We start from the raw sequence: 55402 nt of genomic DNA, 5'->3' as shown, positions 1-55402 counted from the left end.
GACGACCAGGCGGCGACGGAGCTTTTGAAGACCCGGTGGCCGGAGCTGGCGCCGACCGTGCGACGCCGACTGCTCGCCCAGGCCGCGGGCAACCCACTCGCCATCCAGGAACTGCCCACGACACTGAACGACCGGCAGCGCTCCGGCGCACAGCCACTGCCCGGTGCGCTGCCCCTGTCCGAGCGGCTACTGGCCACCTTCGTCCCTGAGCTCGATCAGCTGCCCGGCTCGACCAGAAAGGCACTCCTGCTGGCCGCACTGGCGGCCGACGACGACCTGGACACCATCAAGGCCGCCACCCAGGGCTCCCTGGACCTGGACGACCTGGCCCCGGCACAGCGGGCCCGTATGGTCCACGCCGACACCGCCTCCGGACAGGTCACCTTCAGCCATCCGCTGACACGCTCGGCGGTCGTGTACCTGGCCCCGCCGGGCGAGCGCCGGGCCGCGCATCAGGCACTCGCCGAGGCCCTGGCCTTCGACCCCGAGCGGCAGGCGTGCCATCTGGCCGCGGCCAGCACCGGACCCGACGAGACGGTGGCCCGGGCGCTGGACAAGGCGGCCCTGCTCGCGCGGCGCCGCGGCCGTGCCTCGACCGCGGTGGCGACCTTGGTGCGCGCGGCGGAACTCAGCCCGCACCCCGGAGACCGGTCCCGGCGCCTGGTCGAGGCCGCCCACCTCGCCACCATGGCCGGACAGCTCGACCAGGTCACCTGGCTGCTGGCGGACGCCGGGCAGACCCCGCAGACCCCGGATGCGCTGGTCTTCGCCGCCACCGCCCACCTGCTCACGAACGACGAAGGCGACGTTTCCGCCGCGTACCGGCTGCTGACCCGGGCGCTCGACGCCGGCGAGGACGCCGGGCCGGACTCCTGGGACAGGTACGGCATCCTCTACGCGCTGCTGCTGGTCAGCCTCTACACCCTGCGGCCGCAGGCGTGGGAGCTGCTCAGGAAGGCCATGGTCCGCTTCGAGCCTGAACAGGTCGTCTCCTTCCAGCTGTGTTACGACGCGTATGTCGACCCCACCCGGACCTCGGATTCCATCCGGGACGGCCTGGCCTGCGCCTTCGCCGCGCTCCCGCCGGCCGCCGACCCCTGGGAGGTGATTCCGCTGGCCTTCGCCGCGGTCGCGATGGACACCCTGTCCGACTACCGCTACGCGGTCCGCGGCATGATCGAGCGGGAACGTGACGGCGGCGCCATCGCCATGGTGGTGCCCGCACTGATGCTGCTCTGCCAGGACTCCTACGTGCACGGCCGTTGGGACGAGGCCGAGAACCTCGCGTACCAGGGGCTGGAGCTGGCGACGGGCTACGGCTACTCGTTCTGGGAGCGGCAGATCCGGGCCGTGCTGGCATCCGGTGCCGCGTTGCGCGGCGACGTGGACCTGGCCCGGGCCCGCAGCAAGGAGACCACCACCTGGGCAGCGCCCCGCGGCATGGGCGTCACCCTGGCATACGCCCGATCAGCCAGCCATCTCGCGGCCATGGGCCAAGGCGACTTCGAGGAAGCCCACACCCAGGTGGCGCAGATCGACCCGCCCAGCGCCCCCAGCGCAGGCATCCCCAACCGGTGGGTGGTGCTCGACCTGGTCGAGGCGGCGATGCGCACCGGCCGACGCGAGGAGGCCCGCGCACACGTCGTTGCCGCCCAGCAGGCCGGCCTCCACCGCATCGGCACGCGCATCGCGATCATCACGGCCGGAGCCGCGGCCGTGGCCGCGGACGACGACGAGGCCGGCGCCCTGTTCGAGGCGGCCCTGGCCCTGCCGGAAGCCACCCGCTATCCCTGGGAGCAGGCACGCATCCAGTTCGCCTACGGACAGTGGCTGCGCCGCACCCGGGACACCGCCCACGCTCGCATCCAGCTGCATGCCGCCATGGAGACCTTCGACCGGATCGGCGCGCGAGCGATGGTGCAGCGCGCCCGCAACGAATTGCGCGCCACCGGCGTGGCCGCCACCGCGCGATCGGACACGACAGCGCCGGAACTGACCGCCCAGGAACGGCAGATCGCCGAACTGGCCGCCACCGGACTCACCAACAAGGAGATCGGCGCCCGGCTGTTCCTGTCCCACCGCACAGTCGGCTCCCACCTGCACCGGCTCTTCCCGAAACTCGGCATCACCACCCGCGCCGCGCTACGCACCGCACTGGAGGCCCGCGCCTCCGAAACCGATTCCGCCGGTGAATTCCAGTCATAGACGCGCAAGGACATGATCGGCCTGTACCTCTGCTCATGTCGCAGGTAGGGATGCACCCGGGTGGCCGGCGGCCGCAGCAGATCCGAGTCGTTCCGGCCGATCCCCTCGATGTCCCCGAGCGCTTCGAGTTCGCAGAAGCAGGCACGGAGGTCGGTGGTCCAGGACATCGGTGCTGGTTCCCTACCGTGCGGGAGAGTGGCGCATGCCGTGCCGGCGCTGTGCCGACGGCACATGAAGGTCCAACTGGTCCAGGACGCGGACGACGACATGGCTGACCGGATCCCGGAACATCTCGGGACGGTTGTAGAAGGCCGGTATCGGAGGGACGATCCTCGCCCCCATGCGCGAGAGCGCCAGCATGTTCTCCAGGTGGCTCTCACTGAGTGGGTCCCGTGCCACGAGTACCAGCCGACGTCCCGCCTTCAGTGTCACGTCGGCCGCACGGGCAATGAGTCCCTCGGCACAGCCGGTGCATATGCCGGCCAGCGTCTTCAAGCTGCACGGCGCGATGACCATGGCGTCCACCGGAAATGATCCCGACGAGATCGGCGCGCCCTGGTCGTTCCACGCGTACGTTGCGTCCGCGAGGTCGGTGACCTCGTGCGCCGACAATCCGGTCTCCAGCCGCACGGTTGTCCTGGCCCACGGCGACAACACCAGATGGGTCTCCACATCCGGCTGCTGCCGCAACCGGCGCAACAACTCGATACCGAATACGGCCCCCGTCACCCCCGTCATCCCCACGATCATTCTCCGTGGCATGGGTATCCACCGCCTTCGCATGCGATCACTTCGAGCGGAACGACCCACGCATCGTGAATGTCCTGAGTGCGAACGAGCCGCTCGAGACGGGCTACGTCCGATTCTCATCCCGCGGCGGGGCCGTTCCGCATGCGTCAGATGACTGAAGAACCCGGGAGCGGTCGTACAGGAAGGCGACTGGCTCAAGTCGATGCAGTCAATCGACCGAAGACGAAGCCGTGAGCCGCGACGTAGTTTCGCGCTGAGTCGATGCTCTGAGTTTCCCCGTCGACGCTCCGTACGGCCGAAGGACGCCATCATGACCGAGAAGTCCACTGTCCGCAGCGTCACCTACGACCTGCTGCGCTCCCTGCAGCTCACCACCGTCTTCGGTAACCCCGGTTCCACCGAGCAGACGTTCCTGCAAGAGTTCCCCGACGACTTCCAGTACGTCCTGGCCCTCCAGGAAGCGTCGGCCATCGCGATGGCCGACGCCTTCGCACAGGTCACCCGCCGCCCGGCATTGGTCAACCTGCATTCCTCGGCGGGCCTGGGCAACGCCCTGGGCAACCTCGTCGCCGCCTACCGGGGGAACACCCCGCTCATCGTCACCTCAGGGCAGCAGCACCGGGAACTGCTGATCGGCGAGCCCTACCTGGGCAACCGAGAGGCGACCACGATGCCCAAGCCCTGGGTGAAATGGTCGTACGAGCCCGCCCGGGCTCAGGACGTCCCCGAAGCCTTCCTGCGCGCCTACGCGGTCGCGCTCCAGCCCCCGACGGGACCGGTCTACCTCTCCATCCCGATGGACGACTGGAACCAGCCCCTGGCCGGCTTCACCCGGACCCGCACCGTCAGTGACCGGGTTGCCCCGGACCCCGTGCGGCTGCGTACGTTCGCCGAGCGCATCTCTGCCAGCCGTCGACCCGCCCTGGTTTTCGGACCCGAGGTGGACCGCGCCGGTGGCTGGAACGCGGCCGTGGCCTTGGCGGAGAAGCTGCGCGCGGCCGTCTACGGTGCCCCGCTGCTGGACCGCGCTTCCTTCCCCGAGGACCACCCCCTCTTTGGCGGCCCACTGGGCATGTCGGTGAAGACCATCAGCGACCGGCTGGCCGGACACGACCTTGTGATCGTGATCGGCGCCGAGGTCTTCCGGTACTACCCCTACGTACCCGGCGACTACCTCCCGGCCGGCACCGAACTGCTGCACATCACCGCCGACCCCGCCGTCGCCTCGTACGCACGCATGGGCGACAGCCTCCTGGGCGACACGAAAACGGCCATCGAGCTGCTGTTCGACCTGGTCGAGGAGGGCGCGGCACGCACCGCACCCGAACCCGTGCCACGACCCCGGCAACTCCCCCAGACCCCCAGCAGCCCACTCACTCCGCCGGAGGTCTACGCCACCCTGAGCAAGATCAGGCCGCCGGATGCGGTCATCGTCAACGAGTCGACCTCCACGATGGCGCAGCAGATCGAGTGGCTCCCCACCACCCGGACCGGATCGTTCTTCGCCACGGCCAGCGGCGGTATCGGCTGGGGTACCCCGGCGGCCGTCGGCGTCGCACTGGGCGACCTTGCGAACGGGGTCAGCCGGCCGGTGATCGGGTTGATCGGTGACGGCTCCTTCCAGTACTCCGTGCAGGGCATCTGGACAGCCGCCCAGCACCAGCTGCCGATCGTGTACGTGGTCATGCGCAACCAGGAGTACTCCATCCTCAAGTCCTTCGCGGTCCTGGAGGAGACCCCGGGCGTGCCGGGCCTGGACCTGCCCGGTATCGACATCGCCTCCCTGGCCCGCGGCTACGGCTGTCGCACCGCCGAGGTGGAGACCACGGAAGAGCTGGAAAAGGCGTTCAACGCAGCCCTGCACGCCGACACCACCACGGTCATCGTGGTCTCCACCCAGCCCCAGAAGGCCATGCTGTAGCGCTGGTTCAGAGCACGCCAGGGCACCCCGTCCTCTCTACTGGTTCCCTCACTGCGGCTGCTGGTCACGGCCTGCGTCTCCGAGTTCCTTGAGTAGCAACGTCAGGGTCGCGAGCCGCTCGGGCCCGAGCAGTTCCTCGATCCACCGGCTTGTCTCCTGGGCCTGTCGGCGGCCCAGGGCAGCGCGTTCATGCCCGGCAGGCGTCAGCGTGACCAGTTGCCGACGGCGGTTGTGGGGATCCGTGCTCTTGGTGATCAGGCCGCGGGCGACGAGCCGGTCGAGAAGGGGAGTGAGCGTCGACCGGTCGACCGCGGCGAGTGAGCCGAGGGTCTTCTGGTCAAGGTCTCCGTGCTCGCCCAGGACGTGCAGCACGGCGAACTGCGGGGGTGTGAGGTCGCCGCTGCGCTGCTGCCACGAGGCGTTCACCGCCTGCGAGGCGCGGCGTAGCTGGTGGGCCATGCCGTCTTCCAGCGTCCCGTCGTATCGCGCTCCGGTCGTCATGGCTCCAGATTACCTCCGTGCACTGTGATTCCGTACACGGACTATTTGCGAATGGAAGCGTCGCGCGCTAGCTTGTTCCGTGTACGGACTTACCGTGTACGAAAGGTGGCCCCATGTCCCGACGTGTGATCTTGGGGATGACTGGAGCGACCGGCGCCGTCTTCGGTGTCGAGCTGCTTCGCCGGCTGCGGGAGCAGCCGGACGTGGAGACCCATCTCGTTCTGTCTCAGTGGGCCAGGGCGACCATTCATCTGGAGACCGACCTGTCGGTCCGTGAAGTCACCGACCTGGCGGACGTCACCTATGCGTGGAACGACCAGGGGGCGGCGATTTCGTCAGGGTCGTTCCGGGCCGACGGGATGATCATCGCGCCGTGCAGCATGAAGACCCTCGCCGGAATCCGGACCGGATACGCCGACGGGCTCATACCCCGTGCCGCCGACGTCACGCTGAAGGAACGGCGCCCCTTGGTGCTCGTGCCGAGGGAGACCCCGCTCAGCGAAATCCATCTCGAGAACATGCTGGCGCTCTCCCGCATGGGAGCGAGGATCGTGCCGCCGATGCCGGCCTTCTACAGCCGTCCGAAATCCATTGACGAGCTCGTTGAGCATGTCGTTGTCCGTGTGCTGGATCAGATGGACATCGAGGTGTCCTCGGCGCAGCGCTGGGACGGAATGCCTCGTCCCTCCGAACTGAAAGGCGTAAGTAACTGATGTCTGAAATCAATGATTTCCGGTCCTACATCTCCGCGCTCGAAGGGCTGGGTGACATCCAGCGCATCTCGCGTGTGATCGATCCGAACCTGGAAGCGTCGGCCGTCACCCGGCGGTCCACCGAGAACGGCCGACCCGCCCCGTTCTTCGAGCACCTCAGCGGAGTCGGCGAAGGGTTCCGCATGATCGGCGCCCCGGGCGCCCTGTCCAGCATTCCCGGGCATCCGCTGGCACGAATCTCGGTCTCCCTCGGCCTGCCCTACACGACGACCGCCGCCGAACTGGTGGAACACCTGAGGGCAGCAGGTACCAAGGACCTGCTCCCGCCGCGGCGGGTGGCGGCCGGCTCGGCGCCGTGCAAGCAGAACATCCTGACGGGTGACGAAGCCCGTCTCGACCGATTCCCCATCCCGCGCGTCCACCAGGACGACGGCGGCCCCTACGTCAACACGTGGGGTGTGATCGTCGCCAGGACACCCGACGGCCGGTGGACGAACTGGTCCATCTCCCGGATCATGAAGATCGACGACCAGCACATGACCGGACTGGTGCTGCCGAGCCAGCACCTCGGCATGATCTGGCGCGAGTGGGAGGCCATCGGTAAGCCGATGCCCTACGCCCTCGTCCAGGGCGGCGACCCGGGCATCGGCGTCGTCGGCGGCATGACCGTCCCGACCGAGGTCGACGAGGGCGCCTATCTCGGAGCGGTGCTGGGCAAACCGGTCGACGTGGTCAAGTGCGAGACGAACGATCTGGAGGTACCCGCCTCGGCCGAGGTCGTCATCGAGGGCCACCTGTCCGCAACGCGCGATGCCGTGGAGGGCCCCTTCGCCGAGTTCCACGGCTGGGCGCTGCCCGAGACATCCCCGCAGCCGCTGTTCAGCATCGAGGCGATCACCTACCGGGACGACCCGATCTGGCCGCTGGCCGCCGCCGGACGGCCCGTCGACGACTCCCACGTCGCACCGGCGGCCGGCATCTCCGCGGAGGTCGTCGCCGAACTGCGGAAGGCGGGGCTGCCGATCACGACCGCCTGGCTTCCGCTCGGCGCCGCCTGCTTCTGGACGGTGATCACCGTCCCCCAGAACTGGCGGGACCAGTTGCCGGGAATGGACACCGCGCGCTTCGTGCACCGCATCGGTGAAGTACTGAACGGCACCCGGGTCGGCCGCCTCTCTCCGGTCGTCTACGTCCTCGACGACGACGTGGATCCGTCGAACGACTCGGACCTGCTGTGGGCACTGGGTACCAGGGTGCACCCGTCGCTCCGGCAGGAGCAGTGGCACGGGCCGATCATGCCCTGGTACCCGTGCTTCACCGAGGAGGAACTGCACAACGGCTGGGGAGCCGTCGTCGTGCATGACGCCCTGCTCCCGGCGGTGGGCAGCGGACGCGTTCCGCCCGCCACGTTCGACGGCGTCTTCCCCGAAGACGTGCGCGCCAAGGTCCTAGCCGCCGAATCCGAGTCGGCAGACGACACCGGCTCCGGCGCGTCGCGCTGACACCTGCGTGCCTTGACCGCCGGAGGTGCGTCACCACCAAGTCACTGGCCCATCGCACGACCGGCATGCTCGGCTGCTGGTCTCGCGGGGACCCCAACCCTTCGAGACCGGCCGGCTGCCGTCGGGCGGCATCGGCACTCGCCGTGTGCTGGACGCCGCCTGGGCGATCGAGAAATCACGAGAGGCCGCTGATCGAGTGACCCACCGGATTCGGTGATCATGTCGCGAGGTACCGATCAACGTGCGTGACGGACTGGCGGGGCAGCCGTGCTCGACCACAGGCGTCGAGACGTCACTCGTCCGGCACGAGTCAATGCGGTTGCCGGCCCGGTGAGTCGAGAGAGGGGCACTCGTGACCCAGCAGAATGTGACGGTTGCCGTCACGGGAGCGGGCGGCACCGGTGTGGCCAAGGCCCTGCTCGCGGCACTTCAGAGAGATGACCGGGTGGGTCATGTCGACCTTCTGGTGTCGACCAACGGGCGCAAACTCGTAGCCTTCGAATTCCAGAGCGGCGAGGATCCCGACTCCGTGGTCCGGGCCCTGGAGGCGACGTCGCCGAAAGTACGCTTCCTGGATCCGTCCGACATGGCCGGACCAGTGACCAGCGGCAGCTATCCGAGCGACATGATGATCATTCTGCCGTGCGCGGCCGGTGTCCTCGGACGCATCGCTCATGGGCAGTCCGAGAGCCTCATCGAGCGAGCCGCGGACGTGATGCTGAAGCAACGGCGCACACTCGTCCTCTGCCTCCGCGAAGCGCCGCTCAACCTCATCCACCTTCGCAACATGGTTGCCGTCACGGAGGCGGGAGCCACCGTGTACCCCATGATCCCCACGTACTACAACCTGCCCGAGACGCTGGCGCAACTGCGGGACGAGTTCATCGAACGCGTCCTGCAGTTCATGGGTCTCTCCAGCACAGATCGCTATCAGTGGGACGGCAGCGATACGGCGGCACGACGCAAGCACAGCCGCGAGCGTTGACGGTCGTTGCGCGAGCGGCGCCGCGGAGGCCGACCTCGCTCGGGGACGAGCGACGCCCCCCCCCGGTGCACGGGACCGGATCTGGCCGTCAGGGACCCGAGTGCGCGGCCGGGGTGACCCGCGCTGGCGCCGGCGGCCAGGTGTCGGGGGCCAGGATGTCTGCCGTGTAGGCGCTGGCGACCAGAGCCGGCTTGCCGGAGACACCCCGGCGTGCTTGAGGTGGTAGTTGACCCCGTCCGAGGTGAGGCCGAGAGCCGAGGCGGTCTGTCCGTGGTCGCCCCGCCAGCGGTCAGAGCGAGCATGCGGGCCTCGGTGCCACCGGCCGCGGCGGCGTGCGGCCGCGGCCGCACGCACCGGGCAGACGGGTCCGCTCGCTGGGCGAAGAGGACCCGGGCCCCGCCCGCACCCCGCACACCACGGCCGGTCCGGCTCGGCGGCCTCGGCCCTTGGCCCGATGTCCCCGACGACGAACGGCTGCGGGCCGCAACCCTCCTGCACCTGGCGGGGAGGCCCAGCGTTGCCTGCGTCCTGCCGGAACCTGACCCACGCGCCCCGATCCAGCCAAGAAAGCCGTCCCTCCGGCATGAGCGCCGGGCCGCCAGCCCGCCCGCGCACCGCCCAGATGCACCTGCAACCGGCCTTCTGATCCGCCGCATCGGTCACTCTCTGCAAACTCGGATCGCAAACCCGATGAACTCCCCCATCGGTGCGATTACCCAAAATAAATGCAATACGTGAAGTGCGTCACTGAAGGATTGGCCAGAATGGTGCATTCTGCATCAAATGCACCATATGATCCTCGATTGGCCGCGTGAACGCGCAGCGGTGACAGCGCGAGCCAGGACGGCGGCACGGCGACCGATCGACGCGCTCCGCGCGAGCAGCGGGGAGCATGTCCTGCGCCATGGCGTGAAAAGCTTGATCGCGGCGGCCCTCACCTGGCAGCTCATCGCCTTGTGGCTACCGGGGCAGCAGCAGTTCCTGGGTGTGGCGGTTGCGTTGGTCATGGCCAACGAGTCCACGGTGTACAGCTCGGTGGTCCACGCCGTGCGCCGGGTGCTGATCCAGGTGGCGGGAGTGTCCTTGGCCGTCGCCGCCGCCTGGCTGCTCGGGGCCACCGCCGGAGCAGTCGTGGCCGTTCTGACGGTGGTCCTGCTCACCGGCGGGCGCCGCAACGGGGAGGACCGGCTCCAGGTCGCGTCGACCGCGGTGATCACACTGACGGCTGCCGCGGCGGCTCCGGTGGGACACGTCGTGCCCCCGACGATCGCCACTCTCACCGGCGCTGTGCTGGGAGTCGCGGTGAATGCCTTGATCCTTCCGCCGACCTATCTCAGCCAGTCCGACACCGCCGTGCGCAGCCTGGCCCGCACTATGGGCACGCTGTTGCAGGACATGGGCCGTGGCTTGAGGGAAGAACGGTGTCAGAGTCGCGCCCACGTCTGGCTCGAGAGGGGACGAAACCTGGAGCAGCAGGTCGCGGGAACCCGCGACGAGGTGCAGAAGGCCGCGGAGAGTCTGCGCTGGAACGCCCGGGCCGCCCACCGGCACCACATGTTCCCGGTCTACGAGCGCGCATTGGAGATTCTCCACATGGCGTCGTATCGGGTACGAGGCATCGCCATGACGCTGGCTGAGAACGCCGGCCAAGAGGAGGACAGCGGCCTCCTCAGGCAGGACTTCGCCGCCCGATACGGGGAGGCTCTTGTGCTGACAGGACAGGTGTTCACCGCGTACGCCGCCGCAGGGCCGACGGTCGGCCCGGCTCAGGCCGATGCCCATCGGCAGTTGCGCGTGGCGATCGACCGAACGTTGGGCTGGCATGCCAGGGTGACCGATCTGATGGAACGGGGGGCCCTGGGCAAGCTGGACGCGTGGCATGTCTACGGATCGCTCGTCGCCGATATCGAGCGTCTCCTTGCCGACCTGGACAGCGTCAAGCCACCGCTTCAAGACACGGAACCGGCCGGAACGGGCGACGTATGTGGTGCATGGCGACGGTGATGCGATCGAACATCCGTCATGTTGAGCAGCGTGGCATTGATCCTGTACGAGCAGCACACATCCGGCACTACCGGTAAGCGGGGTCGGCAGTCGTCGAGAGCGGCTCGTTCGGCGGCCAGGCGCCGGAACGCGGGCTGGGCGACTGCTGCGGAGCCAACCGCGGCAAGGACCCTGCCGTCGGCCCCGCGGCGGGCGGACGGCAGCGGGTGGCGGTCGATCAGGCCGGTGGCCCGGTTGCGCCAGAAGAGATTTCCCGGCAGATTCGCCTGCGACAGGTAGGCCGCGACCCGGCGCAGGACCTCGTTCTCCTGCTCCAGCAGCTTGATCCGCTGACGCGCGGCCCGCAGTCTCGCCTTCTCCTGCACGGTCGCTCCTGGCTTCACCTCGTTCTCGATGTCCGCGAGGCGCATCCACTTCGACAGATGCCAACCAATCGTGCAGCAGACCCGCCGGCCACCGCAGAGGACACGAACATCACCCAACCGGGCTCTCCGGCCGCCGTCACGCTTCGTCCTGGGCGGTGTGCAGGTATGCGGTGAAGTCCCGGGAGGCGGGGGCCGGGGGGAGTTGGCTGGTGCCGTTCGGGTGCATGCCGTCGAGGAAGACACGCACGTGGCGGGTGGCGAGGGCGATGGCCTCTTCCGTGGGGAGGTAGGGCAGGGGGCGGCAGGCCAGGGCCGCGGTGGTGATCAGGTCCACGGCTGTCACGTCCGCGCGGATGAGGCCCTGGTTGCGGGCGACGGTCAGAAGGTCCTCCAGGAGGGGGGCGATCTGGCGCTGGAGTGCGAATGCCTCGGGGGCGTCGGTGACGGGACCGCCGATCAGGGGGAGGACGAGCATGTCCCGCTCGTGCACGAGGTGCAAGAGGAATCCCTCGATGGCGGAGAGCGGGTCCTGTGGCGCGGCCTCCAGAGCAGTGCGGGCGGCTTGGAGTACCAGGTCGAAGCCGTCGACGACGACTTGCCGTATGAGGGCGTCGCGGTCGGGAAAACGCCGATAGAGGGTGGCGATGTTGACCCCGGCGCGACGGGCGATCTCGTCCAGCGGAGCGGACGTGCCGAGTTCCCGGAAGGCGTCGCGTGCGGCGGCCAGTACCTGGGCGCGGTTGCGGGCCGCGTCCGCCCGCAAGCGCGGGGTGCCGCTGTCCGGGGAAGCGCTTGGGGTCACCGTCGGTCCGTCCTTCCTGGTCTGTGCTGGCGGACGCATCGAGACTACGGCAGCACCTACTGGAATAAGTGAAGGATTTCCTGCGGTTGATGGTAGTGTCGGATACGCCGGTCGCGGGGCCGCCTGCCCCGGGTCGGCTTCTGCTGGGCGTCGCAGGTGCCGCCTGCGGTCCCACCCGTACCGCGAATGAAGAGAAGTGGTGACATCCCGTGCGGAACGCGCGTTTTGAAGGCAAGGTGGCTGTGATCACCGGTGGCAGCGGGGGCATCGGCGCTGCGGTCGCTCGTCGACTGGCCTCCGAGGGGGCCGCGGTGGCCATCGGCTATCGGGGCAACAAGGACGCAGCGGATGCGCTCGTCGACGAGCTGGCGGCCAACGGCGGCCGGGCGATCGCCGTTCAAGCTGATGCCGCGGACGCGGAACAGACGCAGGCGCTGATCGATCGAGTGGTGACCGAGTTCGGCCGACTGGACGTCCTCGTGTCCTGCGCCGGAATCGAGCACTTCGACGCTCTGGAGAACATCACACCGGACGACTTCGACCGCGTCTTCGCGGTCAACACGCGCGGGCAGCTCTTCGCTGTCCAACACGCCGCCGCACACATGGGCGCAGGCGGCCGGATCGTGCTGACGTCGTCTGTCAGCGCCTCCAAGGCGTTCTTCGGCCATACCCTCTATGCCGCCAGCAAGGCGGCAGTGGAGGCGATGGTGCTCAACCTGTCAGCCGAACTGGGTGAGAAGGGCATCACCATCAACGCGATCGCCCCGGGCGGTACCGCCACCGCCATGGCCGTCGAGTACGGGGCCGGCTACCTGCACCCCGAGCTCGCCGGCAAGACATCGCTCTCCGACTGGCTCAAGACACAGGTGGCGCTGAAGAGGCTTGCCGAGCCGTCCGAGGTCGCCGCCGGCTACGCCTTCCTCGCCTCCGATGACGCGGCTTACATGACCGGCCGCACCCTCCAGTACGACGGCGGGATGTTCTAGCAGGCTGGCCAGTGCCCCTGGGCCAAGGTCCCGGCTTCCCTGGTCGTGCGGCGTCACGCCCTTCGCCTGCTGGTGGCAGCAGCCCAAGGGCCCCACCGTCTCCAGCCTGGCCGCCGCGGCATTCGAGACCGCCGGCCACCCCCGTCCCCGTGACGGGACATGGTGCCACTGATGGCCGGTGACACACACGGGCTGTCGGCGTGCTGCGCCGTCTTCGGCGCGGTCCTCGCAGGCTTCCTCTTCGCCGTGTCCTCGCACCAGATCGTCCGCGCCTGGCACCGGCTGCTCGGGGCGCATCGATGCCGGCCCTCTCCGCCACCTCCGGCGCGATCACGCTGCCGGCCACTCCTGACCACTAATCAGCTCCCCGCGCAAGACGCCGACTCTCCAGGTAGTAAGCCAGAACATTCAGCGCCAGTGAGGCGCCCGCGACGACGGTCTGCGGGCCGCGGACCCTGGGCGGCCTCACCGGTACCTGTTCCTCCTGTTCCTGGCCACTGTCCGGCCCGGACACCCCGGCGTCCGCCCGGTCAAGCGCGGACGCGGGCCACGGCCCGTCACACAGGGCCGTTCCCGGGAAGAGGGTCGACGACAATTGCGTGATCCAGTAGACGGACGCGGCGGCGGTGCTGACCTGCAGGCGATCCCGGGTCCAGGGGCCGCGGCGCCCCCACAGCGTGTAGAGGCCGGCCGTGCCCACCGCGGTGCCCATGCTCATGGTCTGAGCGTTGTGGAACTTGGCGTGCGGCGGCCAGTTGGGGTTGTAGATGTGGGTCTCGTTCCAGTCGAAGAAGTAGCTGCCGCACGCCGTCACGAGCGAGGTCAGGGTCAGCAATGTCTTTCCGGTGCTGATCCTGGTCATAGAAGCCTCCTTGAGTGGATGGTGAGGGGCTGAATTCTCCATAGCCTGGAGCACATTGATGCTCGGCCCTGGGCGGGCCCAGCGCCCAGCCGGCCGGTTGTAAATGGCGATTTTCGACATAGGCAGGCCTGAAGTGGCGATATCCGTGACGTTCGACGAGCTCGACCTCAAGATCATCCATGCGCTGCAGGTGGACGGGAGAGCACCTTTCAGCAAGATCGCCGGCGTGCTCGGACTGTCCGACCAGACCGTGGCCCGCCGCTACGCCTCCCTGCGCTCGGCCAAGAAGATCCGTGTCACCGGCCGCACCGACCCGGCGCGAGTCGGCGAGGTCGCATGGTTCGTCCGGGTCCGGTGCACCCCCGACGCCGCCCGGCCCATCGGCGAAGCACTGGCCCGCCGGCCGGACACCTCATGGGTGAAACTGACATCCGGCGGCACTGAGATCGTCGCCATCGTGCGGGCGCCCACCAGCCACGACAGCGAGACACTCCTGCTGGGAAAACTGCCCCGTACCCCGCGCGTGATCAACGTCAGCGCCCACTGCCTGCTCCACGTGTTCTTCGGGGGACCACAGGGCTATGTCCACGCACTGTCTCCCGAGCAGGTGGCCCAGTTGGAGTCCCCACGCGCCGCGGCCGGGCCCCAAGTCGACCTGGACGACACTGACAAGCAGTTGCTGGCCCTGCTTGAGCGCGATGGCCGCACGGATGTCACCGCGCTGGCCACGGCCACCGGCCGGCCCGCGACCACCCTGCGGCGCCGCCTCGCCGACCTGAGGGCAAGCGGGGCCCTCTACTTCGACGTCGACTTCGACTACCGCAGCCTCGGCATGGCCCACCAGACCATGCTCTGGCTGTCGGTAGCCCCGGACCAACTGGTCGCAGCCGGTCAGGCCCTGGCCGCCCATCCCGAGGTCCCTTTCACCGCCGCGACCACCGGATCGACGAACCTCTTCGCCAGTGTGCTGTGCCCGGACCCCAGCGCCCTGTACACCTATCTCACCACCAAAGTCGCAACCCTTCCCTCGGTCCACGACATGGAAACGGCCCCGGTCATCCAGACCCTCAAGAACTCATGAGTCCAGCAGGTCTCTGACACCCGGCAACACCGGCCAAGACGATGGCCAGGACAACGAGGGGCACCTCGACCGGGGCAATTGTCCGAAGGCGTGCCCCCAGGTATTCCCGCCGCCGGTGGCCCGCACGAAAGCCCGGTTCAGCACGTGGTCACCGGGCCGCGTAGGCGCCGCCGTTGACGTGGATCACCTGGCCGGTCAGGTGGCCGGAGTCGGGCCGGCTGAGGAAGAAGATCGCCTCTGCGATCTCGTTCGGGGTGCCGGGCCGCCGGTTGAACGCGGCGGACACCCGTGCCGCGACCCAGTCCTCGGACACCGTGCCGGCGAAGAACTCTGTGTCCAGAGTGACCCCCGGTGCCACGACGTTGGCAGTGATCCCACGGGGACCCAGCGTCCTCGCGGTCTCGACGTTCCACGCCTCCAGGGCGGCCTTGGCCGCGCCGTACGAACCGGATCCCTGCTTGGCGGCCACCGAACCGAGGGTGACTATACGTGCTCCGTCCGCCAACCGCGGCTTGAGCGCCTCGGTGATCAGGACCGTGGTGAGGACGTTGGCTTCGAAGTTGCCCCGCCACGCGTCGGCCATGCCGGCAAGGTCGCCTGCGGCGACGGGTGGACGGCGACGGTCGGTGTTGCCGCCGGCGTTGTTGACCAACACGTTGATGGTGGCCGGCAGTTGGTCGAGCGCCGTCTGAACGGCGGCCGGGTCGGCGGCGTCGAACGCGGTGTGGGTCACCCCCAACCGCTTGGCGGTGGTGGCCAACACGTCACTACGTCGGCCCGTGATCGTGACGTCGTGCCCGGACTTGGCGAACAGTTCTGCAGTGGCGGCGCCGATGCCCGTCCCGCCACCGGTGATGACGACGCTGCGCTTCATCGAAGAGGTCATGGGCCAGAAGTCTCGATCCCATATATTCGAGGAGTCAATAGATTTTCGAACATCCAAAGCCACTTCGAAGTTGTGTATCCTGCCGTCCATGTCAACCAACGCGAAGACCCGCACGGACGAGGTGCACGCCCGGCTGCGGGCCGACATCCTCGGCGGGCGCTTCGCGCCGGGCGAGCGGCTCAAGTTCACGCCGCTGTGCCAGGCCTACGACGCCAGCGTCGGGCTGATCCGGGAGGTGCTCAGCAGACTGGCCGAGCAGGGATTGGTGCTGGCCAACCCGCAGGCTGGTTTCCAGGTCACGCCGATCTCCATCGACGACCTCCTCGATCTGACCCGGACGCGGACGGACATCGAATGCCTGGCCCTCCGGCGTGGCGTAGAGCGGAGCGACACGGCCTGGCGTAGCCAGCTCGTTGCGACCCATTTCATCCTTGCCGAAACGCCTCGCCGCGACGCGTCCGCTCCAACCCGCGTCACCCCGGCGTGGGAAGCCGCCCACGCGAAGTTCCACTACACACTGCTTGCCGGGTGCGGCAGCCCTCGGCTCTACGCGATCGCGACGGCACTGCGGGACAGCGCCTGTCTCTACCGCCGCTGGTCGGAAGTGATCGACCCGTCCGACGCCGCGCGCGATCCGGCCCAGGAGCACGCCACCATCTTTCAGCACGCGATCGACGGCGACGCCGACTCCGCCGTTGCCGCACTGGCCGCGCACATCGAGCTGACCACCACGTTGATCGTGGCCTCGCGCACCCCTAGCGAGGCGGAGTGCGGGGTACGAGGTGACCTTTCTGACTAACGCACCAGAAATGGGGCTCCTTTGTGCCGCAACCGTTAGGCGGCGACCCGTCCGGCCGAAGGTTCAATACACCCATTGAGGACCTGCCGTCGGAGACCCTCCACGGCCCCTTGGCCTCGTCCCGGGACCTGCGACATGTCCCGGGCAGCCCTGGTGCGACCGCTGCCAGCAGCGGTGGGTTGCCTGCAGCGGCTGCGGCACCGTTGCCCAGGCCCGCAGCGGCACCTGGGAGGCACAGTTGTGCGCGAAGTGCACCAACCCCGACCCGGACTTCTGGGGCCGCTGCCCGGTCTGCACCATCACCTGGCAGCTCAGCACCCGCCCCTGTCAGCGATGCGTCCTCGACCGGCAAGTACGCGGCCTTCTCGGTGACGCCACCGGAGCCATCTGCCCCGAACTAGCCCCGCTCCACGAGGCGTTGACGAGCACCGAGCGCCCCGACGTCGCCTTCGCCTGGATCTCCCGCTCCAAGGCCCGTGTCCTCCCGGAACGCATAGGCCGCGACGAGCGGCCCGTTACCCACGAGGTCCTCGACGAACTGCCCCCGGGCAAGGTGCTGGCCTACCTGCGCAGTGTCCTGGTCGCGACCGGCTCCCTGCCACCGCGCGATGAGCGGCTCGACGCCCTGGAGAAACGGATCACCACGACCGTCCAGGCCCGCATCGACCTCGCAGAGCGCCGGATCCTGCACGGCTCCGCGGTCTCGCACCACATGCGCCGGCTCCGACGCCGCCTCGGTGATGACCACACCACCCGGCTCCAGGGCCTGAACGTGCGCTGCCACGTCACCGCGGCGAACAACTCCCCCGCCTGGCTCGGCGGCGAAGGGCTCACGCTGGGGACCTGCACCCAGACGGACCTGGAACGCTGGATGGCCGACCCCACGGTCAGTTACCCCGACGAGACCGGCCACTTCGTCCGCTGGTCGGTACAGCACCGGCATGCTCGCGACCTGGCCTACGGCACCGTCCGCTGGACAGGCCCGCTCAGCACCATCGACAGCGAGAAACGCTGGGCCGATGCCCGGCGCCTCCTCAACGACGACACGCTGCCGACCCCGGACCGCGTCGCGGGACTGCTGCTGATCCTCTACGCACAGAAGATCGCCACCATCAGCCAGCTCACCGTTGACGACGTCCACTTCGACGGCGACACCGTCGCCATAACGTTCGGTACCTCGCCGGTCGTCCTCCGCGCGCCGCCGGCCACCCTGGTCCGCGAGCTCGTCGCGACCGGCCGCGGCAAGGCCGAGATCGGCACCCCGGCCGACGTTCCGTGGCCGTTCCCGGGCGGACACCCTGGGCACCCTCTCACCGACAGTCAGATCGGCATCCGTCTCCACGAGATCGGGATCCGCCCCAAGCAGTACCGCTCCAGCGCGCTGTTCACCCTCGCCACCGAAGTCCCGGCTGCGATCCTCGCCCGGACGCTCGGCGTCCCCATCAAGGTCGTCGTCCGATGGCAGAAGGCATCCGCCGGGACTGGGCCGCCTATGCCGCTGAGGTCAGCAAGCGTCGTCGAGACTGATCCCGGCTTCATCGGCGCCTCGTGGGCAGCACACGAAAGAAGTCTGCCAGCGCACGAATGATCGCTGGACGTTCGCTGGGAGTCGTACCACGCAACGTGACCACAAGGCTGATCAGGCGGATCACAGGAGCGATGGCAACGACAACAATGAACACGAGCGGATCGATGCTGGAAAGGAAGCCCACAGCAACCCCTTCAGCCTCGCCCAGCTGAAGGATGAGGGGCTCCCTCTGAGCAGGAGCGTCTCGATCTCCAACCGAACCAGGACATGACTGATCGGCTGAAGGTCTCTCCCGCCAGCGTTGAGGGCTGACCGACAGCGCCGGGGAAAGCTACTCAGACCCGTGATGACGACGCTGCCGCGAAGGGATACTCCCCTTCCTACAAGCACGGAAGGTAGCACTGCGGGCACACCCTTGGGAGGGCATTCGGACAGTTCCCATACCCGCCTCCACCGTTAGCGCACAGCCGGGGCGGCATCCACGATCTCCTCGACGTCGAGACGGCCCGCGCCACCATCGACACCGTCGCCGACCTGAATGCCGCTCTCGAGGACGGCGTCGGCATCCTCCCTCACGATCTCCGGATCGGAGCCGCGGGAGAGGACCAGGGCCTCGGCGGTCACGCCGAGCATGGTCTGCGCCCGCTTCTCCCGCTCCGGCGGCACCAGGATCCACAGGTCCTCCGGCAGCGCCTTGCGCGGCTTGCCGTCCACCCGCACCTGCGCCTTGTAGAACATCACGGGCGACAGACCATAGTTGCCGCGCACCACGTCGATCTGCTGCGAAGTCAGCGTCGCCGTCGGTGTCGTCGACGGCGACACGGAACCGTAGTACGCCGCCCGGTAGGCGTTGTTCGCGGCTAAGAAGCTGAACGCCTTCCGGCTGGTGAGCACCAGCTCCGGTTCCGGGGCGCCGACGTCGTCCAGGTGCTGGATCCACCGCAGCTCGTCCGCGATCGGGTCGGAGGCCGGATCGGACCACGGGCGCGCGGCGACGGGCATGTTCTCGGCAGGGACTTTCCAGTCCACCTCCAATGTCAGGCCGTTCTTCTGCACCAGCGAGAACTTGCCGTCCGCGAGGACGTCGCCGACGGTCGGCTCCAGCCGGGACCGGAGGCCTCGACGTGCCGCTCGACGTCGTCGTGCAGCAGCTCGATCAGCCGGTCCTGCTGCGCTCGGCGGGACTTCCAGCAGGATCTGCTCCTGCTCGCCCACGACGAGCTTCTGTCCGAGCGCGGGCAGCGCGCCCTCACGGGAGGTCTGCCACGCCTCGCGCGTCGCGAACGGCACCGGCGCGTCGAACGCGCGGTACTTCGCCACGTTCACGTAGCGGCCGGAGTCCTTCACCCGCCACTGGACCTCCGGCAGCACCATCGTCGGGAAGATCGACTGGGTGAGCAGCAAGTCTGCCGGGCTCGGTATCGCCCGTGCGAACGCCGTCAGGTCAACGGCCTGGACGGCCTTCAGCAGGTCCTGAATCGTCGCAGCTCAGACCCCCTGTTCACACGAAGCGGACCTGTGCACCACGCGGGTGCCAGGTCAGCTGCGACACGTCGATGCCGCCCGGGACCTTCGAGGCGCGCACCGCACCGTGCCACAGCAGGGCGGCCGGCACCCGCGTCCGGCCCGGCGCGAACGGGACCTCGGCGAACACGAAGCCGCGCAGCACCTGTCGGCCGCACGACGCCTCCGGGTCGTAGGGGCCGTACAGCTTCGACTCGGCGACCTTGGGCACCGGCACACCGGAGAAGACCCGGCCGTACGGCTCGCACCCGTCCCCGCACTGGTGATGCACGCCCTCGGTGAACAGGTTCAGGTCGAGGGTGATCGTGTCGGTCGAGTCGGTGCCGTGCAGGGCGGCCAGCCACTCACGGTTGGCGGTCAGATGCTCGGAAGTGGAAACGGGCTGAACGGACATGCTCTGTCTCCATCGACGTTGCGGTCAGCTTCCGCGCACCGCCCACGAGGGTGATGCCGTCCACGAAGTCGAAGGGGTGCGGTCCCAACGGCGTGAAGCGCCCGCAGGTCAGCGCGCGTCACCGGATTCGGCCACCAGGCCGCGACGGCGGGCCGTCTCCAGCCCGGGCCGTGCCCGGCCTCGGCGGCGGAGCCGTCCGCGTCGGGGCGCGCCCGGCCGGAGCCGCCGGCACCAGGGGAGTACGGATCTGGCCGAACAGCTCCGGGCGCCGCGCACGCAGTGCCTCGGCCGCAGCCTGGATCTGAGTCTCGTCCGCGTCCCCATCCAGATCAGCAGCCGTTCCGCGTCCGTCAGGTCCTCACCCGACGCGCCCAGCGCCACCAGGGCCCCGCGGCGCAGCGCCGCCCGCTCCCGCTCGGCCGCCGGCTCTTCACGCCGGACGGCCTGCATCTCCCGGTCGGCAGCGGCCTGTTCGCGTCGTTCCACGTCGGTCAGTGCAGCCTGCTCGGCATCACGCTGCGCGGTCACGAACTCCGCCAGCGCCTTGGGGGTGTCGAAGCCCAGCGTGGCCAACAGGCGTTGGATCGCTGCGCCTTCGCCTTGCGCCTTCTCCCGAGTGAGTAGTTTGCCCGGACGGTCCTGGGTGACCGTCACCTGGGGCTCCGGGCCGCCGTCGCCGGTATCGCCGAGCTGGTCGTTCGTCTCGTCCTCCGAGCAGGCACCGAGAATCCGGTAGATCGGCCGACCGTGACGGCGAAAGCCGACAGGGTGACGGGCGGGCAGGGGCCGGGCCATGCAACTCCTCCAGCGCGCGCCCCCGCGCTACCGGTCAGTGTAGCCACCCCCACCGACACCCGCCCGGCCGCACACTTCCTTGCCTTCGTCGGCATAGCCGCAACCCTCATTGTCTGCCGCCGACTGAAGCGACGAAGCGCCTGTCACAAGCGGGAGAACACGGCCACGTCGTAGCGTTCGAGGACTGGCCGCGACTCGCCCAACGCCTCGCTCCGAGCCGCGGCCTTCAAGCGGACAAGGCCCTGGTGGAACTCCTCATCGGTGAGATGAGTGAACTTCGACTGCGGCCGACTGACCAGCCGGGCGTGGTACTCCGCCAGGCTCGCTGCGACCGGCAGGGCAAAGGAAGTGACCTCGTCCAAGGTGAACCCGGCAGAGGCGAAGTCGGCGACCACTTCCTCTTCGCCCGGGAAACGCCGCTCGTCGATCGCCCGGAGCTGCGGCCAGTAGTCGTACACCAGCGCATCCAGCCGTTCGCGGAACGTGGTGCGGACGACCGCTCTCCCTCCGACACGCAGCACGCGGACCAGTTCCCTGGCTGCTCGCGCGCGGTCGGGGATGTGATGGATCACGCGTGACATCAGGGCCAGGTCGAAGACGCCCACAGCGGCAGGCACCGCCTCTGCCTCCCCCGACAGATACCGCACCGCGGGGTGCGAATGAAGCCGTCGGGCCTCAGCGAGCATCAGCTCAGACGCATCAAGGGCCGTCACCTCGCTTCCCTCGATCCACCGAGCCATCGCAGCCGAGAAGACGCCCGTTCCCGATCCTATCTCGACGATGGACGGCGATGACCGCTGCACATAGGAAGCGATCAGCTCGACCCAGGCCCGCAGCGAGGCTTCGGGCATCTCGTTGCCACGCTCGTAGGCGCCAGCCAGTCGCTCATCGTCATAGACACGGCTCATGGAACCGATCCTCACCCGGGGATCACGCTCAGACAAGAACGCCTCCGCACGCCGCAGGCGCCAAGGGAAACGACGACTCGGCGGTGTTGGGCGCCGGATCGGCGCTGGCCTCACTGGGGTACGAGCGCGAATGCCTGCTCAACGAGACCTTGTTCCCATGCCTCCAGCTGGATCTCCCTACCGGCCAGAGTCCACGCGGTAAATTGGCCGGGTACCCAGATAGCAACGCCGTACGCGGACAGGCCGACGTTGATGACCCTCCAGTTCAGCCTGCTGGGGGGCAAGCCGTCGCCGTTGGCCAGGCGCAGGTCGTCGCCTTCGGCATAGACGTACAGGCCGGTTGAGGAGTCCTGATGGTGGTTAGGTCACCGAACTCGCCGAGCGGCTGGGTCTGCCCACCATCGCATCCCGCCCGCACTACGACACCGTCATCGTCGGCGCGGGACCTGCCGGTCTCGCCGCGGGTGTGTACGCGGCGTCGGAAGGGCTCTCCACACTCCCGCTGGACGCCGAGTCACCCGGCGGGCAGGCGGGTACCTCCAGCCTCATCGAGAACTACCTCGGCTTTCCCGCCGGGCTGTCGGGCGGCGACCTCACCCGGCGGGCGCTGAGCCAGGCGGGGCGGTTCGGCGCCGAGTTGCTCTCTCCGATGGAAGCAGTCGGGCCGCGTCCCGTGGGCCCCACGAAGATCATCACCCTCGCCGACGGCTCGGAGATCAGCGCCGAGACCCTGCTGCTCGCCACAGGCGTGTCGTACAACCGCCTGGACATCCCCGGCGCGGAGCGGTTCGAGGGCGAAGGGCTGTACTACGGAGCTGCGACGACCGAGAGCAGTTCCTGCATCTCCCACCACGTGTTCATCATCGGCGGCGCGAACTCCGCAGGGCAGGCGGCCATTCACTTCGCGAAGTACGCGGCCGGGGTCACCGAGCTGGTCCGGGCCGACTCGCTCGAAGCCGGCATGTCCCAGTACCTCGTCGACGAGATACAGCGGACGCGCAACATCGAGGTGCGGTGAGCACCCGGGTCCTCGCTCTGCACGGTAACCAGCATCTGGAGCACATCACGCTCATCGACGACACGACAGGGGTCGAGACCGAGGAGCAGGCGAGATTCGTCTTCACCTTCATCGGTGCGCGGCCACGCACCGGCTGGCTGGCCGGGGGCGTGGAGTGCGACGAGCACGGCTTCGTGCCGACCAGCCCCGATCTGCTCGTTGCCGGCAAACCTCCTGCCGCTTGGCCGCTGGCGCGCGATCCCTTGTTGCTCGAGACCAGTGTTCCGGGAGTCTTCGCGGCCGGCGACGTGCGCGCTCATTCGATCAAGCGGGTGGCTTCCGGTGTGGGCGAAGGAGCCATGGCCGTCGCGCTGATCCACCGCTATCGGGCGTCGCCCGGCCAGTAGAGAGGGCCGGAGGGGCGGGCCCGCACGCACCGGTTGGGCACCAACAACGCTGCGGCCACGGCGCGCGGCACCCCCGTCAGTGCGATCCAGTTGCTGACGCACCCCAGGTCAACGTTGCCGGCGTAGGCGGCCGGAGCCCCCAGGACGTCGAGCCCACCGAGGGCGGAGACCAGTACCGCCCAACCCAGCCACCGCGGCACGGAGCCGCACAACGGCACCACGGTGCGAGCCGGTGTGCCCGCCATGGCCACAGGCCCACCAACAACGGCACACCCAACGGAACACCGGCGCCTTCCACACGTCCGGGCCCCGGTGATGACCGTCACCTGCGGCCCGCTGTCCGGCTTCGAGCTGTTGGCGGAATTCGAGGCGACAGGCAGCGCGGTGGTGCCGGCCACCCGGGTATGGCCTTCGAAGGGCCCTGGTTGAGTTCGCCGATGAGCTGAGCTCAGCCCATCGGCGGCCGGCCTGCAGCCCTTCCGCCCAGCAGGCTTCGATCCCAGGCCGTACGCTATGGCGCCCATCATGCGGTGGGGGAATCGCCCGATACGGGTCCGGTGTGTGGCGGCAGCGTACGTGATCGGGTTCCTTGAAGGGACAGGGTGGCACGCGTACTGCCTCGCGACCGGCGGGCTGCACGCCTACGGCTACGCTCCCCTGCTCATCCAACTGCTCTATCTCCAGCCGGTCGGGCTGCTGCCGATCACCCTTTTCGGCCTCTTCGTCCTGCTCACGGCCTCGCCACTGCGACGAACCCTGAGATCCGGCGATGACGATCCCCGCGACGCATCCCGTGCCACGACCAACGTCACGGACGGCACGTCAGCCTAGAAGACCGTCCGTCACAGAACTTGCCACTTCGGCCTTCTCGGGGGCCCTGGGGGATGACGGGGCCCAGTGCTGTGACCGGGTTGGTCACCGTGATCGGAAGCGGCTCGCGGGACGAGCGCACGCGCAACGGCTGGTATTACTGGGGCATGCAGGAAGAGACAGCACGCTCCGCGATCGACACGTTCATCTCCGCGTTCAACGCCTCGGACGACAGCTATGTGACTGCCCTGCTCTCCCAGGCCCTGACCTCGGACGTGGTCTTCTGGGGACCGTTGGGCCGCAGCGAAGGAATCGCGGCGGTCGAGCGGTTCGTGCTGGACATCCGGCGCCACCCGGCGGGGACCGGCACGATGGTGCGCTGTTCGGCGGTGGACATGCCTGACGAATGGGCCCGGTACCAGTGGGTCTTCACCACGCCGGATGGAGGCCCCCGCCTGGCGGGAACGGACGTCGTCCATCTGCGGCGGAGCCTCATCGACCAGGTCATCGTCTTTGCGGGGGATATCGAGCCGTCCGCCTCCTGAGCCGTCCTTCTGTCACTGTCCTTCTCGTGAACTTGTCTTTTTCGGCACTCGAGGGTTGCGGTTCGCGGTCGGTCAGGCCGCGGCGTTGAGGAGGCGTCCGCCCCAGCGGATGCCCTTCTCGCTGCGGACGCGGGCGCGTTCCTTGCGTTGGGCGGCAAGTACGTCAGGGTGGCGGGCGTTGGGTTGCGCCAGCGCAGGTAGCGGTGCAGCGCCTGGGTTTGCGTGGGGCGGCTGCGGTGGTGGGAGCTGGCCAGGGTGAACTGCCGCAGCGGGCCGAAGCGGGCCTCGATCGGATTGGCCCAGGAAGCGTAGGTCGGGGTGAAGCACAGCTCGACCTTGTTCTTCTTCGCCCAGCGGCGGATGTCGGCGCCGGTGTGAGCGGAGAGGTTGTCCAGGATGATGTGGACCGGGGCGCCGTCGGGTCGGGCGGCGCGGATCGACTTCAGCGCGGCCAGGGTGTTGGCGGTGCCCTTGCGACGTCGGTTGACATCCCGCAGGCAGTCGTCCACAGAGCAGCAGCCGTGGAAGTAGGTGACGCCGTGGGTGCGGCGGTAGGTCGCCGGCAGCCGGTTTGGCTTGCCCTGCTTCGCCCAGCAGGAGCCTGCGGTGGGCCGGACCTCCAACGGCCCGAACTCGTCGAAGGCGAAGACCCGGTCCGGGAAGTGGTCCAAAACCTCGATCCGGTCGAGCTTGGCGTCGCGATGAGGGTCGGGGGATTCCTTCCATGTCGTGGTGCGCTGGAAGGTGATGCCGCGGCGCCGGAGCAGGCGCCGTGAGGCTTCACGGCCGATGCGGATGACACGTCCGTGCACTTCCCGCGGGTAGGCGGCGAGTTTGCGGATCGGCCAGCGGGTGAAGGGCTGGCCGAGCCTGGTGGGGCGGGTGGTGGCCGTCCGGATGACGAGGTAGGACGCCCGGAGCCGACAGCAGTTTCCTGCAGCGCGCGGTGCGGAGGGACGAAGTCAGGTCACCCCGGTCCTCCTTGGGCGGCGATGTCGAACTAGTCTTCGGACCATGGCCTTGCGACCTGACGAGTTCTACGACCACGCGCTCGCCGCTGCGGATGGTGAGCGTCGGCTCCCGCTCGCGCGCATGACAGGGTGGGATATCAGCCCGTTCGAACCTGACGGATTGCGCGTCGCCCCGCTGCGCCCTCCGGTCCTGCCCGAGCCTGCGCGACACGGCGAGGACCCGTCGAACTGCGACGCGTGTCGTGCCCAGGACGATGGAATCTGGTTCAACGACAGTTGGCGGCTCACCCGGATCACGGGAGTCGGCGTGCCGCTGGTCCTCATGCTGCATCCGCGTGAGCACTATGACATGGCCGACCTGCCCGATGAGCTGGCAGCCGAGCTGGGCGTCCTGTCCACTCACATCGTCCGCCACGTGCAGGCCCTGCCACACATTTCCCGAACCCACGTCTACCGCATCGGGGATGGAGGCGCACACCTGCACATCTGGTTCTTCGCCCGGCCCGAGGGACAGACCCAGCTGTACGGATCATGGATGCCCGTCTGGGACGATCTGCTACCGGAATATCCGGCAGATGTCGCAGAGGCAGATGCGGCGATCGTGGCAGACGCATTGGTCGCCTCCGTCGGGGGTCGTCGCTCGGCTGCCGGCGAATCGCCGCACGACTGATCCGGCCAGCGGACGACGGGACCTCCACCTTGATCGTGGACATCTCGACACTGGATCTCGAGTCCGGGGAGAGGAGTCCCGGGTGGGGGCCCACAAGTACGCGGCGGAGTTCCGGGCCGATGCGGTGGCATTGACCTGTTCGTCGGGTCGGCCCGTGTCACGCATTGCTGCATAGCTCGGCGTGAGCCACGAGGCGCCGCGGCAGTGGATCAAGACCACGGAGAACACCGAACGGCCCGAGGCTGTCGCGGAGTCCGAAGGACACGGAGATCGAGGTCCGTGGGCTGGAGACCGCACCAGCGTCCCGGACCCCGCCGCCCGGACGGTGACCGATCTGCTGCGGCGTGACTTAACCGCACCCGCCCCCAACCGGGCCTCGCTGGGCGATATCACCTACCTTCCCGTCCTCGGCGGGAAGTTCCTGGTTCTGGCCGCGGTCATGGATATACCACTCCCGTCGCCTGCTGGCCTGGTCGATAGCCGATCACATGCGCGGCGAGCTTGTCACCGAAGCTCGTGAGGCGGCCGTCCGCACCTGCCGTGGCAAGGTGGAGGGCATCATCTTTCACAGCGATCGCAGGGCTCAGTACTGCTCGAAGACCTTCGCTGACGTCTGTCGCCGGGCCGGGAGCCGCCGTTCCGTGAGCGCGGTCGGCCCTTCGGCGGACAACACCGCCGCGGAGTCGTTCTTCGCCTCGTTGAACCGGGAGTTCCTGCCCAGCCGACGCGGTCGGCCGGCCGAGGCTGCACTTCTCGCGGTGTTTCGCCGACTGGGCTTCTGCAACCACCAACGCAGACACTCGACGATCGGTCGCCTCACCCCGGCCGTCCTCTCACAGAGATCAACTACGCCGGCCATCCCTGTATGACAACCGGTGTCCACGATCACGGTGGAAGGCCCGTGTAGTGAAGGTCGTTGGAGCGAACTCTGCTACCCCGCGGCGTTCCGGGCCGCCAGGATCTGCCGCCATTGCTCCATGACTTGCCTGAGGGCGTCGGCGATGAGTCGGAGGAGTTCGGCGGAGGATTCGAGGCAGGCGCCTTCTGGGCTTGTGGGCCCGAGGATCTCGGCGCCGCGGGTAATTGCGGCGACAAAGGCATCGCTCGCCTGGACCTCCGCCAGGAGTGACCGGAACCAGATCTCGTCGTCGACGGCGTAGCGTTCGCGCCGCTCGCCGGAAACTTGTTCCCTTCTGAGCATTCCTTGCTGTTCGAGGAAGGTGACGGCGTGAGAGACCGACGCCGGGCTGACCTGCGGCCGCTGGACCAGATCGCTGGCGGTGAGAGTGCCGGAGTCGATGACGTACAAGCAGGCCATCACCCTGGCCATCATGCGCGGCAGCCCCGATTGCGCAAGGAGAGCGGTGAGGGTTTCGGTGAAGTCCTGGACCGCTTGCAGATCGCGGTCACAGCCGTCGTCCAGGCCCGGTTGCCTCAGGGGGCAGGGCCTGCGCACGTCGGCGCGCGCGATCTTTCGTGGCCTGGTGAGCCCGGTCCGCCTCGTAGGCGTCGGGGCCGCCGTTGCGGGCGACCTCCCGCAGGATGGCCGAGGCGGGCCGTCCCAGACGCTGGCCGATCTCCGTGTATCCGAGTCCCTCGGCCAGTCCCGCAGCGATGTGCTGCCGGTCCTGGCTGGTCAGCCTGCCTTCGGGCATCGGCGTTCGCCCCCTGATTCTCGAGGGGTACGGCGTGTGATCACCACATTGCACAGTATGCAGCCCAGGCACCCTCATTGCATTGCATGCATTGGCCCGGCATTGCATTAGAGTCCACAGTCACTGCAATCCGCGTTCTAAAAGCGCCCTTCCAGACGGCCGTCGGCCAGATTCAGCATTGACAATATAGTCAATGCAATCCAGCCTCGATTTCAGATTCAGTGAGCCGTTTTCATCCTGTCTCCGCGGGGTGAAATAGCAGGTCAGCGAGGCGGGTGACGAGGCGAGGCTCCTGGTCGTTGCGGTGGTGTTCTCTACGCACCACGCATCGTCCGAGGAGCCTCGCTTGGTCCCGTATCGTGCCATGGCCGACGTCCCGCATGAGCTGGCTGAGCATGTTGCCTGGCTCATCTACGCACGAAGGTGTGAACGCCGTTCGCGGTGGCGGAAGCTGGGGTGCTTCCAGCAGGCCTTGCTCGCTCTGGTGCACCTGCGCAAGAACGAGACGCTGCCCGCCCTGGCGGCCGGCTTCGGTGTCTCGACGGCCACTGCCTGGCGGTACGTCGACGAGTCCCTCGACGTCCTCGCGGCATGGGCACCGGGCCTGCGCGAGGCCCTGACCGGCCTGGGTGAAGGCGACTTCGTCATCGTCGACGGCACTCTGATCCCCATCGACCGGATCCGCGCGGACGAGCCGTACCACTCCATGAAACACCGCAAGCACGGCATGAACGTGCAGGTCATCGCCCGGCCCGACGGCGACGGCACACCGCTGTGGTTCTCCCGCGCGACACCCGGCCGTACGCACGACCTGACCGCGGCCCGCGCTCACGGCATCGTCCAGGCCTGCCTCACCCGACAGATCCTCGTCCTCGCGGACCGTGCCTACCAGGGCGCCGACGCCACCGTCCGCACCCCGTACTACCACCACCGCGAACAACCCACCCACTACCAGCAGTTCAACCGCGACCACGCCCGGCTGAGGGCCCCGGGCGAACGCGCCTTCGCGCAGTTGAAGTCGTGGCGAATCCTCCGGAGGGCCAGATGCTCCACCCGCCGCATCGGCACCATCGTCCAAGCCGTCCACACACTGCTGACCTGCGGCTATTCATGATGAAAACGGCTCGCTGACGGCTCGCTGACGAGACGCCCCGCGGAGGGGACGGCCACCACCAGTCCAGGAGACCCGACACCGAGGACGTGTACGCCTGGCTGCTCCCTGGGCTGTGCCCACATGAACGTCCTGAGCTTCTACGCCTTCCCCTGGCCCAAGGCCGAGGCCGGCCTGTGTCCGATGCACAACCCCGACACGCCCCGGCAGAGGAAGGGTGGGGGAACGAGCGAGCAGGTTCCGGCGTCGGCAAGGTCGGCGCCAGTTGACCTTGACCTTGGGGCAGGGCCCACACTCGTCATATGGCCGCCCCGAAGAGGCCGGTAGCCGCCGGGGCCGCCGTTGCGCTTTCGAGCTGCGCCAAACACGTACTGTCGTGAGACAAGGAATGACTATGGTTGAGTCCCTCCACACCGTCGAGAGCAAGACGGTCCGGATGCCTCTGATCTCCCAGCGACTGGGGGTCACGGCGATGGCGGTCGCGTTGCTGGCCGGGCTGGCCGCACCCGGTGTGGCAACCGCGGACACCAACGTCACCGTCCCGACGGCCGCTGCCGGGCAGGACCACCCGGAATTACAGAAGGCCATCCAGGAGATCGTCGACTCCGGTTTCGCCGGGGTGCAGTTGCGCGTGCACGATCAGCGGGGCGAGTGGGTCGGCAGCGCCGGGGTGCGCGAGCTGGGCGAGGCTGCGAAGCCGCCGACGAACGGGCGGTTCTGGATAGGCAGCACCACCAAGACGTTCACCGCGACGTTGGTGTTGCAACTGGTGGCCGAGGGCAGGATCGGACTGGACGCCCCGGTGGCCGGCTACCTGCCCGAGCTCGGGCTGGACCGCCGGATCACCGTGCGGATGCTGTTGCAGCACACCAGCGGGTTGTTCAACTACGCGGGGGGCGAGCGCTACGACGACGGGACCTATGTGCCGGGGATCCCCGCGGCGGGCAAGGAATGGGTGGACAACCGATTCCACACCTACCGGCCGGAAGAGCTCGTGCGGTTCGCGTTGTCCAAGCGAGCACGGTTCGCGCCGGGGACAGACCAGAGCTACTCCAACACCAACTACACGCTGGCCCTGCTGCTGATCGAGAAGGTCACCGGCCGCTCGTACGAGCAGGAGCTGCAGTGGCGGATCCTGCGGCCGCTCGGGCTGCGCGACACCAGCGTGCCGGGCACCCGGACGAAGCTGCCCGGGCCGCACGCCCACGGCTACTACCGCTACCAGGACGCCGGGCAGTGGAAGGTGGCCGACGTCTCCCGCCAGAACCTGTCCCTGCTGGCCGGTGCCGGCGACATGATCTCGACCACCCGGGATCTCCACACGTTCATCTCCGCCCTGCTGAGCGGCAGGCTCCTGCCGGCCTGGCTGCTGGCCGAGATGCGCACACCCCACGGGAAGCTCGGCTACGGTTTCGGACTGTGGGTGCAGGACGTGGGCCCGGAGTGCGGCGGCACCATCGTTCAGCACAACGGCGGCGCCCCTGGGGGATATGGGGCGCTGATGATCAGCACGCCCGACGGCAGCAAGACCCTGACCGCCTCGATAACCTCCGGGAACGCCGCGATCGACACGGCGACGGAGTTCGGGAAGGCGACGCAGAGACTCGTCAAGGAGGTGTTCTGCGGCACGCACGCACGCGGCGTCCGCTGACGACATGACAGACGGCATCACCATCGGCCAGGCCGCGGCGTTCGCCGGCGTCACGGTGAAGACCATCCGGCATTACCACCAGCACGGCCTGATCGACGAACCGCGCCGCGACACGTCCGGCTACCGACGCTACGGATCGGCCGATCTGCTGCGGCTGGTCCAAGTCCGGACGCTGGCCGGCGCAGGCGTACCGCTGGCCGAGATCACGGCCATACTCGACGCCGATCCGGACCGGTTCGCCGCCGCGCTCCTCGACGTCGAACAGCAACTCACCAGCCGGATCGACGAACTGGCAGCACGGCGCGACATGCTGCACCGACTCGCAGGCGGCGACCGCGCCCTTCTGCCCGACCGCGCATGCACGCTCCTGGACCGAATGCCGGGCCTCGGATACACCGCAGACGACGTGACCACGGTCCGCGAGGCGCTGGTGCTGGTCAGGGCCCTGGTACCGGAAGGCTTCGACCACTATCTCGCCCAAATCGAGAGAGGCCTCGACGATCCCCGGTACGTCTCCTTGATCCAACGCTGCTGGCGCGCCGGCGACTGGGAACCCGACGACCCCCGGATCGACGAACTCGCCGCAGCCCTGGCCGATCACTTCCTTACCGATCCCTCGCTCCTGCCCGTCCTGACCGGACTCCAGGACCGCGACGACGGCGCGATCCGTTACGAACTGCTCACCCACCACGGAGAAGACCAGAAGCCGGCCTGGGCCCGACTGGCCATGTTGATCGAGGCGCATCTCCACTCGGCGGGCATCGAAACCGCATACCAGGCTCCAACCGACTGAGCCGTACTACACGCCTGCCCACCGGCTCCTTCAGTGATTCTTCAGTGTTGCCGCTCCAGGGTGAGGACTGCTTCGGCGATTGACGTCATGCGGTTCGGGCTGCATCGGGTTCTGCGGAAGATCCGCCAGGACTTCAGGTGCGCGACGCCGCTTTCGACCGGTGCCCGTGCGACGGCCAGGGCCCGGTTGGCGGTCTTCTCGGTGAGCGTGAGTTCCCTGCAGGGGCCTGCGTTTGATGCCGGTACTCGCCCAGGGGTCGCCGCCCTGGATGGGCGAGATCGGCCGGGATGGGGACGCCCTGGCGCTCGCAGATGCGGATGATCCGGTGGGTGCGGGCAGTGGTCAGGTCGTGAGCTCGGCCCGGCAACGCCGGTGAGAGCCAGCGGCGATTTTCTCCGGAGCCGGGGCGGGCGCGGCTTCGGAGGCTTGCAGGAGCCGCGCGAGGAAGGCGGTCATACCGGTGGCTATCGCGTCTTCGACCGGTTCCGCGGCGATGTGGGTCTTGCCGCAGCCACCGTGTGCGGTGGCGGGACAGCGGTAGTAGTGGTTCTTGCCTTCGTTGGACTTGTGCCCCACCAGGCCGCGTTTGCAGAAGCCGCAGGTGAGGATGCCGGACAGCTCGTACTTCACTGCGACGGCGGGGCGATGGGTGCCGGCGGGCAGGCCCTGCTTGTGGCGGCGGGGCTGGAGCTCGAACTGGACCTGGGACCAGGTCTTGGGGCTGACGATGGCCGTCCAGCACCCTGCGAGGGGGCGGCCGTCGTCATCGAAGATCACCTTCGACCAGCCGTCCCAGGCGGTTGCGGCAGCCACACGGGGCTTGCCGGAGTAGGCGACCAGGCCGGCGTGGCGCGGGTTGCGGAGCATCTTGTCGACCATGGTGGAGGACCACTGCTTCGCCGCCGGGGGCGTGACGCCGCGTCGGTTGAGCTGCGTGGCAATGGCGTAAGCGGTTTCGCCGGTGAGGCAGTCTTTGAAGATGTCGGCGACGACCTTCGCCTCGTCCTCGACGAGTTGGCCTTTGCTGGGGCCCTTGCGGATCCAGCCGTAGGCGATGCGGCCATGGGTCCTGCCGTCCTGGGCGGTGGCCAGGTGCATGCGGGCGACGCGCCGGGCGGTGTCCTCGGAGGACTTGAGGGCCATGACGCACATCATGCGGGCCGTGTGGCGGTCGCTGTCGTTGACGAGGTTCATCCGGCAGCCGGTGGCGCCGACGACCGGTCGTTGGGTGTGCTCGACAAGTCGATCAGGTCTTCGAGGTCGCGCGGCTGGCGGACCAGGCTGTCGAGGTCGTAGAAGATGACGCCGTCGATGACACCGCTGGCCAGGTCAGCGAGCAGGCGGCGGAACTCGGGGCGGACGACGACGCAGTCGACACTGCCGTCGGTGCGGGTGATCTTGCGCTACTTGAATGCCGAGGTGTCGTTCTCCTTGTAGATCCTTGCGAACGGTCCCCAAGCCAGTCGACAGCGTGTGTCCTCGGCATCCTCCTGCTGGCGGCCCACGCCGGTTTCGAGGCCGAAGCGGTCGGAGGAGATGCGCAGGTAGGCGGCGGGGCGGCGGGGAACGAACTTCGACAGCTCGCCGTACAGGTCGAGGGTGACGCGGCCGCCGCGGGCGTGGGCGGGGATCTCGAAGTCGTCCCAGTCGAACGAGGGGGTGAGCGGAGAGATCGGTTGGGTCATGACGGTGGTGCTCCAGGGCTCGTGCCTGCCGGCATCGGGCACTTTCCGTCAGAACCAAGGGCCTGGCGGTGCTGCGATCCGGGGCTACGATCCGCCGCCCACGTACTGACCTGGATACTTGCAGGCATGCGCGTTGACTTCGATCCTGAGGCCTTGTCCACCCACGACTTCTACAAGTTGCTCACCGCGGTGGTGGTGCCGCGGCCGATCGCCTGGGTGTCCACGGTCAGCCCGGACCGCTTTGTAGCGAACCTCGCACCGCACTCGTTCTTCACCGTCGCCTGTACCGATCCGCCCGTCGTCCAGTACACCGTGGTCGGCCGCAAGGACTCGTTGCGCAACGTCGAGGACACCGGGGAGTTCGTCGTCAACCTCGCCCCCGAGCCGCTCCTCGCCGAGATCAACGCCACGGCGACCGAATTCCCCCGGGACCAGGGCGAGTTCGACGCCGTGGGCATCGAGCGGGAGCCCTCGCTGCGGGTGCGGCCGCCGCGGGTGGCCGCGTCCCCGGTCGCCCTGGAGTGCACGCTGCACTCGACGCTGCGCCTCGGGAACTCGACGGTGGTGTTCGGCCGGGTCGTGCACGCCGCCGTCCGCGAGGACGTACTGGTGGACGGCCGGCCGGACATCGGCCGGCTGCGTCCCCTCGCGCGCCTGGGCGGGAACGAGTGGGCCACCGTCGGCGAGGTCCACGAGCTGGCCCGCGTGCCGTACCGGGGGCGTGCCTGACCACCCGTCTCAGGCCAGCACCAGCACGAGGGGCACGCCCGCGCACGGCACCAGGCCGAGGCCGTCGTGTGTGCCGGGGCGTGCCGTGCCGAGCAGGTCGCCGAAGCGCGGACCGCGGGTGAGCGAGCCGGCCAGATGGGCCGGGTCGGCGGAGGCGGCCACCCGGCCTCGCGCGTTCACCAGGTGCGCGGGCCGGGGCAGGCCCCGCAGCAGCGGCAGGACGGCCTCCTCGAAGTGCCGCAGGTACACGTCGGCGGCGGCCACTCCGGCGAACCGGCCCTGGACGAGCACCGGTTCGGACAGCGTGAGGCTGTACTCGTCGGAGCAGAGATAGTCGACGTACGGTCCGGCGACGGCCCGGTGCCCGGTGTCGCGGGGCAGCGCGAACCAGTCCCAGTGGGTGTAGTCGGCGTACGCCGACTGGCCGGAGTCGAGGTCGAGGTGGAGCGGGCGCACCTCGCCGTCGGCGTCCGACTGCCACCACTCCAGCCAGGCGGGTACGTCGCCGAGCAGTCCGGGCGCGGCGACGAAGCCGGCGCCGGAGACGAGGTCCTCGCGGGTCAGCTGCCGGTGCAGTCCGGGGCGCAGGGCGGCGAGGTCGGCGCTGGCGGGCCGCCGTCCCTCGCCGACCGCCCGGCGCAGCAGGTCATCGGTCTCGGCACGGATCGCGGCGACCGCGTCGAAGACGGCCTCCAGCGCGCCGCCCACCTGCGTGGCCACCCAGGTCTCCGAGTCCGTGTCCAGGGTGGCGAGCGGGGGGCTCCAGCCCATGGTGTCCTCCAGCGGACGGGAACCGGACGCGGCGCGGTCAGAGTCCGAGGCGTACGGCGACGAGCCGCGCCACCGGCTCTCTGACACACCGCTCGGCCAGCGTGCCGGCCGTTTCGTGGGCCCCATCCTGCACGGTGGAGATCACGGCGCGATGGCGGTCCGCAACTTCTTCACGAAACGCGTCGTCGGAGAGGACGAGGCAGAGCAGGGCGCCGATCTCGCTCTGGAGGGCGACCTGTTCGCGGGTGAGCCGGGCGGACTGGGCGGCGGCCGCGAGTTCGACATGGAAGCGGCCGTACAGCCTGCTGCGGACCGCCGTGTCCGCGGTCCGCTCCAACTCCTCGGCGGTGCGGCGCAGTTGTCGCAGGTCGTCCGGTTCGGTGCGCTGGGCGGCGAGGCGGGCGGCGGCACCGGACAGGGCGGCCCAGTGGTCGCCGAGGTCGCGCAGTTCCTCGGTGCTCCAGCCGCGCAGCCGTGCCTTGAGACGGTCGTCGGCGGGGACTTCGGGCACGGACACGAAGCTTCCGCCGCCGCGGCCCCGGCGGGTGGTGACCAAACCCTGCTGCCGCAGCGCCATGAGCGCCTCGCGCAGGGTGACCGTGGAGACGCCGAGCTGTCCGGCCAGTTCGCTCTCCCCGGGCAGTTGCTCGCCGTCGGCTATCAGGCCCAGCTCTATGGCGTCGCCGATGCGGCGCACCACCGCCTCCACCCTGGCCCGGTTGTCCACCGGGCTGAAGACGGCCTTGCGGGCGGCGCCCTCTTTCTCGTCCTGCTTCACGGCCACCACCTCGTGCACTGACTCAAGCTTTACCCTAAGGGGCTCTTGAGCTATGAACTATGACTTCATATGTTTACGCCAACGTTGAGCGAGCCAGAAAGGTTCCCGTATGGAGGGAATGGCGATCCGGCTGCACGACCTGCACAAGTCGTTCGGCGGGACGACCGCCGTGGCCGGGATCGACCTGGAGATCCGGGACGGGGAGTTCTTCTCCATGCTCGGCCCGTCCGGGTCCGGCAAGACGACGGTCCTCCGGCTCGTCGCGGGGTTCGAGACCCCGGACCGGGGCCGGATCGAACTCGCCGGGCAGGAGGTCACCGGGCTCGCCCCGTTCGAGCGGGACGTGCACACCGTGTTCCAGGACTACGCCCTGTTCCCGCACATGACGGTCGAGCAGAACGTCGCCTACGGCCTGAAGGTCCGCCGGGTGCCGAAGGCCGAACGCCTCGTCCGCGCCCGCAAGGCCCTCGCCGAGGTCCGCCTGGAGGGCTACGGCCAGCGGCGCCCGGACCGGCTCTCCGGCGGCCAGCGCCAGCGCGTCGCCCTCGCCCGCGCGCTCGTCGGCCGGCCCCGGGTGCTGCTGCTCGACGAGCCCCTCGGCGCCCTCGACCTCAAACTGCGCGAACAGATGCAGGCCGAACTCAAGGCGCTCCATCGGGAGGTCGGCATCACCTTCGTCTTCGTCACCCACGACCAGGAGGAGGCGCTGACGATGAGCGACCGCATCGCGGTGTTCGACCAGGGCCGCATCGCCCAGGTCGGCACGCCCGCGGAGATATACGAACGCCCGGCGACGCCCTTCGTCGCCTCCTTCGTCGGCACGTCGAACCTGCTGGACGGCGAGACGGCGCACCGGATCGTCGGCGCACCGGGCACGTACAACATCCGGCCGGAGAAGATCCACGTGCTCAAGGAGTCCGCCGAGGCCGACGAGCCGGACCACACCACGGCCACCGGCACCGTGGCCGACGTCGTCTACCTCGGCGACGCCACCCGCTTCCTGGTCGACCTGGACGGCGGCGGCCGACTCACCGCGCTCCAGCAGAACCTGGCGACCTCCGCCGAGGACGTCGCCGGCTACCGCGGCACCCGGGTGCGCCTGGTCTGGCACCACCGGCACGCCGTACGGCTGCCCTCCTGACCGCTCCCCGTCCCTACGCCTTCCTGGAGATCGTCGTGCGTCTCAACCGCATTCCCCGGGCCGCCGCGGTGGCCGCCGCGCTGCTGCTCGCCGCCGCGTGCGGCTCCTCCGGCTCCGGCGGCTCGTCCGCCACGGGACTCAACCCGCCGGCCCTCAAGGCCCCGACGAAGCTCGGCGCGACGGAGGGCCAGGTGAATCTGATCGCCTGGGCCGGGTACGTCGAGGACGGCTCCAACGACCCCAAGGCGGACTGGGTCCACGCCTTCGAGAAACAGACCGGCTGCCAGGTGCACTCCAAGGTCGCCGCCAGCTCGGACGAGATGGTCAAGCTGATGAAGACCGGCCAGTACGACGCCGTCTCCGCCTCCGGCGACGCCTCCCTGCGTCTGATCGCCTCCGGCGACGCGGCCCCTGTCAACACCGCTCTCGTCCCCAACTACAAGGACGTCTTCGCCGGGTTGAAGGACGGCGCCTGGAACTCGGTGAAGGGTCAGATGTACGGCATCCCGCACGGCCGGGGCGCCAACCTCCTGATGTACAACACCCAGAAGGTCAAGCCCGCGCCCGCCTCCTGGTCGGCGGTCTTCGAGGACGCGGCACGTCACAAGGGCCATGTGACCGCGTACGACTCCCCCATCTACATCGCCGACGCGGCCCTCTATCTCAAGGCCACCAGGCCCGAGTTGAAGATCCAGGACCCCTACGCGCTCGACCAGAGGCAGTTCGACGCGGCCGTGGCCCTGCTCAAACAGCAGAACAAGAACGTCGGCGAGTACTGGAGCGACTACCTGAAGGAGGTCTCCGCGTTCAAGAGCGGTGACTCGGTGGTCGGCACCACCTGGCAGGTCATCGCCAACCTCGCCGCCTCCGAGGGCGCGAAGGTCAAGGCGTTCGTGCCGAAGGAGGGGTCGACCGGCTGGTCCGACACCTGGATGGTGTCCAGCAAGGCCAAGCACCCCAACTGCGCCTACAAATGGCTGGACTGGATCGTCTCGCCCAAGGTCAACGCCCAGGTCGCCGAGTACTTCGGCGAGGCCCCGGCGAACTCCAGGGCCTGCGCCGAGACCAGCGACAGGAACTTCTGCACGGTCTACCACGCCGCCGACGAGAGCTACTGGAAGAAGATCGCCTTCTGGAACACACCCATCGCGCAGTGCCTCGACGGCCGCACGGACGTGAAGTGTGTCCCGTACGACCAGTGGGTGCAGGCCTGGACCGAGATCAAGGGCTGAGCCGTGGCGACCGACGCGCACACCGCCGCCGGCCGGGGCACCGTCCGGCGGCTCGCGGGCAGCCTGCACCGCAGACCCCGGCTGCGCCTCGCCCTGCTGCTGTCCGCCCCGCTGCTGTGGCTGGCCGTGCTCTATCTCGGCTCGCTGGCGGTGCTGTTCGCGTCCGCGTTCTGGACGACGAACTCCTTCACCTCGCAGGTGGTGCGGGTGTGGACGACGGACAACTTCCACGAGCTGTTCACCACGCCCGTCTTCCGCGAGGTTGTCCTGCGCAGCGTCGGCGTGGCGCTCGCGGTGACCGTCCTGTGCGCGGTGCTCGCCTTCCCGGTCGCCTTCTACACGGCTCGCGTGGCGAGTCCCCGGTGGCGGCCGCTGCTCGTGGTGGCCATCCTCACCCCGCTGTGGGCCAGTTACCTGGTGAAGGTGTACGCCTGGCGGCTCATCCTGTCCCAGGGCGGCCTCGCCGACTGGCTGCTGGCGCCGTTCGGGCTGAGCGGTCCCGGCTTCGGCCTGCCGGCCACGGTCCTGACCCTGACGTACCTGTGGCTGCCGTACATGATCCTGCCGATCCACACGGCCCTCGCCCAGCTCCCGTCCAACCTGCTCGACGCGTCGGCCGACCTCGGGGCGCGGGCCGGGCGGACCTTCCGTTCGGTGGTCCTGCCGATGGTGCTGCCGTCGGTCGCGGCGGGCTCGGTGTTCACCTTCTCGCTGAGCCTCGGCGACTACATCACCGTGCAGATCGTCGGCGGCAAGACGCAGCTGATCGGCAATCTCGTGTACTCCAACATCGAGCTCAACCAGCCGATGGCCGCCGCACTCGGCACCGTCCCCGTCGTCGTGATCGTCCTGTACCTGCTGGCGATCCGCCGCACCGGCGCCCTCAACAGCCTCTGAAACCCCTGCCGGAAGGAAGAGCGCCATGCATCTCGGCCGTACCGCGCGCATCGTCCTGCGCGCCGGCGCCGCGCTCGGTTTCGCGGTGATCTACGTGCCGCTGCTGCTCGTCCTCGTCAACTCCTTCAGCCCCGACCGCAGCGCGAGCTGGCCGCCGCCCGGGCTGACCGGGCACTGGTGGTCGGCGGCCGTGCACAACTCCGGTGCGCGGCAGGCCCTGTGGGTCTCGGTGAAGGCGGGCCTCGGGGCCACCACGATCGCGCTCGCGCTCGGCACACTCATCGCGTCGGCCGTGACCCGGCACCGCTTCTTCGGCCGGGGCACGGTCTCGTTCGTCGTGGTCCTGCCGATCGCGCTGCCCGGCATCGTCACCGGCATCGCCCTCAACTCGGCCTTCGGCACGGTCCTTCAGCCGCTCGGTGTGGGCCTCGGGCTGTTCACGGTGATCGTCGGCCACGCCACCTTCTGCATCGTGGTCGTCTTCAACAACGTGGCGGCCCGGCTGCGCCGTACGGCGGCCTCGTACGAGGAGGCGGCCATGGACCTCGGCGCGACCAGCTTCCGCGCCTTCGCCGACGTCACCTTCCCGCTGGTCCGCTCCGCGCTGCTGGCGGGCGCTCTGCTCGCGTTCGCGCTGTCCTTCGACGAGATCGTGGTCACCACGTTCACGGCGGGGCCGGGCATCGAGACCCTGCCCATCTGGATCTTCGACAACATGACCCGGCCGCAGCAGGCGCCGGTGGTCAACGTGGTGGCGGCCGTCCTCGTCCTGCTGTCCGTGATCCCGATCTACGTCGCCCAGCGCCTGTCCGGGGACACGGCGACGTCGAGCCGGGTGTGACACCCCGGGCGGCTGACGGACCGACGGGCGGGGGCGTGCCGGACAGCGGAGCACGGGTGCTGCGCGCGGCCTACGAGGCCGCCGCGAAGTCCGTCGGGGGTCCGGGCGACGAGGAGTGGTGGCGGCCGAGCGGGTGTACCGGCAGGGCGGTCCGGGATCTCGTCCTCCACTGCCGCGATGACACCTGGCGCGGCCTGGCGGGACTGGCGGCCGAACGCCGGGGGTGCGGCGGATCCCGCCGCATATGGCGCCCCAGGGACACGTGCTGTCCGCCGGGGACCTGCTGACCACCCTCGCGGTGGAGGCGACCGTCCACCACCTGGACCTGATCGCCGCCCTCCCGTCCCCCCTGAACGGTCTGCTCGGCCGGGCTCCGCTCACCGCGGCGGAGCGCGCCGCCCCGGGCCCGGCGGCGGACCGGTTCCCGCTGTTCGGCTGAGACCTGCGCAAGCCTGTTGCCGACACACCATCAGAAAGCAGACACGCAGGCCGGGTTGATGGAAACGTGCCGATCATGAACCAGCCGCCCAGCATCAACAGTTACGTCGACCGTGTCACCGCCGGCCCCGGCGGCGCGCTGACCGACGAGGCCGGTGTCCTCACCGGCGACCTGACCGTCGCGACCATCCTGCGGTCCGACGGCCACAGCGCCCGCGTCGCCGTTCAGCCCCTCGGCAGCGACAACTGGTACACCCTGAGCGGCAGTCCGGCACCGGTGCCCACCGGGCAGCTCGCCGCCTATCACCGGGATCTGCTGGGCCGCATCCGGCGCGGCGGCGGCACCCGGGCCAGCTGAGCGCATCCCGCACGACGTGCCGTCAAGGACCGTGTCCATCGGGACGGTTGGCTCCCTCATGAACGTGCAAAAGGCGTTCCCCAGCCCTTGACCGGCTTATGGTCCAGACCAATCATGGCCTAGACCAATAGCCCGGCCGGGCTGCTCGACCCCTTCGACCGCCCGTCGTTCGATCGCCTGTCGTTCGCTATCCGGGAGTACCCGATGACACGTCCGAGATCCGTACGCGCCCTGCTCGCCGGCCTGGCCACCCTGGCCGCCTCCGCGGGGCTGGCCCTGGGGGCCACCGGCACGGCCCAGGCGGCGACCCCGCTGCCCACGCACGTCTTCGCGCCCTACTTCGAGGCCTACAACGGCGACAGCCCCGCCGCGCTCTCCCAGGCCTCCGGCGCCAAGTACCTGACGATGGCGTTCCTCCAGGCCGACACGAAGGGCTCCTGCACGCCGTACTGGAACGGCAGCACCAGCACCCCGGTCGACGCCTCCGTCTTCGGCTCCGACTTCGCCACCATCCGCTCGCGCGGCGGCGACGTGATCCCCTCGCTCGGCGGCTACGCGGCCGACAACGGCGGCACCGAGATCGCCGACAGCTGCACGAACGTGGACTCCATAGCCGCGGCCTACGAGAAGATCATCACGACGTACGACGTCTCCCGGCTCGACATGGACGTCGAGGACAACTCGCTGACGAACACCGCGGGCATCGACCGCCGCAACCAGGCCATCAAAAAGGTCCAGGACTGGGCCGCCGCGAACGGGCGCTCGGTACAGTTCTCGTACACCCTGCCGACCACCACCAGCGGCCTCGCCGACAGCGGGCTCGCCGTGCTGCGCAGCGCGAAGAACGCGGGCGCCAAGGTCGACGTCGTCAACATCATGACGTTCGACTACTACGACGGCGCCACCCACCACATGGCGACCGACACCCAGACGGCGGCGAGCGGCCTGCACGACCAACTCGCCACGCTCTACCCGAACATGTCGGACAGTCAGCTGTGGAACTCGATCGGCGTCACCGAGATGCCCGGCATCGACGACTACGGCGCGGCCGAGACCTTCACCACCGCCGACGCGGCGAGCGTGTACGACTGGGCGGTCGCCAAGGGCATCAACACCCTCTCCTTCTGGGCCCTCCAGCGCGACAACGGCGGCTGCCCCGGCACCGGGGGCTCCGACAGCTGCTCCGGCATCGCCCAGGACACCTGGTACTTCAGCCACACCTTCGCGCCCTTCACCGGCGGTACCACGACCCCGCCGGCCAACGACTTCAACGTCTCCCTCTCCCCCACCACCGCGTCGGTCGACCCCGGTGGCTCGACGACGGCGACCGTGCAGACGTCGGTGACCTCGGGCAGCGCCCAGAGCGTGAACCTGGCCGTGAGCGGCGCACCGGGCGGGGTGACCGCCTCCCTCAGCCCGGCCTCCGTCACCGCGGGCGGCACCTCCACCCTCAGTGTGCGGACCAGCTCCTCGACGGCACCGGGCACCTACACCCTGACCGTCACCGGCACGGCCGGCTCGGCCTCGCACAGTTCCTCGCTCACCCTGACCGTGAACGGCTCCGGCGGCGGCACGACCGCACTCGCCAACGGCGACTTCGAGACCGGCTCGCTCACCCCCTGGACCTGTGACAGCGGCGCGTCCGTGGTCACCTCGCCCGTGCACGGCGGCGCCCACGCCCTGAAGACCGCGCCCTCGGCCTCGCAGACCGGTCAGTGCGCGCAGACCCTCACCCTGAAGCCCGACACCTCCTACACGCTGAGCGGCTGGGTCCAGGGCCCGTACTCCTACCTCGGCGTCAGCGGGGGCGCCACGGCCAGCACCTGGGTCTCGTCCTCGTCGTGGTCGAAGCTGACCGTCCCGTTCACCACCGGCTCCTCGGGGACGGTCACGGTGTACGTGCACGGCTGGTACGGCCAGGGCGCGGTGTACGCCGACGACCTGAGCGTCAGCTGATCCACCGCTCCCCCCTTCACGAGGCCCCGCCCGGTGGACGCCGGGCGGGGCCTCGTCATGTCCACCGCCGACCCGGCACACGGGCGGCGCCTTCCGTAGGCTGAAGAGATCCGAGACTCCGCAGGAAGACTCCGAGGCTCCTCCGGGACCGGGAGGTGCCCCGCAGGCAGGAGGCGGTCGTGATCGAACTGGCCGCGGCGTTCGCCGTCGCGGGAGCGGCGAGCAACGCCGTGGGCACCGCCTTCCAGCGCAAGGTGGCGTCCACGTCCCGCAGGAGCGGGATCCGTCTGGTCGTGGAGCTGGCACGGCAGCCCTTCTGGGTGATCGGCATGGCCGGGGTGGTCTGCGCCGCACTGTTCCAGAGCCTGGCCCTGGTCAACGGCCCGCTCGCACTGGTCCAGCCGCTGTTCATCCTGGAGCTGCCGTTCGCGCTGCTGGTCGCCGCCCCGCTGATGCACAAGCGGATGCCGCGCTCGGGCTGGTGGGGCGTGGGCGGCTGTGTGGCGGGCCTCGCGGTCCTGCTGATCGCGGCCGCCCCGCACGGGGCCACCGACCACGCACCGCTGACCCGCTGGATCCCGGCCCTGTCCGCGTGCGTCGGCGGCATGGCCGCGGCCGTGCTGCTGGCCGGCCGGGGCCATGCGCCGGCCCGGCGCGCCGCGCTGCTCGCGGCCGCCTCCGCGACCGGCAACGCCCTGACCGCCGCGCTGCTGAAGTCGGCCAGCGGCACCTTCGCCGACCACGGCTTCGCGGCCTTCCTGCGCGCCTGGCAGACGTACGGCTTCGCGCTCGCCGGAGTCGCCTCCGTGATCCTCCTGGAGAACGCGCTCCAGGCCGGCCCCTTGGTCGCCGCGCAGCCGGCGCTCACCATCGGCGACGCGATCGTGAGCCTGACGCTCGGCATGACCCTGTTCGACGAGCGGATCCGCCTGGGCTGGTGGCTCGTACCGGAAGCCTGCGGCGCCCTGCTGATCGTCGCGGGCGTGATGGTCCTCAGCCGTGCCGTCCAGAACATCACCACGGTGCCGGTGGCGGCGGAGCAACAGCAGACGGCGGCGTGACACCGGCCCCCGGACTGATCGCGCCCGGCTGCTACCGCCCCGCGGCGAGCCCGTCGATCCAGGACAGCAGACGCTCGCCCCGGACCGCCATCAGACCGGGATCGCGCAGGGTGTTGGTGAGGACGGACATGCCCTGGTAGGCCGCGACGAGTTCGACGGCGAGCGCGGCGGCGTCGGCGCGGCCGAGCTGGGCGAACTGCGACTCCACCCAGTCGAGCAGGGCCCGCATGACCTTCGCGGCGGCGCGGTCCAGTCCGTCGTCGCGCTTGTCCAGCTCGGTGGCGAGGGTGCCGAAGGGGCAGCCGAAGCGGGCGGCGGTCTCGCGCTGGTCGACCCAGCCGGAGACGAGCGCCTTCAGCCGGGCGGCCGGGTCCGGGAGGGCGTCCAACCGCCCGGTGAGCGCGTCGAGTTGCGCACAGTGTGCGTCCACCGCGGCCTCGACCAGCAGGTCCTTGGTCTTGAAGTAGTAGTAGACGTTGCCGAGCGGGACCTCGGCCGCGCGGGCGACGTCGCCGAGGGTGGTCCTCTCCACACCCTGCTCGTGGAAGACCTGCACGGCCGCCCGCACCAGGCGCTCACGCTTGTCGCCCCGGTCCGGCCGCGTGGCCCTCTCCCGGGTGGCGGATCCTGAGTCAGTCACCTGACTAACTATAGACAGCGGGCAGGGATCCAACTAACGTCTCGACTCAGTCAGCCAACTAACTAACTCATTGGGAGACAGAGCATGATCGTCGTCACGGGCGCCACGGGGAATGTGGGCCGAGCACTGGTCGCCGCTCTGACCGAGGCCGGAGAGACAGTGACAGCCATGGCACGGCACATCGGCGGCGACGCCGTCCCGCCGGGGGTCCGGGCCGTGTCCGCCGACCTCGGCAGGCCGGAGAGTCTCGCGCCCGCCCTGGAAGGCGCGAAATCCCTGTTCCTGCTGGTGGCGGGCGAGGACCCGGAGGGTCTTCTGCACGCGGCCGCGGCAGCCGGGGTCACGAAGGTGGTGCTGCTCTCCTCACAGGGCGTGGGCACCCGGCCCGGGACATACCCGCAGGCGGCAGCCTTCGAGGCCGCCGTCGCCGGCTCCGGACCGGCCTTCACCGTCCTGCGCTCGGGCGGCCTCGCCTCCAACACGCTCGCCTGGGCGGAACCGGTCCGCCGCCACCGTACGGCTACGGCGCCCTTCGCCGACGTGGCACTGCCGTTCGTCGACCCGGCCGATGTCGCGGCGGTCGCGGCGGTCACGTTGCGCGAGGACGGACACACGGGCGCGATCTACACCCTGACCGGCCCGGAACCCCTCACCCCGCGCCAGCGCGCCGCCGCTCTCGCCGAGGCGCTGGGAGAGCCGGTGACCTTCACGGAGCAGAGCCCCGAAGAGGCCCGCACGCAGATGCTCGCGTTCATGCCGCCCGCGGTGGCCGACGCCACACTCGCCATCCTCGGCACCCCCACCCCGCAGGAACGGACTCCCACCGACGACGTACCCCGCCTGCTCGGCCGCCCGGCAGCACCCTTCGCGGCCTGGGCGGCACGCAATGCGGAGGCGTTTCGCTGACGGACCGGAACGGACGACCGCTTGACATCCCTTTTGCGCGCCACACCGACCCAAATGAACTATTTGTCGGTTTATCAGTTCTATGGTGCGAGGTGTTCGGATTCTTGACCGAGGAGCGCACAACGCGTCGTGGCAGGGCGCGGGTTGGGATGGGCGATGAGTGGAATCAGCCGCCGGGGCCTGGCACGGCTCGGGCTCGGTGCCGGTGTCGGTGTGGCCGCCGCCTCGATGGCCGGATGCGCAGGTCAGGGCCGGAACGACGGCCGGGAGGGGCCGGAGGCGGCGCGGCTGCTCGGGGACGGCTCGACGTCGTACACCGGACCCCAGCCCCACCAGCCGCCCCCGCCCGCACCCCTCGAACCCGGCCGGACCCCGCCGCAGTTCGTGGTGTTCTCCTGGGACGGCGCGGGCGAGTTGGGCACCGGCCTGTTCCCGCGCTTCCTCCGGCTCGCCCAGGACCACGGCGCACACATGACCTTCTTCCTCTCCGGTCTCTATCTGCTGCCGGAGGACAAGAAGCGGCTGTACCGGCCGCCGAACAACCCCGTCGGCGCCTCGGACATCGGCTACCTCACCGACCGTCACCTCAGGCAGACCCTGACCTACGTGCGTCAGGCCTGGCTCGACGGCCATGAGATCGGCACCCACTTCAACGGCCACTTCTGCGCGGGCCCCGGCTCGGTGGCCGACTGGACGCCGGAGCAGTGGCGTTCGGAGATCGACCAGGCCCGCGCCTTCGTCACGTGCTGGCGCACACACACCGGGTGGGACAGCGAGCCGCCGCTCCCCTTCGACTACGACAAGGAACTGATCGGCGGCCGCACCCCGTGCCTGCTCGGGCAGACGAACCTGCTGCCGGTCGCCCAGGAGCTGGGCTGGCGCTACGACGCCTCCTCGCCCGGCGGGCTCCAGCGCTGGCCGAGGAAGCGTGGCGGCGTCTGGGACCTGCCGTTGCAGAGCATCCCCTTCCCGGGCCACCGGTTCGAGGTGCTGTCCATGGACTACAACATGCTGGCGAACCAGTCCCTGAACACGACGCGGGCGCCGTCGTACAACTACCCTTTCTGGCGCGCCCAGGCGACACAGGCGTACGTGGCCGGGTTCGAGCGGGCGTACGCGACCAACCGGGCGCCGCTGTTCATCGGCAACCACTTCGAGCAGTGGAACGGCGGCATCTACATGGACGCGGCCGAGGAGGCGCTCAAGCAGATCGCCGACCGCGAGGACGTCCGCCTGGTCTCCTTCCGGCAGTTCGTCGACTGGCTCGACGCCCAGGAGCCCGAAACACTCACGAAGCTGCGCAGCCTCCAGGTCGGCGAGAGGCCCGACGGCGGCTGGACGACGTTCCTGCGCCCCGCACAGCGCTACCGCGACGCGGCGTGACCGGCGCTCCGCGGTCGGTCACCGCTCCGGCCGCACCGGATGGCCGCTCATGATCGAGACCCGGTTGAAAGCGTTGATGGTCACCGCCACCCAGATCACCGCCGCGATCTGGTCGTCGGCGAGCACGTCCCGGGCCGCCGCGTAGGCCGCGTCCTGTGCGCCAGTGTCCGCGGCCGCGGTGGTCGCCTCGGCGAGCGCCAGCGCGGCCCGTTCGGCGGGCGTGAACAGTTCGGTCTCCCGCCAGGCGGCCAGCACACCGAGGCGCTCCGGCGTGTCACCGGCCCGCAGCGCGGCCCGCGTGTGCACGTGCAGGCAGTAGGCACAGCCGTTGACCTGCGAGACGCGGAGGTTGACCAGCTCCACCAGGGTGCGGTCCAGACCGGCGTCGGCGGCGGCCGCCCGTACCGCCTCGGAGGTCTGCACCAGTGCGTGGTACGGCTTGGGGCTCTGCCTGTCGACGAAGATCCGCCGGGTACCGCCGGCCGGAACGGGACTGGTCAACCTGGACTCCTCCGGGGTGCGCGGGGCCGATCTCCCGGCTATGATCGCACATCATTGTTGAATCTAAAACTACCAACGGTCACGGACGGAGATGGGGACCCGTGAGCAAAGTTGTGGGTCGTCCTCCCCGGGCAACGCCGGCACACCGCCCCGGACTTCCAGCACCATGTGCCCGAACCACTCCACCTCGACGGCGCCGTACTCCGCGTCTTCCTGGGCACCCTCGCGGGATCGGCCTCCCCGGTGCACACGTCCCCCCCCTGCTGGGCGCGGAAGTCGTCCTCTCTCCCCACGCCACGCCGAAACCCTGGTGCGACCGGCCGAGTTGGGCTACGTCCCCGACGGCGCCACCGCCCTCACCCTCACCAACGAGTCCGACGCCACGGCGTCGGGGAGGTGAGCGGCTACGCCAGCACCCCGTTGCCCGCTCCGGAACTGCCGCACGTGCCGCTGAAGCCGCGCGGAAGGGCACGGTGACCGCACACCTTCGGACGTAGCCGCGCAACGACGGCTGCCCGGTCCTGTCAGCGAACCGGCGATCTCCAGTGCCGTCGGTACGTCACCGTGATCCGCCGCGCCGGGCCGCCGACGCCGGACCGCTCGCCGTACGAGATCACCAGTCGGGGATCGGTGTGTCCGAAGTCGACGTCGAACGTCGCCGTGGTGCGCGGGGCCGTTTCGTGACAACCTGCCTCGGTGGCCTGCCCGATGTGAACCACGAGGGCGGACTGTCGACGTGAGCCGCGGTCCGCGTTCGGCATCGTGTCGCGCCACGCATCGGGTGCGCGCACTGCGGTGGGGGCGTTGTCGTGCTTCGGCCAGGGCAGCAGCGGCACCTGCGGTCACATACGACTCACGAGTCGTGCCCGGCGCGGGTGTGCCCCGGCCGTGTGCTGTCGTTGTGCCCGGATCGCGCCCTACCCCCGGCCCCGGGACGGCCCGCACGCTCGAGAGCATGGGGGACGACGAGTACGTCGAGTGCGAGGACAGCACCGTCCCGTTACCCGGGTCGGGCCCGGACACCTTCCGGCAGCCGCCGACGGACACCCGGCAGCCGTGGGAGCCGGCGGACCGGGCGCAGGCAGCCGTCGACGGTGCGACCGGCCCCGAGCCACCTGCGCCGCCCCTTTGTCCGAACTGCCGTCTGCCCGGCGAGCGCCGCCCCACCTACACCGGCCGGCACGTCCTGCTCGAACCCATCCCTCCCATACCCGCTCACCTCGTGCCCGCCGGGCACCGCTGGACCATCGACACCGGCGCCGGCATCGCCTGGAACCGAGGCCTGGACGAACCGCCGCCTGGTGCGCTGTGCCGGATTCCGCACCGGCTGGCCTGCCCCGGCCTTGCCCTGGACGAGATCAGACCGTGGGCGTGGCTGACCTCGCTCCGCGAGCACAACGAGGCCGAGGCGATACGACGCTCGGACGAGGCGGGGTACCCGGGCCGGTGGCCGGACGCCGGCTGACCGACCTGGTAAGCCCCCTGGGCCTACCCATGGTGCTCGCGTGCACGAGCACATCTCACAGGGCGGCCTATGAGATGCCTCCGCCTGGCATGTGCGGCTGCCGCCGGACCACGGGGGCGGCAGGCCAGGGAGCGGAGGGCAGGACCCGCGCCAGTTCGTGGCGTATGCGGTCGGCTTCACCGCGAGCCTGAGCCGGTACGTCTCCGCGCTCGGCGACAAGGCGGTTGAAGATCGGAGTTTCCTGGAACACGCTGGGATCTGCCTTCTGAGGTGGGCGCGGCACGGCGACCGCCGAGCCACGCATCGATCATGTGACGGATCGAGTATCCAGTGCCGCGGGCAAGGGCAGTCACCAGCCGGCGGGCTCCGCCGGTGTGAGCGGACGTATCGTCTTCGCGACGAGGGCGACAGCGCATCTGTCAGGCCAGGAGCAGAGCGGCGTCCCACGGGAGGTCGGCGGCGGGCCGAGGCGGCTGGGTGATGCGGTGGTGCAGGGCCAGGGCGACTCCGGTCGCGCCCTCCAGGTACGTCGGGGAGTCCAGTGGCTCCGGTCGGTGCGGAGGCGCGGGGACGGTGGGGAAGCCGAAGGCCGAGGCGGGGTCGAAGCGAGCGCTCAGCCGCTCGGCGAGTTCGTCGGCTCGCGCGGACAGCGAAGCGTCGTCGACATCGGCGGCCATGCGTCCGGCGGTCTGCATCAGCCCGGCGATGCCGTGGCACAGGCCCGCGTCCTCCAGCCCGCGCAGCCGGCCGGGATGAGAGAGGAGCGCCCTCATCGCGTGGGCCGCGATGTCCAGCCACTCGTCCTCGCCCAGTGCCGTACCGGCGAGTTGGAGCGCACGGGCGATGCCCGGCGTGCCGTAGCACCAGCTCGCGCGCCCGCGCTCCACGGTGGGCCTGGTGGGGGCGAGTTCCTGATCCGCGGTGACCGTGCCGGGCCACCACGGCCCCGCGTCCGCGTCCCGGCGGTCCTCTTGGCGCCAGCTCGTCAGCCAGGAGGCGATGCGGCGGACGGCGGTGTCCTGGTCGGGGACGCGCAGTCCGCGCGTCCAGCACAGGGACAGCAGCGCGAGCGGCCCTGCCGCGCCGTGTGCCAGGCCCAGGTCGAGTACGTATTCCTGTCGGCGCTCGTCCTGCGCGTACGGCCACGGACGGCTGAACCAGCCGGGCAGCGGTCCGGCCTCCGTCTCGACCGGCTCGGTGAGGGCGACGAGGTAGCGCAGCACGTCCCGGACGGCCCCGGTGTCGGCCGGGGCGGCGGGTTCAGCGAGGAAGTACCGGCCGAGGCCGGTCACGCCGGAGACGACGTCGAAGTGTGTCCGGTCGGCTCCGGGGGTGCCCGACTCGATACGGGTGTGCTCCGTTTCGAGGATCTGCCCGAGGCCGTCGCGCAGGGCTGTGTCGACACGGGCCCGCAGGGTGGCGTAGTCCCGGGGCGAGCGGGTGGCGTGCTTCGCGGCGAAGCCGAGACCGCCCAGACCGGAGAAGGTCCCGATCCCGCCGGCGCGTTCGGCCGCTTCGGCCTCGGCTGCCAGCAGGGCATGGGCCGTCGGGCGCAGGCTCGCGTCGCTCCTGCTCACCTCGCCGAACAGCAGCGCCGCCCCCGAGGGGCCCCCGGCGAGTCCGGATGCGGTGAAGAGCTGCGGGTCGGTGAGACGGTCGCGAGCACGGGCCGTGATCTCGGCCACCACCGTCGCGGCGTCCCAGCGCTTCGGCGCGGTCGCCCTCGTCCCAGGTGCTGTCATCGCAGGTGTTTCCTCCGCCCGTGTTCGACCTGGGCGAGGCCGCGCGCCACGGCGAGTGAGCGGTTCTCCGAGGTGCGCGAGGTGCCGATGAGCCGGTTGTGGTGCATGTGGAACACGCTCGCCAGCACCGACGGTTCGCGGGCCACGGAGGCGTACGCACGCATGGCCGCCGCCCTGGCGGCACAGGCGGCGAGCACCACGTCGGCAGTTCCGGCCGTGAAGGCGGCCCGGATCCCGCCCTCGTCCAGCAGACGCAGCGCTGCCGCGCGGTGGTCCCGGAAGTGGGCGTGGTTCGCTTCGTCGCGCGGACGGGAGAGGTGCCAGTCGGGCCACTGGTCGCCGTGCACCTGGCGGGCGAGGTCGAGGTAGTTGGCCGCGGCGAGCACCGCGGGTTCGACGGTCATGGCGTCCGCCGCCCGCAGACGCAGTTGTTCCAGGACGGCGGCGCTGTCGTGGTGGAAGACCTCCTCGGCGGCTTCGAGGGCCTCGTGGCCGCCGTAGCGGTGTGCTTCGGGCTCGTAGCCGTCGAGGACGAACGTCCCGGCCAGGCGCATGTCGCGCAGCTGCTCGACCCAGTCCAGGACTCCCGGTGTCAGCTCGCCGTGGAGGGTGTCGGGGTCGCCGTGGAACCGCAGGCGCAGATGTGCGCCGGTGGGGTCGGTGTAGCGGATGAAGAACCAGCGGTCGACCCCGGGCGGCAGGGCCGCCAGCAACCGGGGCAGTTGCTCGGCGAGGATCTCGTCGTGGCGGGCCGCGGAGGCGTAGAGCCGGCCGTACAGCCATGCGCGGCTGTGGCGCGGGGCGGGCGGTGCGACCGGGCTGATGCGCGGCGCCGGAGTCCGGGAGGCGGGGGACGGGGTGGGAAGCAGCGGGAGCACCAGTTCGCTGGTGAAGGCGCCCTCGTCGGTCGCCAGCCAGCCGTCGCCCGCCCCCGCGTCCTCGGGGGTCTCGTACGCCGTCACCGGCGCGCCCCGCCCCAGCTCGCGGCGTAGCAGCATCCGGTGGAGCGGGGCCGTCAGGTCGAGCTCCGTGCGGCGGTCGGCGCTGCCGACGATCACCCGGTCTGGGACGTTCCACCGGGCACGCCAGGCGTCCAGGCAGCGCTCCCATTCCTGGTCCGGAAGGGAGGAGTCGGTCAGATCCGTGGCCGGCAGTCGCCAGCGGGCGGGGGCGAGGACCGAGCGGGCGTACCGGACGCGCGGCAGGTGGGGAAGCCTGCCGAGCTCGCACCATGACCACAGGCCCTGCACCTCGGTGCCCGTCTTCGCCACCTCGCGCAGCAGCCGGACCGCGGCGGGGGCGAGGTGCGGGTTGAGCATGGTGGGGAACTGGGGCACGATCTCCTGTCCGGTCGAGGCGTCCACCACGTACAACCGGTCCATGTCGGCGGCGAGCGCGAGATCGTCCATTCCGCGCACCGCGCCCGAGGAGCGGTCCGCGAAGCGACCGACGGCGATCCGCTCGGTCCAGAAGGACGGCACACGGACGACGTTGGTGCTGCGGCCGCCCAGGGGCGTGAAGTCCAGGTGTGCGGGGCACGCACCGTCCCTGGCCGCATCGGCGGCGGCACGGCGGACCAGTGCGCCCAGCGCGTCCACGTCGTCGAGGAGATAGGCGAACCTGCCGAAGAGGTCACCGAGTGACATCGACGCCGTCGTCGGGGAGATCACCAACCTGAAGTCGCCTTCTTCGACGGCCTGTCGGGAGGGAGCGGTCAGATGCAGGCACAGATCCAGTGCGGCCGCGGGCGGCGTCTGCGGACCGGCCAGCCGGTCGAGCACCGCGTCGTCGAGCACCACTTCGCGGGCACCGGAAACCACCGCGCCGAGGGCGAGCTCCGCCAGGAGCGCGTCCCTGGCCCGGCCGTGTTCGCTCGGCTCGCCGCGCGCCGGCGCACGCCGCTCCCCGCGCGGATGGTCGTACCCGGCGGGCGGACCGAGGCCCGTGTGCGGATCGAGCACGTCTCTCAGCGGTACGGCACGGCCGGTGCCGTACCGCTCGATGAAGGCGTCCCGGTATTCGCGCAGTTCCGCCCATCGCCCCGCGGCGTGGGGGGCGGCGCGGCGGAGCGCGGCGGCCGCCCGTTCCGCCTCCCTGAGCACCTCCCGGGGCAGGGTGACATCGGCGTCCAGCCGTGTGTCGACCTGGATCGACCGGTCGTCGGTGCACAGCGCGCCCATGGCGTCGAGGGCCGTCCGCCGGCTGTCCAGCCCGGAACCCACACGGTGCGCGCCGTAATCCTCCAACAGGGCGCCGATGGAGGCGAGTTGACCGGCCTCGTCGGTTCGGCCCGCGGCTTCGAGGACGTCGATCGTGTACCGCAGGGGGTCGGTCTCGGCGAGTGGCGGGCGCAGTTCGGTGAGGAGGAAGCCCTGCCGGACCAGCCCGAGGACCAGCCCTTCCTTGGCGGACGCGGCGACCTCGGGGTACGCGTCGTCGAGGTGTTCCAGCAGCTCCCCGGCACGTACGGGCCGGCGGGCCGCGGCGAGTACGGTCTTCACCGGCCCCGTGTGGCGTACGGAGACCTCCTGGACGCCGTGGCCCCCGTGCTGCCGTGCCGGGGAGTCCCGCCCCTCGGAGTCCTGCCCCGCGGTCGGATCCTCGACTCCGTCGGCGAAGGGGAGCACCCAGCGCCGGCCACGCGCGAAACCGAGGTCGTTGGTGACGACGCGCAGTTCTCGGAGCACGTCCATGTCACCCTCCCACGTGGCGAGGACGCCGAGCAGCCAACCGCCGTCCGGGCGCACCGCCTTGCGGTGGCGGGTGCCCATGCGCACGTGGCAGCCGTCGCCGAAGGAGACGGGGGCGACACCGGCGAGAAGTCCGAAGGGGGTGGCGCGGCTGGCGGCCCGCAGCACGTACCGGGTGGCCGAGAGAGTCAGTTTGCGCAGGGCGTTGGGTCTCATCGGCGCGCCGCTGCGGAGCATTTCGACAGCGCGGTGGAGCGAGGGGCTGGAGACGGCGAGCGCCTCCTCGACCCGTGCGTCGGAGATGAGGGCGTCGAGGTACCGGCCGACCTGGTCGCGGTCCCGCGGGTCGACGGCGGCACGGGACGCGGCGGCGGCCGTCCGGGGAAGCAGGGGGACCCGGAGCATCCCGAGGGGCTCCGCTCTGAAGGGCAGGTTCTCGCCGGGCATGTTCTCACCTCTCCTGTTCGCGTCCTGTTCCTGCCGAACACCGCACACATGCCCCGTCTCTCGGCGCATGTCCGCCGGCCGGCCGCGGGGGCCCGGGCATCACCCGGACCCTCGCGGCCTCAGCTGATCAGGAGCAGGTGTTGGTGAGGCAGGCGATCTCGGACGGACAGAACACGATGGTGGCGGTGGGGGTGACCGAGAGGGCACCCTCGGCCGTCACCGACTCGTCCAGCTCCACTCGCACATCGAGGTCGAACTCCGACAGCTCCGCCGGCGACTCGGCCAGCATGGCAACGGACATGGTTCACTCCTTCGGCAGAAACACGCGATGGCAACCGGGCACCCGGACCGAGCACCCGTCAGTCACATATACGTGAGAGGCGGCTCGCCGGTGCCGTGCGCGATCCGGACCTAGTGGCCACCACAGAGATCCGGGCCATGGGGCAACCGTTCGCACCGGCCGCGCGTCCCTGCCAGGTTTGCTTCGCGCCTGCGAACGCGAGGGTGGCGACGTGGACGGCGGCAGCTCGTTCAGCGCACCGAACAGGCGGGGCGACGTGCCCTCCGCCAGGCGCTGCCGACGGTCAGACCCTGCTGACGGTCAGACGCTCCAGCGCGGGGATCACGGCACGCAGGTCCTCGCCCTCGACGTACGTCGTCGCGCGTGCGCGCACATCGGGCGGGGCGTTGAAGGCGATGCCCAGGCCGACGGTGTCGAAGAGCGGGCCGTCGGTCGGGCAGGCGCCCACGGCGGCGCAGTCGGTGGGCGCGACACCGAAATCGTCGGCGCGGCGCAGGACGAACTCGATCTGGTCCGCGGGTGTGACCGGGGCTCCGGCCTGGCCGGTGAAGCGGCCGTTCATCGCGTCCAGGAAGCGGCCCGAGTACGAGTGGAAGCCGAACCGCTCCGCGAGGTGCGCGCCGATCGGGGTCCAGGCGAGGCTGGAGATGATCGGCACGAGGCCGTTGTTCCAGCACCATTGCGTGGTCTCCGCGACGCCGGGTACCACGGGCAGGCCCGCGAGCTGGGTGTGCAGTGCCTTCTCCGGGATGCCCGTCCAGCGTTCCGCGTCGTCGGCCTGCCCGCTTTCGTGCACGCCCGAGGCCCCGCTCAGTCCGAGGCGTTCCTCGACGAGGCGGGACAGGCTTCTTCCCGGGACCAGAACGCAGTCCACGGAGAAGAACACGGCGGCGTTTTGAGCAAACATAAGCTGTGCGAGTATGCCACCGCCTGCGGCCCCGCAGTAGGCATATTCTCGATCGCTCCTTCCGGTCTCTCGTCGGGGTACACGCTTTAGGGATCTCCTGGTCCGATCGAGGCAAACATGGGAACGGCCGTGATCTCGCGGTCGCCGCCGCCTCGCTTCGCTGGAGAACCGTGTCCGTCAATTACGTGCCCTTCACCGTCGGTTTGTCACCGGTGCTGCCGGAGAACACCGGAGCCGCGCCGCGGACGCCGCCGGCCGTCCAGAACGCCTGATGCCGGTCCCGTCTTCACGGACCCCCTCCCGAACAGGACATTTCTTGCTGCTCTCATCCCTGCCCGAAGCCTCCTTCACCGCTCGTCTGCACGGTGAGGTACGCCCCGACCGTCCGTTGATCGTGGTGGCGGCGGAAGCCGAGGCGGCATGCTTCGACGACACCCATCCCGTACTGGTCACCGGAATGGGAAAGGTGCGGGCCGCCGTGGAGCTGACGCTGGCGCTGTCGTCGGCCCGTCCGCGGGAGATCGTCAACGTCGGCACGGCCGGCTCGCTCCGGGACCTGCAGTGCGGTGTCGTGGAGGTGAGCCGGGTCATTCAGCACGACCTGCCGGACGAGGTGCTGCACCGGCTCAGCGGGGTCCGCTACGGCCGTCCGCTCACCGTACGGCCCGAGCCCGGCCCCACCCTGGCCACCGGTGACGCCTTCGTCGCCGACGGTCGCACCCGCGCGCTGCTGGCCGAGCGGGCCGATCTGGTCGACATGGAGGGTTACGCGATCGCCTCCGTGGCCGAGCGGTTCGGCGTGCCGGCGCGGATCGTGAAGTACGTCAGCGACCAGGCCGACGAGTCAGCCGAGCGGGCCTGGCCCGAGGCGGCGGCGGTGGCCTCCGGCGCGCTGGCCGACTGGATGCGCCGGCACCTGCTCTGAACGGCCGTGCCGACGCGCACGGCAATCCGAACCGTCCGTCCGTGCGGTGCCTCCTCCGGGGCACCGCCGCTTCTCTGGAGAGTCATGCCTCGTCGCCTGTTCACCTCGGAGTCCGTGACCGAGGGCCACCCCGACAAGATCGCTGACCAGATCAGCGACACCGTTCTCGACGCGCTTCTGCGCGAGGACCCGGCCTCCCGGGTCGCCGTCGAGACGCTGATCACCACCGGCCTGGTGCACGTGGCCGGCGAGGTCACGACCAAGGCCTACGCACCGATCGCGCAGCTCGTCCGCGACAAGATCCTGGAGATCGGCTACGACTCCTCCGAGAAGGGCTTCGACGGCGCCTCCTGCGGCGTGTCGGTGTCCATCGGCGCGCAGTCCCCGGACATCGCGCAGGGCGTCGACACGGCCTACGAGAAACGGGTCGAGGGTGCCGCCGGAGGTGACGAGGGTGACGAGCTGGACAAGCAGGGCGCGGGCGACC

Annotated in this window: 58 protein-coding genes and 3 pseudogenes (1 of these 61 cut by a window edge); 34 read left to right on the top strand and 27 right to left on the bottom strand. The window is 69.8% G+C overall.

Going from position 1 to position 55402, the window contains the following annotated elements; all coding sequences use genetic code 11:
- Positions 1 to 2205 carry the 3' portion of a LuxR family transcriptional regulator gene (locus tag BIV25_RS35470; protein ID WP_071376624.1) on the top strand. Its footprint begins 624 nt before the window's first position, so only the last 2205 of its 2829 coding nucleotides appear in the window; its start codon lies off the left edge, out of view; its stop codon occupies positions 2203 to 2205.
- A 180-nt stretch (positions 2206 to 2385) separates the two neighbouring features.
- On the opposite strand, the gene BIV25_RS35465 is transcribed toward BIV25_RS35470, so the two are convergent.
- Entirely contained in the window at positions 2386 to 2967 is a 582-nt protein-coding gene (locus tag BIV25_RS35465; RefSeq protein ID WP_079177077.1) for a UbiX family flavin prenyltransferase, read from the bottom strand.
- Positions 2968 to 3265: 298 nt separating this feature from the next.
- Here BIV25_RS35465 and mdlC point away from each other — a divergent pair, with 298 nt between their 5' ends.
- Entirely contained in the window at positions 3266 to 4876 is a 1611-nt protein-coding gene (mdlC, locus tag BIV25_RS35460; protein ID WP_071376623.1) for a benzoylformate decarboxylase, read from the top strand.
- Positions 4877 to 4924: 48 nt separating this feature from the next.
- Here mdlC and BIV25_RS35455 read toward each other — a convergent pair whose 3' ends face one another.
- The gene (locus BIV25_RS35455; RefSeq protein WP_071376622.1) at positions 4925 to 5377 is read right to left on the bottom strand and encodes a MarR family winged helix-turn-helix transcriptional regulator; all 453 of its coding nucleotides are present in this window, start codon (positions 5375 to 5377) and stop codon (positions 4925 to 4927) included.
- A 113-nt stretch (positions 5378 to 5490) separates the two neighbouring features.
- Here BIV25_RS35455 and BIV25_RS35450 point away from each other — a divergent pair, with 113 nt between their 5' ends.
- The 4 genes from BIV25_RS35450 to BIV25_RS35435 all read left to right on the top strand — a co-directional run bounded on the left by BIV25_RS35450 (position 5491) and on the right by BIV25_RS35435 (position 10581).
- Positions 5491 to 6090 (top strand): non-oxidative hydroxyarylic acid decarboxylases subunit B, encoded by a 600-nt coding sequence (locus BIV25_RS35450; protein ID WP_079177076.1) that lies wholly within the window; start codon positions 5491 to 5493, stop codon positions 6088 to 6090.
- On the top strand, positions 6090 to 7592 hold the full coding sequence (locus tag BIV25_RS35445; RefSeq protein ID WP_071376621.1) for a UbiD family decarboxylase: 1503 nt from the start codon (positions 6090 to 6092) through the stop codon (positions 7590 to 7592). Before BIV25_RS35450 ends, BIV25_RS35445 begins: the two co-directional genes overlap by 1 nt.
- Before the next feature lie 352 nt (positions 7593 to 7944).
- Complete coding sequence (locus BIV25_RS35440) at positions 7945 to 8577, top strand: UbiX family flavin prenyltransferase (protein WP_071376620.1); 633 nt, start codon at positions 7945 to 7947, stop codon at positions 8575 to 8577.
- Between the two features lie 783 nt (positions 8578 to 9360).
- Positions 9361 to 10581, top strand: coding sequence for an aromatic acid exporter family protein (locus tag BIV25_RS35435; protein WP_143076748.1), 1221 nt, complete (start codon positions 9361 to 9363; stop codon positions 10579 to 10581).
- On the opposite strand, the gene BIV25_RS50530 is transcribed toward BIV25_RS35435, so the two are convergent.
- Positions 10527 to 11063: a hypothetical protein gene (locus BIV25_RS50530; RefSeq protein ID WP_143076747.1), complete on the bottom strand. Its 537-nt coding sequence runs from the start codon at positions 11061 to 11063 to the stop codon at positions 10527 to 10529. The two genes, BIV25_RS35435 and BIV25_RS50530, sit on opposite strands and share 55 nt — an antisense overlap.
- A gap of 19 nt (positions 11064 to 11082) precedes the next feature.
- A complete protein-coding gene (locus BIV25_RS35430; RefSeq protein ID WP_071376618.1) occupies positions 11083 to 11748 on the bottom strand; it encodes a TetR/AcrR family transcriptional regulator in 666 nt (221 codons plus the stop codon).
- A gap of 209 nt (positions 11749 to 11957) precedes the next feature.
- Here BIV25_RS35430 and BIV25_RS35425 point away from each other — a divergent pair, with 209 nt between their 5' ends.
- On the top strand, positions 11958 to 12734 hold the full coding sequence (locus BIV25_RS35425) for an SDR family NAD(P)-dependent oxidoreductase (protein ID WP_071376617.1): 777 nt from the start codon (positions 11958 to 11960) through the stop codon (positions 12732 to 12734).
- A gap of 355 nt (positions 12735 to 13089) precedes the next feature.
- On the opposite strand, the gene BIV25_RS35420 is transcribed toward BIV25_RS35425, so the two are convergent.
- On the bottom strand, positions 13090 to 13596 hold the full coding sequence (locus BIV25_RS35420; RefSeq protein WP_107486498.1) for a DUF6640 family protein: 507 nt from the start codon (positions 13594 to 13596) through the stop codon (positions 13090 to 13092).
- A 145-nt stretch (positions 13597 to 13741) separates the two neighbouring features.
- On the opposite strand from BIV25_RS35420, the gene BIV25_RS35415 reads away from it, so the two are divergent.
- Positions 13742 to 14677, top strand: coding sequence for an Lrp/AsnC family transcriptional regulator (locus BIV25_RS35415; RefSeq protein ID WP_371273103.1), 936 nt, complete (start codon positions 13742 to 13744; stop codon positions 14675 to 14677).
- A 148-nt stretch (positions 14678 to 14825) separates the two neighbouring features.
- Here BIV25_RS35415 and BIV25_RS35410 read toward each other — a convergent pair whose 3' ends face one another.
- Complete coding sequence (locus tag BIV25_RS35410; protein WP_071376615.1) at positions 14826 to 15563, bottom strand: SDR family NAD(P)-dependent oxidoreductase; 738 nt, start codon at positions 15561 to 15563, stop codon at positions 14826 to 14828.
- Positions 15564 to 15651: 88 nt separating this feature from the next.
- Here BIV25_RS35410 and BIV25_RS35405 point away from each other — a divergent pair, with 88 nt between their 5' ends.
- Complete coding sequence (locus tag BIV25_RS35405) at positions 15652 to 16362, top strand: GntR family transcriptional regulator (protein WP_071376614.1); 711 nt, start codon at positions 15652 to 15654, stop codon at positions 16360 to 16362.
- Positions 16363 to 16600: 238 nt separating this feature from the next.
- Positions 16601 to 17950: a hypothetical protein gene (locus BIV25_RS35400; protein ID WP_177235527.1), complete on the top strand. Its 1350-nt coding sequence runs from the start codon at positions 16601 to 16603 to the stop codon at positions 17948 to 17950.
- 396 nt (positions 17951 to 18346) lie between these two features.
- Here BIV25_RS35400 and BIV25_RS35395 read toward each other — a convergent pair whose 3' ends face one another.
- The 4 genes from BIV25_RS35395 to BIV25_RS35380 all read right to left on the bottom strand — a co-directional run bounded on the left by BIV25_RS35395 (position 18347) and on the right by BIV25_RS35380 (position 21511).
- Positions 18347 to 19333: a major capsid protein gene (locus BIV25_RS35395; protein WP_256256737.1), complete on the bottom strand. Its 987-nt coding sequence runs from the start codon at positions 19331 to 19333 to the stop codon at positions 18347 to 18349.
- Positions 19334 to 19391: 58 nt separating this feature from the next.
- Positions 19392 to 19808: a K structural protein gene (locus BIV25_RS35390; RefSeq protein WP_071376612.1), complete on the bottom strand. Its 417-nt coding sequence runs from the start codon at positions 19806 to 19808 to the stop codon at positions 19392 to 19394.
- A gap of 108 nt (positions 19809 to 19916) precedes the next feature.
- Complete coding sequence (locus tag BIV25_RS35385) at positions 19917 to 20603, bottom strand: hypothetical protein (protein ID WP_071376611.1); 687 nt, start codon at positions 20601 to 20603, stop codon at positions 19917 to 19919.
- A 143-nt stretch (positions 20604 to 20746) separates the two neighbouring features.
- Positions 20747 to 21511, bottom strand: coding sequence for a bifunctional 2-polyprenyl-6-hydroxyphenol methylase/3-demethylubiquinol 3-O-methyltransferase UbiG (locus BIV25_RS35380; RefSeq protein WP_071376659.1), 765 nt, complete (start codon positions 21509 to 21511; stop codon positions 20747 to 20749).
- A gap of 466 nt (positions 21512 to 21977) precedes the next feature.
- On the opposite strand from BIV25_RS35380, the gene BIV25_RS53510 reads away from it, so the two are divergent.
- Both BIV25_RS53510 and BIV25_RS53505 read left to right on the top strand, forming a co-directional pair.
- Positions 21978 to 22529 (top strand): NAD(P)/FAD-dependent oxidoreductase, encoded by a 552-nt coding sequence (locus BIV25_RS53510; protein WP_071376610.1) that lies wholly within the window; start codon positions 21978 to 21980, stop codon positions 22527 to 22529.
- Positions 22526 to 22915, top strand: a complete 390-nt coding sequence (locus BIV25_RS53505; protein WP_071376609.1) for an NAD(P)/FAD-dependent oxidoreductase — start codon at positions 22526 to 22528, stop codon at positions 22913 to 22915. The genes BIV25_RS53510 and BIV25_RS53505 overlap by 4 nt, the downstream gene beginning before the upstream one ends.
- Here the strand turns inward: BIV25_RS53505 and BIV25_RS35365 are convergent.
- Positions 22891 to 23160 carry a hypothetical protein gene (locus BIV25_RS35365; RefSeq protein ID WP_071376608.1) on the bottom strand — a complete coding sequence of 90 codons (270 nt, stop codon included), beginning with the start codon at positions 23158 to 23160 and terminating at the stop codon, positions 22891 to 22893. The genes BIV25_RS53505 and BIV25_RS35365 overlap by 25 nt on opposite strands.
- Positions 23161 to 23476: 316 nt before the next feature.
- Here BIV25_RS35365 and BIV25_RS35360 point away from each other — a divergent pair, with 316 nt between their 5' ends.
- Entirely contained in the window at positions 23477 to 23746 is a 270-nt protein-coding gene (locus BIV25_RS35360) for a hypothetical protein (RefSeq protein WP_071376607.1), read from the top strand.
- 146 nt (positions 23747 to 23892) lie between these two features.
- A complete protein-coding gene (locus BIV25_RS35355) occupies positions 23893 to 24270 on the top strand; it encodes a hypothetical protein (protein ID WP_071376658.1) in 378 nt (125 codons plus the stop codon).
- 72 nt (positions 24271 to 24342) lie between these two features.
- Here BIV25_RS35355 and BIV25_RS48140 read toward each other — a convergent pair.
- A pseudogene (locus tag BIV25_RS48140) lies at positions 24343 to 25172 on the bottom strand (IS630 family transposase); the annotation flags it as partial.
- 112 nt (positions 25173 to 25284) lie between these two features.
- Here BIV25_RS48140 and BIV25_RS35350 point away from each other — a divergent pair.
- Together BIV25_RS35350 and BIV25_RS54685 are read left to right on the top strand one after the other, a co-directional pair.
- Positions 25285 to 25911, top strand: coding sequence for a hypothetical protein (locus BIV25_RS35350; protein WP_071376606.1), 627 nt, complete (start codon positions 25285 to 25287; stop codon positions 25909 to 25911).
- Positions 25912 to 26297: 386 nt separating this feature from the next.
- Positions 26298 to 26780 (top strand): DDE-type integrase/transposase/recombinase, encoded by a 483-nt coding sequence (locus BIV25_RS54685; RefSeq protein ID WP_371273105.1) that lies wholly within the window; start codon positions 26298 to 26300, stop codon positions 26778 to 26780.
- Between the two features lie 62 nt (positions 26781 to 26842).
- Here BIV25_RS54685 and BIV25_RS54680 read toward each other — a convergent pair whose 3' ends face one another.
- Entirely contained in the window at positions 26843 to 27220 is a 378-nt protein-coding gene (locus BIV25_RS54680; protein ID WP_371273102.1) for a MarR family transcriptional regulator, read from the bottom strand.
- Between the two features lie 97 nt (positions 27221 to 27317).
- Entirely contained in the window at positions 27318 to 27566 is a 249-nt protein-coding gene (locus tag BIV25_RS54675) for a helix-turn-helix domain-containing protein (RefSeq protein WP_371273101.1), read from the bottom strand.
- Between the two features lie 364 nt (positions 27567 to 27930).
- On the opposite strand from BIV25_RS54675, the gene BIV25_RS35340 reads away from it, so the two are divergent.
- The 3 genes from BIV25_RS35340 to BIV25_RS35330 all read left to right on the top strand — a co-directional run bounded on the left by BIV25_RS35340 (position 27931) and on the right by BIV25_RS35330 (position 31121).
- Positions 27931 to 28680 carry an IS5/IS1182 family transposase gene (locus tag BIV25_RS35340; protein ID WP_071376605.1) on the top strand — a complete coding sequence of 250 codons (750 nt, stop codon included), beginning with the start codon at positions 27931 to 27933 and terminating at the stop codon, positions 28678 to 28680.
- Positions 28681 to 29071: 391 nt separating this feature from the next.
- A complete protein-coding gene (locus BIV25_RS35335; protein WP_177235526.1) occupies positions 29072 to 30328 on the top strand; it encodes a serine hydrolase in 1257 nt (418 codons plus the stop codon).
- A 4-nt stretch (positions 30329 to 30332) separates the two neighbouring features.
- Positions 30333 to 31121, top strand: coding sequence for a MerR family transcriptional regulator (locus BIV25_RS35330; RefSeq protein WP_071376604.1), 789 nt, complete (start codon positions 30333 to 30335; stop codon positions 31119 to 31121).
- A 41-nt stretch (positions 31122 to 31162) separates the two neighbouring features.
- On the opposite strand, the pseudogene BIV25_RS48130 reads toward BIV25_RS35330, so the two are convergent.
- The 4 genes and pseudogenes from BIV25_RS48130 to BIV25_RS35320 all read right to left on the bottom strand — a co-directional run.
- Positions 31163 to 31509 (bottom strand): annotated as a pseudogene (locus BIV25_RS48130) (transposase family protein); the annotation flags it as partial.
- Positions 31464 to 32219: a recombinase family protein gene (locus tag BIV25_RS35325; RefSeq protein ID WP_256256727.1), complete on the bottom strand. Its 756-nt coding sequence runs from the start codon at positions 32217 to 32219 to the stop codon at positions 31464 to 31466. The gene BIV25_RS35325 and the pseudogene BIV25_RS48130, both read right to left, overlap by 46 nt.
- A gap of 92 nt (positions 32220 to 32311) precedes the next feature.
- A complete protein-coding gene (locus BIV25_RS54670; RefSeq protein ID WP_079177082.1) occupies positions 32312 to 32518 on the bottom strand; it encodes a recombinase family protein in 207 nt (68 codons plus the stop codon).
- A gap of 6 nt (positions 32519 to 32524) precedes the next feature.
- Positions 32525 to 32806: a hypothetical protein gene (locus BIV25_RS35320; RefSeq protein WP_071376602.1), complete on the bottom strand. Its 282-nt coding sequence runs from the start codon at positions 32804 to 32806 to the stop codon at positions 32525 to 32527.
- Between the two features lie 126 nt (positions 32807 to 32932).
- Between BIV25_RS35320 and BIV25_RS35315 the strand changes: the two genes are divergently transcribed.
- A complete protein-coding gene (locus BIV25_RS35315) occupies positions 32933 to 33535 on the top strand; it encodes a flavin reductase family protein (RefSeq protein ID WP_071376601.1) in 603 nt (200 codons plus the stop codon).
- 9 nt (positions 33536 to 33544) lie between these two features.
- Here the strand turns inward: BIV25_RS35315 and BIV25_RS35310 are convergent, their stop codons facing one another.
- Together BIV25_RS35310 and BIV25_RS35305 are read right to left on the bottom strand one after the other, a co-directional pair.
- On the bottom strand, positions 33545 to 34306 hold the full coding sequence (locus tag BIV25_RS35310) for a cache domain-containing protein (protein ID WP_071376600.1): 762 nt from the start codon (positions 34304 to 34306) through the stop codon (positions 33545 to 33547).
- A gap of 37 nt (positions 34307 to 34343) precedes the next feature.
- Positions 34344 to 35093: a FadR/GntR family transcriptional regulator gene (locus tag BIV25_RS35305; RefSeq protein WP_371273104.1), complete on the bottom strand. Its 750-nt coding sequence runs from the start codon at positions 35091 to 35093 to the stop codon at positions 34344 to 34346.
- 100 nt (positions 35094 to 35193) lie between these two features.
- Between BIV25_RS35305 and BIV25_RS35300 the strand changes: the two genes are divergently transcribed.
- The 8 genes from BIV25_RS35300 (at position 35194) to BIV25_RS35265 (ending at position 43008) form a co-directional block, all read left to right on the top strand.
- The gene (locus tag BIV25_RS35300; RefSeq protein ID WP_071376599.1) at positions 35194 to 36225 is read left to right on the top strand and encodes an ABC transporter ATP-binding protein; all 1032 of its coding nucleotides are present in this window, start codon (positions 35194 to 35196) and stop codon (positions 36223 to 36225) included.
- Positions 36226 to 36260: 35 nt separating this feature from the next.
- Positions 36261 to 37457, top strand: coding sequence for an ABC transporter substrate-binding protein (locus BIV25_RS35295; RefSeq protein ID WP_071376598.1), 1197 nt, complete (start codon positions 36261 to 36263; stop codon positions 37455 to 37457).
- Between the two features lie 3 nt (positions 37458 to 37460).
- Positions 37461 to 38354: an ABC transporter permease gene (locus tag BIV25_RS35290; RefSeq protein WP_071376597.1), complete on the top strand. Its 894-nt coding sequence runs from the start codon at positions 37461 to 37463 to the stop codon at positions 38352 to 38354.
- Between the two features lie 25 nt (positions 38355 to 38379).
- The gene (locus BIV25_RS35285) at positions 38380 to 39195 is read left to right on the top strand and encodes an ABC transporter permease (RefSeq protein WP_071376596.1); all 816 of its coding nucleotides are present in this window, start codon (positions 38380 to 38382) and stop codon (positions 39193 to 39195) included.
- 244 nt (positions 39196 to 39439) lie between these two features.
- A complete protein-coding gene (locus BIV25_RS53500) occupies positions 39440 to 39634 on the top strand; it encodes a hypothetical protein (RefSeq protein WP_071376595.1) in 195 nt (64 codons plus the stop codon).
- A gap of 75 nt (positions 39635 to 39709) precedes the next feature.
- A complete protein-coding gene (locus tag BIV25_RS35275; RefSeq protein ID WP_071376655.1) occupies positions 39710 to 39991 on the top strand; it encodes a hypothetical protein in 282 nt (93 codons plus the stop codon).
- Between the two features lie 204 nt (positions 39992 to 40195).
- Positions 40196 to 41947: a carbohydrate binding domain-containing protein gene (locus tag BIV25_RS35270; protein WP_071376594.1), complete on the top strand. Its 1752-nt coding sequence runs from the start codon at positions 40196 to 40198 to the stop codon at positions 41945 to 41947.
- 179 nt (positions 41948 to 42126) lie between these two features.
- Positions 42127 to 43008 (top strand): DMT family transporter, encoded by an 882-nt coding sequence (locus tag BIV25_RS35265; protein ID WP_071376654.1) that lies wholly within the window; start codon positions 42127 to 42129, stop codon positions 43006 to 43008.
- Between the two features lie 31 nt (positions 43009 to 43039).
- Here the strand turns inward: BIV25_RS35265 and BIV25_RS35260 are convergent, their stop codons facing one another.
- A complete protein-coding gene (locus BIV25_RS35260; RefSeq protein ID WP_079177070.1) occupies positions 43040 to 43648 on the bottom strand; it encodes a TetR/AcrR family transcriptional regulator in 609 nt (202 codons plus the stop codon).
- Positions 43649 to 43732: 84 nt separating this feature from the next.
- Between BIV25_RS35260 and BIV25_RS35255 the strand changes: the two genes are divergently transcribed.
- Both BIV25_RS35255 and BIV25_RS35250 read left to right on the top strand, forming a co-directional pair.
- Positions 43733 to 44554, top strand: a complete 822-nt coding sequence (locus BIV25_RS35255) for an SDR family oxidoreductase (protein WP_071376592.1) — start codon at positions 43733 to 43735, stop codon at positions 44552 to 44554.
- Positions 44555 to 44710: 156 nt separating this feature from the next.
- On the top strand, positions 44711 to 45937 hold the full coding sequence (locus tag BIV25_RS35250; protein ID WP_071376591.1) for a hypothetical protein: 1227 nt from the start codon (positions 44711 to 44713) through the stop codon (positions 45935 to 45937).
- Between the two features lie 18 nt (positions 45938 to 45955).
- Here the strand turns inward: BIV25_RS35250 and BIV25_RS35245 are convergent, their stop codons facing one another.
- Positions 45956 to 46438 carry a carboxymuconolactone decarboxylase family protein gene (locus tag BIV25_RS35245; protein WP_071376590.1) on the bottom strand — a complete coding sequence of 161 codons (483 nt, stop codon included), beginning with the start codon at positions 46436 to 46438 and terminating at the stop codon, positions 45956 to 45958.
- A gap of 108 nt (positions 46439 to 46546) precedes the next feature.
- Between BIV25_RS35245 and BIV25_RS53495 the strand changes: the two are divergent.
- Positions 46547 to 46915, top strand: a pseudogene (locus BIV25_RS53495) (hypothetical protein); the annotation flags it as partial.
- A 47-nt stretch (positions 46916 to 46962) separates the two neighbouring features.
- On the opposite strand, the gene BIV25_RS50525 reads toward BIV25_RS53495, so the two are convergent.
- Positions 46963 to 47157, bottom strand: coding sequence for a hypothetical protein (locus BIV25_RS50525; protein ID WP_143076746.1), 195 nt, complete (start codon positions 47155 to 47157; stop codon positions 46963 to 46965).
- A 236-nt stretch (positions 47158 to 47393) separates the two neighbouring features.
- Between BIV25_RS50525 and BIV25_RS35230 the strand changes: the two genes are divergently transcribed.
- Positions 47394 to 47903 carry a DUF6083 domain-containing protein gene (locus BIV25_RS35230; protein WP_071376587.1) on the top strand — a complete coding sequence of 170 codons (510 nt, stop codon included), beginning with the start codon at positions 47394 to 47396 and terminating at the stop codon, positions 47901 to 47903.
- 419 nt (positions 47904 to 48322) lie between these two features.
- Here the strand turns inward: BIV25_RS35230 and BIV25_RS35225 are convergent, their stop codons facing one another.
- The 4 genes from BIV25_RS35225 to BIV25_RS35215 form a co-directional block, all read right to left on the bottom strand.
- Complete coding sequence (locus BIV25_RS35225) at positions 48323 to 49645, bottom strand: lanthionine synthetase C family protein (RefSeq protein WP_071376586.1); 1323 nt, start codon at positions 49643 to 49645, stop codon at positions 48323 to 48325.
- The gene (locus tag BIV25_RS35220; RefSeq protein ID WP_071376585.1) at positions 49642 to 52782 is read right to left on the bottom strand and encodes a lantibiotic dehydratase; all 3141 of its coding nucleotides are present in this window, start codon (positions 52780 to 52782) and stop codon (positions 49642 to 49644) included. The genes BIV25_RS35225 and BIV25_RS35220 overlap by 4 nt, the downstream gene beginning before the upstream one ends.
- Before the next feature lie 127 nt (positions 52783 to 52909).
- Positions 52910 to 53083, bottom strand: a complete 174-nt coding sequence (locus tag BIV25_RS51560) for an FDLD family class I lanthipeptide (RefSeq protein WP_177235525.1) — start codon at positions 53081 to 53083, stop codon at positions 52910 to 52912.
- Between the two features lie 283 nt (positions 53084 to 53366).
- Positions 53367 to 53969 (bottom strand): hypothetical protein, encoded by a 603-nt coding sequence (locus BIV25_RS35215; RefSeq protein ID WP_079177069.1) that lies wholly within the window; start codon positions 53967 to 53969, stop codon positions 53367 to 53369.
- A 337-nt stretch (positions 53970 to 54306) separates the two neighbouring features.
- Here BIV25_RS35215 and BIV25_RS35210 point away from each other — a divergent pair, with 337 nt between their 5' ends.
- Complete coding sequence (locus BIV25_RS35210) at positions 54307 to 54915, top strand: nucleosidase (protein ID WP_256256697.1); 609 nt, start codon at positions 54307 to 54309, stop codon at positions 54913 to 54915.
- Positions 54916 to 54999: 84 nt separating this feature from the next.
- The coding region (locus BIV25_RS35205) for an S-adenosylmethionine synthetase N-terminal domain-containing protein (protein ID WP_305729338.1) at positions 55000 to 55402 on the top strand (403 nt) is incomplete at its 3' end.

The organism is Streptomyces sp. MUSC 14 (genome assembly GCF_001866675.1).
In the GTDB taxonomy this organism is placed as follows: Bacteria; Actinomycetota; Actinomycetes; order Streptomycetales; family Streptomycetaceae; genus Streptomyces.
The sequence above is the reverse complement of the archived record's forward strand: the minus strand, read 5'-3'. Positions and strand labels throughout refer to the sequence as shown.

Coding starts and splice junctions, on each gene's coding strand:
- BIV25_RS35465 (WP_079177077.1), bottom strand. CDS start 2,967: ATGCCACGGAGAATGATCGTGGGGATGACGGGGGTGACGGGGGCCGTA.
- mdlC (WP_071376623.1), top strand. CDS start 3,266: ATGACCGAGAAGTCCACTGTCCGCAGCGTCACCTACGACCTGCTGCGC.
- BIV25_RS35455 (WP_071376622.1), bottom strand. CDS start 5,377: ATGACGACCGGAGCGCGATACGACGGGACGCTGGAAGACGGCATGGCC.
- BIV25_RS35450 (WP_079177076.1), top strand. CDS start 5,491: ATGTCCCGACGTGTGATCTTGGGGATGACTGGAGCGACCGGCGCCGTC.
- BIV25_RS35445 (WP_071376621.1), top strand. CDS start 6,090: ATGTCTGAAATCAATGATTTCCGGTCCTACATCTCCGCGCTCGAAGGG.
- BIV25_RS35435 (WP_143076748.1), top strand. CDS start 9,361: ATGCACCATATGATCCTCGATTGGCCGCGTGAACGCGCAGCGGTGACA.
- BIV25_RS35420 (WP_107486498.1), bottom strand. CDS start 13,596: ATGACCAGGATCAGCACCGGAAAGACATTGCTGACCCTGACCTCGCTC.
- BIV25_RS35410 (WP_071376615.1), bottom strand. CDS start 15,563: ATGACCTCTTCGATGAAGCGCAGCGTCGTCATCACCGGTGGCGGGACG.
- BIV25_RS35405 (WP_071376614.1), top strand. CDS start 15,652: ATGTCAACCAACGCGAAGACCCGCACGGACGAGGTGCACGCCCGGCTG.
- BIV25_RS35390 (WP_071376612.1), bottom strand. CDS start 19,808: ATGTCCGTTCAGCCCGTTTCCACTTCCGAGCATCTGACCGCCAACCGT.
- BIV25_RS35385 (WP_071376611.1), bottom strand. CDS start 20,603: ATGGCCCGGCCCCTGCCCGCCCGTCACCCTGTCGGCTTTCGCCGTCAC.
- BIV25_RS35380 (WP_071376659.1), bottom strand. CDS start 21,511: ATGAGCCGTGTCTATGACGATGAGCGACTGGCTGGCGCCTACGAGCGT.
- BIV25_RS35365 (WP_071376608.1), bottom strand. CDS start 23,160: ATGGCGGGCACACCGGCTCGCACCGTGGTGCCGTTGTGCGGCTCCGTG.
- BIV25_RS35355 (WP_071376658.1), top strand. CDS start 23,893: ATGCAGGAAGAGACAGCACGCTCCGCGATCGACACGTTCATCTCCGCG.
- BIV25_RS35350 (WP_071376606.1), top strand. CDS start 25,285: ATGGCCTTGCGACCTGACGAGTTCTACGACCACGCGCTCGCCGCTGCG.
- BIV25_RS54675 (WP_371273101.1), bottom strand. CDS start 27,566: ATGCCCGAAGGCAGGCTGACCAGCCAGGACCGGCAGCACATCGCTGCG.
- BIV25_RS35340 (WP_071376605.1), top strand. CDS start 27,931: ATGGCCGACGTCCCGCATGAGCTGGCTGAGCATGTTGCCTGGCTCATC.
- BIV25_RS35335 (WP_177235526.1), top strand. CDS start 29,072: ATGGTTGAGTCCCTCCACACCGTCGAGAGCAAGACGGTCCGGATGCCT.
- BIV25_RS35330 (WP_071376604.1), top strand. CDS start 30,333: ATGACAGACGGCATCACCATCGGCCAGGCCGCGGCGTTCGCCGGCGTC.
- BIV25_RS35325 (WP_256256727.1), bottom strand. CDS start 32,219: ATGCACCTGGCCACCGCCCAGGACGGCAGGACCCATGGCCGCATCGCC.
- BIV25_RS35320 (WP_071376602.1), bottom strand. CDS start 32,806: ATGACCCAACCGATCTCTCCGCTCACCCCCTCGTTCGACTGGGACGAC.
- BIV25_RS35315 (WP_071376601.1), top strand. CDS start 32,933: ATGCGCGTTGACTTCGATCCTGAGGCCTTGTCCACCCACGACTTCTAC.
- BIV25_RS35310 (WP_071376600.1), bottom strand. CDS start 34,306: ATGGGCTGGAGCCCCCCGCTCGCCACCCTGGACACGGACTCGGAGACC.
- BIV25_RS35300 (WP_071376599.1), top strand. CDS start 35,194: ATGGAGGGAATGGCGATCCGGCTGCACGACCTGCACAAGTCGTTCGGC.
- BIV25_RS35285 (WP_071376596.1), top strand. CDS start 38,380: ATGCATCTCGGCCGTACCGCGCGCATCGTCCTGCGCGCCGGCGCCGCG.
- BIV25_RS53500 (WP_071376595.1), top strand. CDS start 39,440: ATGGCGCCCCAGGGACACGTGCTGTCCGCCGGGGACCTGCTGACCACC.
- BIV25_RS35275 (WP_071376655.1), top strand. CDS start 39,710: ATGAACCAGCCGCCCAGCATCAACAGTTACGTCGACCGTGTCACCGCC.
- BIV25_RS35270 (WP_071376594.1), top strand. CDS start 40,196: ATGACACGTCCGAGATCCGTACGCGCCCTGCTCGCCGGCCTGGCCACC.
- BIV25_RS35255 (WP_071376592.1), top strand. CDS start 43,733: ATGATCGTCGTCACGGGCGCCACGGGGAATGTGGGCCGAGCACTGGTC.
- BIV25_RS35250 (WP_071376591.1), top strand. CDS start 44,711: ATGAGTGGAATCAGCCGCCGGGGCCTGGCACGGCTCGGGCTCGGTGCC.
- BIV25_RS35230 (WP_071376587.1), top strand. CDS start 47,394: ATGGGGGACGACGAGTACGTCGAGTGCGAGGACAGCACCGTCCCGTTA.
- BIV25_RS35225 (WP_071376586.1), bottom strand. CDS start 49,645: ATGACAGCACCTGGGACGAGGGCGACCGCGCCGAAGCGCTGGGACGCC.
- BIV25_RS35220 (WP_071376585.1), bottom strand. CDS start 52,782: ATGCCCGGCGAGAACCTGCCCTTCAGAGCGGAGCCCCTCGGGATGCTC.
- BIV25_RS51560 (WP_177235525.1), bottom strand. CDS start 53,083: ATGTCCGTTGCCATGCTGGCCGAGTCGCCGGCGGAGCTGTCGGAGTTC.